General features: G+C 65.5%; 58 protein-coding genes and 1 riboswitch (2 of these 59 running past the window's edge). Of the genes, 20 read left to right on the top strand and 38 right to left on the bottom strand.

The features are described from left to right. Together AC5RWT_RS00860 and AC5RWT_RS00855 are read right to left on the bottom strand one after the other, a co-directional pair. Positions 1 to 811, bottom strand: the 5' portion of a protein-coding gene (locus AC5RWT_RS00860) for a PDR/VanB family oxidoreductase (protein ID WP_494078736.1). It extends 173 nt beyond the left edge of the window; the window shows 811 of its 984 coding nt (coding positions 1-811); its start codon is at positions 809 to 811; the stop codon falls past the left edge of the window. A 14-nt stretch (positions 812 to 825) separates the two neighbouring features. Beyond that, entirely contained in the window at positions 826 to 2004 is a 1179-nt protein-coding gene (locus tag AC5RWT_RS00855; protein ID WP_494078735.1) for a cytochrome P450, read from the bottom strand. A 123-nt stretch (positions 2005 to 2127) separates the two neighbouring features. Here AC5RWT_RS00855 and AC5RWT_RS00850 point away from each other — a divergent pair, with 123 nt between their 5' ends. Further along, positions 2128 to 3045 (top strand): LysR family transcriptional regulator, encoded by a 918-nt coding sequence (locus tag AC5RWT_RS00850; protein ID WP_494078734.1) that lies wholly within the window; start codon positions 2128 to 2130, stop codon positions 3043 to 3045. Positions 3046 to 3059: 14 nt separating this feature from the next. On the opposite strand, the gene AC5RWT_RS00845 is transcribed toward AC5RWT_RS00850, so the two are convergent. From AC5RWT_RS00845 to AC5RWT_RS00830, 4 genes are all read right to left on the bottom strand, one after another. Beyond that, complete coding sequence (locus AC5RWT_RS00845; protein ID WP_494078733.1) at positions 3060 to 3596, bottom strand: HtaA domain-containing protein; 537 nt, start codon at positions 3594 to 3596, stop codon at positions 3060 to 3062. A gap of 7 nt (positions 3597 to 3603) precedes the next feature. Further along, on the bottom strand, positions 3604 to 5847 hold the full coding sequence (locus AC5RWT_RS00840; RefSeq protein WP_494078732.1) for a cytochrome P450: 2244 nt from the start codon (positions 5845 to 5847) through the stop codon (positions 3604 to 3606). Positions 5848 to 5860: 13 nt separating this feature from the next. Next, positions 5861 to 7018 carry a serine hydrolase domain-containing protein gene (locus tag AC5RWT_RS00835; protein ID WP_494078731.1) on the bottom strand — a complete coding sequence of 386 codons (1158 nt, stop codon included), beginning with the start codon at positions 7016 to 7018 and terminating at the stop codon, positions 5861 to 5863. Between the two features lie 103 nt (positions 7019 to 7121). After that, a complete protein-coding gene (locus AC5RWT_RS00830; RefSeq protein ID WP_494044449.1) occupies positions 7122 to 7931 on the bottom strand; it encodes an SDR family NAD(P)-dependent oxidoreductase in 810 nt (269 codons plus the stop codon). 295 nt (positions 7932 to 8226) lie between these two features. Between AC5RWT_RS00830 and AC5RWT_RS00825 the strand changes: the two genes are divergently transcribed. After that, the gene (locus AC5RWT_RS00825) at positions 8227 to 9699 is read left to right on the top strand and encodes an MFS transporter (protein WP_494078730.1); all 1473 of its coding nucleotides are present in this window, start codon (positions 8227 to 8229) and stop codon (positions 9697 to 9699) included. Positions 9700 to 9764: 65 nt separating this feature from the next. Here AC5RWT_RS00825 and AC5RWT_RS00820 read toward each other — a convergent pair whose 3' ends face one another. Continuing rightward, positions 9765 to 10427 carry a TetR/AcrR family transcriptional regulator gene (locus AC5RWT_RS00820; RefSeq protein ID WP_494078729.1) on the bottom strand — a complete coding sequence of 221 codons (663 nt, stop codon included), beginning with the start codon at positions 10425 to 10427 and terminating at the stop codon, positions 9765 to 9767. 538 nt (positions 10428 to 10965) lie between these two features. Here AC5RWT_RS00820 and AC5RWT_RS00815 point away from each other — a divergent pair. Together AC5RWT_RS00815 and AC5RWT_RS00810 are read left to right on the top strand one after the other, a co-directional pair. After that, positions 10966 to 11712 carry an SDR family NAD(P)-dependent oxidoreductase gene (locus AC5RWT_RS00815; protein ID WP_494078728.1) on the top strand — a complete coding sequence of 249 codons (747 nt, stop codon included), beginning with the start codon at positions 10966 to 10968 and terminating at the stop codon, positions 11710 to 11712. A gap of 309 nt (positions 11713 to 12021) precedes the next feature. Continuing rightward, on the top strand, positions 12022 to 12345 hold the full coding sequence (locus tag AC5RWT_RS00810; RefSeq protein ID WP_494078727.1) for a GYD domain-containing protein: 324 nt from the start codon (positions 12022 to 12024) through the stop codon (positions 12343 to 12345). 15 nt (positions 12346 to 12360) lie between these two features. Here AC5RWT_RS00810 and AC5RWT_RS00805 read toward each other — a convergent pair whose 3' ends face one another. The 14 genes from AC5RWT_RS00805 to AC5RWT_RS00740 form a co-directional block, all read right to left on the bottom strand. Further along, positions 12361 to 13149 (bottom strand): glycosyltransferase family 2 protein, encoded by a 789-nt coding sequence (locus tag AC5RWT_RS00805; protein WP_494078726.1) that lies wholly within the window; start codon positions 13147 to 13149, stop codon positions 12361 to 12363. After that, on the bottom strand, positions 13146 to 13799 hold the full coding sequence (locus tag AC5RWT_RS00800; RefSeq protein WP_494078725.1) for a DUF2238 domain-containing protein: 654 nt from the start codon (positions 13797 to 13799) through the stop codon (positions 13146 to 13148). Before AC5RWT_RS00800 ends, AC5RWT_RS00805 begins: the two co-directional genes overlap by 4 nt. Beyond that, positions 13796 to 14653 (bottom strand): prenyltransferase, encoded by an 858-nt coding sequence (locus tag AC5RWT_RS00795; RefSeq protein WP_494078724.1) that lies wholly within the window; start codon positions 14651 to 14653, stop codon positions 13796 to 13798. The genes AC5RWT_RS00800 and AC5RWT_RS00795 overlap by 4 nt, the downstream gene beginning before the upstream one ends. Continuing rightward, on the bottom strand, positions 14650 to 14997 hold the full coding sequence (locus tag AC5RWT_RS00790; RefSeq protein ID WP_494078723.1) for a lycopene cyclase domain-containing protein: 348 nt from the start codon (positions 14995 to 14997) through the stop codon (positions 14650 to 14652). Before AC5RWT_RS00790 ends, AC5RWT_RS00795 begins: the two co-directional genes overlap by 4 nt. Next, complete coding sequence (locus AC5RWT_RS00785; protein ID WP_494078722.1) at positions 14994 to 15371, bottom strand: lycopene cyclase domain-containing protein; 378 nt, start codon at positions 15369 to 15371, stop codon at positions 14994 to 14996. The genes AC5RWT_RS00790 and AC5RWT_RS00785 overlap by 4 nt, the downstream gene beginning before the upstream one ends. Then, positions 15368 to 17056: a phytoene desaturase family protein gene (gene crtI / locus AC5RWT_RS00780; RefSeq protein WP_494078721.1), complete on the bottom strand. Its 1689-nt coding sequence runs from the start codon at positions 17054 to 17056 to the stop codon at positions 15368 to 15370. The genes AC5RWT_RS00785 and crtI overlap by 4 nt, the downstream gene beginning before the upstream one ends. Further along, complete coding sequence (locus AC5RWT_RS00775; protein ID WP_494078720.1) at positions 17056 to 17940, bottom strand: phytoene/squalene synthase family protein; 885 nt, start codon at positions 17938 to 17940, stop codon at positions 17056 to 17058. Before AC5RWT_RS00775 ends, crtI begins: the two co-directional genes overlap by 1 nt. A gap of 4 nt (positions 17941 to 17944) precedes the next feature. After that, positions 17945 to 19036 carry a polyprenyl synthetase family protein gene (locus AC5RWT_RS00770; RefSeq protein ID WP_494078719.1) on the bottom strand — a complete coding sequence of 364 codons (1092 nt, stop codon included), beginning with the start codon at positions 19034 to 19036 and terminating at the stop codon, positions 17945 to 17947. Continuing rightward, positions 19033 to 19509, bottom strand: coding sequence for a MarR family winged helix-turn-helix transcriptional regulator (locus tag AC5RWT_RS00765; protein WP_494078718.1), 477 nt, complete (start codon positions 19507 to 19509; stop codon positions 19033 to 19035). Before AC5RWT_RS00765 ends, AC5RWT_RS00770 begins: the two co-directional genes overlap by 4 nt. A 505-nt stretch (positions 19510 to 20014) precedes the next feature. Then, entirely contained in the window at positions 20015 to 20950 is a 936-nt protein-coding gene (locus AC5RWT_RS00760; protein WP_494078717.1) for an HNH endonuclease, read from the bottom strand. A gap of 201 nt (positions 20951 to 21151) precedes the next feature. Beyond that, the gene (locus AC5RWT_RS00755) at positions 21152 to 22084 is read right to left on the bottom strand and encodes an NAD(P)-dependent alcohol dehydrogenase (RefSeq protein ID WP_494078716.1); all 933 of its coding nucleotides are present in this window, start codon (positions 22082 to 22084) and stop codon (positions 21152 to 21154) included. A gap of 83 nt (positions 22085 to 22167) precedes the next feature. Next, positions 22168 to 22896, bottom strand: coding sequence for a DUF2306 domain-containing protein (locus tag AC5RWT_RS00750; protein WP_494078715.1), 729 nt, complete (start codon positions 22894 to 22896; stop codon positions 22168 to 22170). Between the two features lie 289 nt (positions 22897 to 23185). Further along, positions 23186 to 23806, bottom strand: coding sequence for a phosphoribosylanthranilate isomerase (locus AC5RWT_RS00745; RefSeq protein WP_494078714.1), 621 nt, complete (start codon positions 23804 to 23806; stop codon positions 23186 to 23188). Beyond that, positions 23806 to 24378 (bottom strand): helix-turn-helix domain-containing protein, encoded by a 573-nt coding sequence (locus AC5RWT_RS00740; protein ID WP_494078713.1) that lies wholly within the window; start codon positions 24376 to 24378, stop codon positions 23806 to 23808. Before AC5RWT_RS00740 ends, AC5RWT_RS00745 begins: the two co-directional genes overlap by 1 nt. A 72-nt stretch (positions 24379 to 24450) precedes the next feature. Between AC5RWT_RS00740 and AC5RWT_RS00735 the strand changes: the two genes are divergently transcribed. The 3 genes from AC5RWT_RS00735 (at position 24451) to AC5RWT_RS00725 (ending at position 27611) form a co-directional block, all read left to right on the top strand. Continuing rightward, a complete protein-coding gene (locus AC5RWT_RS00735) occupies positions 24451 to 25458 on the top strand; it encodes an NAD(P)/FAD-dependent oxidoreductase (RefSeq protein WP_494078712.1) in 1008 nt (335 codons plus the stop codon). Beyond that, positions 25455 to 26105, top strand: a complete 651-nt coding sequence (locus AC5RWT_RS00730; RefSeq protein WP_494078711.1) for a class I SAM-dependent methyltransferase — start codon at positions 25455 to 25457, stop codon at positions 26103 to 26105. Before AC5RWT_RS00735 ends, AC5RWT_RS00730 begins: the two co-directional genes overlap by 4 nt. Positions 26106 to 26210: 105 nt before the next feature. Further along, positions 26211 to 27611, top strand: a complete 1401-nt coding sequence (locus AC5RWT_RS00725) for a dihydrolipoyl dehydrogenase family protein (protein WP_494078710.1) — start codon at positions 26211 to 26213, stop codon at positions 27609 to 27611. A 58-nt stretch (positions 27612 to 27669) separates the two neighbouring features. Here the strand turns inward: AC5RWT_RS00725 and AC5RWT_RS00720 are convergent, their stop codons facing one another. Continuing rightward, positions 27670 to 28494: a hypothetical protein gene (locus AC5RWT_RS00720; RefSeq protein ID WP_494044404.1), complete on the bottom strand. Its 825-nt coding sequence runs from the start codon at positions 28492 to 28494 to the stop codon at positions 27670 to 27672. A gap of 383 nt (positions 28495 to 28877) precedes the next feature. On the opposite strand from AC5RWT_RS00720, the gene AC5RWT_RS00715 reads away from it, so the two are divergent. Together AC5RWT_RS00715 and AC5RWT_RS00710 are read left to right on the top strand one after the other, a co-directional pair. Further along, positions 28878 to 29153: a hypothetical protein gene (locus tag AC5RWT_RS00715; RefSeq protein ID WP_494078709.1), complete on the top strand. Its 276-nt coding sequence runs from the start codon at positions 28878 to 28880 to the stop codon at positions 29151 to 29153. Between the two features lie 71 nt (positions 29154 to 29224). Continuing rightward, complete coding sequence (locus AC5RWT_RS00710) at positions 29225 to 30043, top strand: CPBP family intramembrane glutamic endopeptidase (protein WP_494078708.1); 819 nt, start codon at positions 29225 to 29227, stop codon at positions 30041 to 30043. 49 nt (positions 30044 to 30092) lie between these two features. Here the strand turns inward: AC5RWT_RS00710 and AC5RWT_RS00705 are convergent, their stop codons facing one another. Both AC5RWT_RS00705 and AC5RWT_RS00700 read right to left on the bottom strand, forming a co-directional pair. Beyond that, a complete protein-coding gene (locus tag AC5RWT_RS00705; protein ID WP_494078707.1) occupies positions 30093 to 30284 on the bottom strand; it encodes a hypothetical protein in 192 nt (63 codons plus the stop codon). Between the two features lie 192 nt (positions 30285 to 30476). Next, positions 30477 to 31220, bottom strand: coding sequence for a GAF and ANTAR domain-containing protein (locus AC5RWT_RS00700; RefSeq protein ID WP_494078706.1), 744 nt, complete (start codon positions 31218 to 31220; stop codon positions 30477 to 30479). Between the two features lie 179 nt (positions 31221 to 31399). Here AC5RWT_RS00700 and AC5RWT_RS00695 point away from each other — a divergent pair, with 179 nt between their 5' ends. From AC5RWT_RS00695 to AC5RWT_RS00675, 5 genes are all read left to right on the top strand, one after another. Continuing rightward, positions 31400 to 32317 carry a DMT family transporter gene (locus AC5RWT_RS00695; protein ID WP_494078705.1) on the top strand — a complete coding sequence of 306 codons (918 nt, stop codon included), beginning with the start codon at positions 31400 to 31402 and terminating at the stop codon, positions 32315 to 32317. A 180-nt stretch (positions 32318 to 32497) separates the two neighbouring features. Beyond that, positions 32498 to 33829, top strand: coding sequence for a GAF domain-containing serine/threonine-protein kinase (locus tag AC5RWT_RS00690; protein WP_494078704.1), 1332 nt, complete (start codon positions 32498 to 32500; stop codon positions 33827 to 33829). Then, positions 33816 to 34205 (top strand): PIN domain-containing protein, encoded by a 390-nt coding sequence (locus AC5RWT_RS00685; protein WP_494078833.1) that lies wholly within the window; start codon positions 33816 to 33818, stop codon positions 34203 to 34205. Before AC5RWT_RS00690 ends, AC5RWT_RS00685 begins: the two co-directional genes overlap by 14 nt. A gap of 75 nt (positions 34206 to 34280) precedes the next feature. Continuing rightward, the gene (locus tag AC5RWT_RS00680; RefSeq protein WP_494078703.1) at positions 34281 to 34670 is read left to right on the top strand and encodes a VOC family protein; all 390 of its coding nucleotides are present in this window, start codon (positions 34281 to 34283) and stop codon (positions 34668 to 34670) included. Between the two features lie 89 nt (positions 34671 to 34759). Next, positions 34760 to 34892: riboswitch (SAM riboswitch) on the top strand. A 28-nt stretch (positions 34893 to 34920) separates the two neighbouring features. Beyond that, the gene (locus tag AC5RWT_RS00675; protein WP_494078702.1) at positions 34921 to 35277 is read left to right on the top strand and encodes a hypothetical protein; all 357 of its coding nucleotides are present in this window, start codon (positions 34921 to 34923) and stop codon (positions 35275 to 35277) included. 65 nt (positions 35278 to 35342) lie between these two features. Here the strand turns inward: AC5RWT_RS00675 and AC5RWT_RS00670 are convergent, their stop codons facing one another. From AC5RWT_RS00670 to AC5RWT_RS00625, 10 genes are all read right to left on the bottom strand, one after another. Then, the gene (locus tag AC5RWT_RS00670) at positions 35343 to 36137 is read right to left on the bottom strand and encodes a glycosyltransferase family 2 protein (protein ID WP_494078701.1); all 795 of its coding nucleotides are present in this window, start codon (positions 36135 to 36137) and stop codon (positions 35343 to 35345) included. After that, positions 36134 to 37585, bottom strand: coding sequence for a PIG-L family deacetylase (locus AC5RWT_RS00665; RefSeq protein WP_494078700.1), 1452 nt, complete (start codon positions 37583 to 37585; stop codon positions 36134 to 36136). The genes AC5RWT_RS00670 and AC5RWT_RS00665 overlap by 4 nt, the downstream gene beginning before the upstream one ends. Continuing rightward, positions 37579 to 38610, bottom strand: a complete 1032-nt coding sequence (locus AC5RWT_RS00660) for an acyl-CoA dehydrogenase family protein (protein WP_494078699.1) — start codon at positions 38608 to 38610, stop codon at positions 37579 to 37581. Before AC5RWT_RS00660 ends, AC5RWT_RS00665 begins: the two co-directional genes overlap by 7 nt. A gap of 14 nt (positions 38611 to 38624) precedes the next feature. Beyond that, the gene (locus AC5RWT_RS00655) at positions 38625 to 39185 is read right to left on the bottom strand and encodes a Dps family protein (protein ID WP_494078698.1); all 561 of its coding nucleotides are present in this window, start codon (positions 39183 to 39185) and stop codon (positions 38625 to 38627) included. Positions 39186 to 39310: 125 nt separating this feature from the next. Beyond that, a complete protein-coding gene (locus AC5RWT_RS00650) occupies positions 39311 to 40144 on the bottom strand; it encodes a TspO-related membrane protein (RefSeq protein ID WP_494078697.1) in 834 nt (277 codons plus the stop codon). Positions 40145 to 40174: 30 nt separating this feature from the next. Then, positions 40175 to 40891: an anti-sigma factor gene (locus AC5RWT_RS00645; protein ID WP_494078696.1), complete on the bottom strand. Its 717-nt coding sequence runs from the start codon at positions 40889 to 40891 to the stop codon at positions 40175 to 40177. Then, the gene (locus AC5RWT_RS00640) at positions 40878 to 41450 is read right to left on the bottom strand and encodes an RNA polymerase sigma factor (protein ID WP_494078695.1); all 573 of its coding nucleotides are present in this window, start codon (positions 41448 to 41450) and stop codon (positions 40878 to 40880) included. The genes AC5RWT_RS00645 and AC5RWT_RS00640 overlap by 14 nt, the downstream gene beginning before the upstream one ends. A 67-nt stretch (positions 41451 to 41517) precedes the next feature. Beyond that, positions 41518 to 42240 (bottom strand): class F sortase, encoded by a 723-nt coding sequence (locus tag AC5RWT_RS00635; RefSeq protein ID WP_494078694.1) that lies wholly within the window; start codon positions 42238 to 42240, stop codon positions 41518 to 41520. 102 nt (positions 42241 to 42342) lie between these two features. After that, a complete protein-coding gene (locus tag AC5RWT_RS00630) occupies positions 42343 to 43164 on the bottom strand; it encodes a DUF4397 domain-containing protein (RefSeq protein ID WP_494078693.1) in 822 nt (273 codons plus the stop codon). Between the two features lie 87 nt (positions 43165 to 43251). Continuing rightward, on the bottom strand, positions 43252 to 43806 hold the full coding sequence (locus AC5RWT_RS00625) for a dihydrofolate reductase family protein (protein WP_494078692.1): 555 nt from the start codon (positions 43804 to 43806) through the stop codon (positions 43252 to 43254). A 216-nt stretch (positions 43807 to 44022) separates the two neighbouring features. Here AC5RWT_RS00625 and AC5RWT_RS00620 point away from each other — a divergent pair, with 216 nt between their 5' ends. From AC5RWT_RS00620 to AC5RWT_RS00605, 4 genes are all read left to right on the top strand, one after another. Then, positions 44023 to 44538, top strand: coding sequence for a DUF6328 family protein (locus AC5RWT_RS00620; RefSeq protein WP_494044384.1), 516 nt, complete (start codon positions 44023 to 44025; stop codon positions 44536 to 44538). Positions 44539 to 44684: 146 nt separating this feature from the next. Beyond that, on the top strand, positions 44685 to 46178 hold the full coding sequence (locus tag AC5RWT_RS00615; protein WP_494078691.1) for a peptide MFS transporter: 1494 nt from the start codon (positions 44685 to 44687) through the stop codon (positions 46176 to 46178). Between the two features lie 85 nt (positions 46179 to 46263). Next, positions 46264 to 47769, top strand: coding sequence for an SDR family oxidoreductase (locus AC5RWT_RS00610; RefSeq protein WP_494078690.1), 1506 nt, complete (start codon positions 46264 to 46266; stop codon positions 47767 to 47769). Between the two features lie 11 nt (positions 47770 to 47780). After that, entirely contained in the window at positions 47781 to 48239 is a 459-nt protein-coding gene (locus AC5RWT_RS00605) for a hypothetical protein (protein ID WP_494078689.1), read from the top strand. A 324-nt stretch (positions 48240 to 48563) separates the two neighbouring features. Here AC5RWT_RS00605 and AC5RWT_RS00600 read toward each other — a convergent pair whose 3' ends face one another. From AC5RWT_RS00600 to AC5RWT_RS00585, 4 genes are all read right to left on the bottom strand, one after another. Beyond that, positions 48564 to 49277 (bottom strand): type 1 glutamine amidotransferase, encoded by a 714-nt coding sequence (locus tag AC5RWT_RS00600; RefSeq protein WP_494078688.1) that lies wholly within the window; start codon positions 49275 to 49277, stop codon positions 48564 to 48566. 9 nt (positions 49278 to 49286) lie between these two features. Continuing rightward, on the bottom strand, positions 49287 to 50453 hold the full coding sequence (locus tag AC5RWT_RS00595; RefSeq protein ID WP_494078687.1) for a hypothetical protein: 1167 nt from the start codon (positions 50451 to 50453) through the stop codon (positions 49287 to 49289). Positions 50454 to 51082: 629 nt separating this feature from the next. Then, the gene (locus tag AC5RWT_RS00590) at positions 51083 to 51979 is read right to left on the bottom strand and encodes a cache domain-containing protein (RefSeq protein ID WP_494078686.1); all 897 of its coding nucleotides are present in this window, start codon (positions 51977 to 51979) and stop codon (positions 51083 to 51085) included. Then, on the bottom strand, positions 51976 to 52761 hold the full coding sequence (locus tag AC5RWT_RS00585; RefSeq protein ID WP_494078685.1) for a winged helix-turn-helix domain-containing protein: 786 nt from the start codon (positions 52759 to 52761) through the stop codon (positions 51976 to 51978). Before AC5RWT_RS00585 ends, AC5RWT_RS00590 begins: the two co-directional genes overlap by 4 nt. A 182-nt stretch (positions 52762 to 52943) precedes the next feature. Here AC5RWT_RS00585 and AC5RWT_RS00580 point away from each other — a divergent pair, with 182 nt between their 5' ends. Together AC5RWT_RS00580 and AC5RWT_RS00575 are read left to right on the top strand one after the other, a co-directional pair. Continuing rightward, on the top strand, positions 52944 to 54011 hold the full coding sequence (locus tag AC5RWT_RS00580; RefSeq protein ID WP_494078684.1) for an ABC transporter ATP-binding protein: 1068 nt from the start codon (positions 52944 to 52946) through the stop codon (positions 54009 to 54011). A 44-nt stretch (positions 54012 to 54055) separates the two neighbouring features. Continuing rightward, positions 54056 to 55018, top strand: the 5' portion of a protein-coding gene (locus AC5RWT_RS00575) for an extracellular solute-binding protein (protein ID WP_494078683.1). The gene runs 234 nt beyond the window's last position; 963 of the gene's 1197 nt are visible here — the first part of the coding sequence; the start codon lies at positions 54056 to 54058; the stop codon falls past the right edge of the window.

Raw genomic sequence — 55018 nt, 5'->3', positions numbered from 1 at the left:
GAGCCCCGGCTTCCTCCGCAACCTCCACGATGTTGCGGTCTTCCGGGACCTCGATTTCAATCCCGCTCAGGGCAAGCTTGACCTTGAAGGTGGACTTCGTGGCGTTCAGCGCCTCGGCGTCCTTCGGGGCGAAACGCTCCAAGTGGAGCGTTCCCTCGGGCCAATGGCCGGTAGCGCCCTCGAGGGCGCGCAGCAGTCCTTCCGGACCGCAGGCGTAGATCTTCACCTTGTCCCGGGGGTCGCCCAGCAGGTCGGCCAGGTCGGGGAAGCCGAACTCGTCGTCGGGACGGATGTTGACCTTGCCGGGGTACGTGTCCGCGAGTTCTTTCCAGAACGCCATGGACGTCCGGGAGCGGCCCATGAATGTCAGCTTCCACTCGGCGCCGGTGCGTTCCGCTTCTTCCACCATCGGCATCATCGGGGTGACGCCGATGCCGGCTGCGATGAAGTGGTAGGCCGGGGACTTCACCAAGGCGAAATTGTTCCGCGGCCCGGAGACCTCGATGACGTCGCCTTCCTGGAGTTCCTCGTGCACGAACTTGGAGCCGCCCCGGCTGGCCGGCTCATTAAGGATGCCCAGCCGGTATGTTCCGCGGTCGTCCGGGCTACTGCAGAGGGAATACTGACGGCTGAGGCCGGAGGGCAGGTGCACTTCGATGTGCGCCCCCGGCTCCCAGGAAGGCAGGCCGGCGCCGTCGGGATGGACTAGTTCCAGTTCCGCCACGCAGTCCGAGGCAGCACGTTTGGCACGGACCTGCAATGGTGTGCGGGCGAGGGCGGTCTGGATACGCTCAAGGGTTTGGGCGGTCATGTTCTTCTCCTTACTTACTTCTCGAACCGGATCCGGACATGGCTCCAGCCGGTCCTCAAGGGGCGGCCGTTGGATACCGGCTCTGCCGCAAGTTCGAAGTTGCTGGTTTTTTCGATGATCTGGCGGAGCATCGTCTGCAGCTCGGCCCGGGCAATCGGCGCGCCCATGCACTGGTGCGGTCCGTGGCCGAAGGTCAGGTGCGGGTTCGGCGCACGGTCGGCAATGTACTCATTGCCGCGTTCGAACTTCTGCTCGTCGCGGTTGGCGGAGTAAACATTGAGCCCCACCTTGGCGCCCTCCGGAATGGTGATGTTGTAGGCCTCGACCTCTTTGGTGGTCCTGCGGCCGGTGTGGTGCAGCGGCGGGGCGAGCCGCAGGAGTTCCTCGACCGCGGACTCGATCAGCTCCGGGTTGCTGCGCAGTTCGGCCTGAGCCTCCGGGCGGCTGCCCAAGTAGGACATGATGGACCCGATGGCGGCCGTCGTGGTATCGGCCCCTGCGGAGAACACTTGGACTCCGATGGCCACAGCTTCCTCATGGGTTACCGGCCGGCCTTCGGGCTGCAGTTCCAGCACTCCTGACATGATGTCGATGCTGGGGTCCTGCGGATTGACCCGGCGGTCCTCAATCAGAGATTCCACCGTGGGGTTCCACAGGTTCTTGTTGACCTCGCGCATGGCTTCGATGTCATGTCGGACGGCGTCGGCCTTCGCCAGGCTGGCTGCCATCGTCTTCCATGCATCGTCGGGAAGCAGCATGAACTTTGCCAAAACCTGCTGCGGAACGATGGCGCCGAACTCCTCGATCATGTCGGCCTCTCCGGCCCCGATCAGCGGGTCGAGGTTGCTTGCGACGATCTCTTCGATGTCCGGAACCAGCATGGCCACGCGCTGAGGGGTGAAGTACTGGGAGAGGAACTTGCGGAAGAAGGTATGCGTCGGCGGGTTCTCTTGGATGGGGATGGACCGCATGAACTCCGGAAACTCCAGGAACGGCTGGCCGCTGGCATAGGTCCGCCAGTCGCGGGAGCCTTTCTGCACATCCTGATACCGCATGAAGTCGTAGAAACCGTCGTAGTCGCTGGTATAGGCCAGCGGGTGGTCGGCACGCAACCGGTCGTATTCGGCAGGGTAATCAGTGACCTGAATGGGGTTCCAGTCGTCCTGGATCCGGGTGTTTGCTTCGACGCTCACGATGTGGCCTCCTTGCTCATTTCTTGTGATGGGTATCACCGCTTGGCAACCACAGTAAGGTGACGGGCACAACACAGCCATATTTTCCGGACAAAATGAAGCATGGAGGCATACGATGAAAGTATGGACATACGCCACATCCGCTACTTTCTGGAGATCACCCGGCAGGGGTCCATCTCCAAAGCCGCCAAGGTCCTGCAGATGACCCAGCCGCCGCTGAGTGCAGCACTGAAGAACCTTGAAGACGAGCTTGGCGTGAAGCTCTTGGAACGAACGGCCCGCGGCATCGTGCCCACCCGGGCCGGTGAGTTGCTGCTGCAAAAGGGCGCGCGACTGGTCGACGAAACGGACCAGCTCACCCGCGAACTCAGCCGGCAGGGCAAAGGCCTCAGCGGCATCCTGCATCTGGCCGTCATCCTGCCCTTCGCTTGGGCATACCTGCCGCGAGTGCTCACGCGGTTTGGAGACCTGTCTCCGCACGCGGACGTCACGTTGACGGATGTGGAGCCGGGCACGGTCACCGAGGGGATCCGTTCCGGCAGACTCGACATCGCCATCGTCGCCACGGGCGCCCCGGAAAAAGTGCGCACCATGTACCAGGACGACCTGGTGATCGAACCGATCTCTAAGCTCTCGCTGTCGGCGGTACTGCCCAACAGATTCAAGGACGCGCCCAAGCAGGTTCCGTTGGACGACCTGATGGATGAAACCTGGCTGCTGCCCTCCCCAACCATCCGGGTACCGGGCATCACTGAAATGATGGTGGACTACTGGCTTGAAAACGGACTCTCCATGCCGCGGATGAAGTCCGTGAGCAGCCTCCAGACCACGCTGCCGCTGGTAGCCGCGAACATGGGCATCAGCATCATGCCGCCGGAGATCCAGCAAATCGCCAAGACGACGGTGGTCACTCGTGACATCAATCCGCCACTTCCTCCGCTGCATGTGGTGGCACTGTGGAGTTCCCAGCGGGAGCTCTCCGAGGTCGGCACGAAGTTCGTCGAGGTGCTGTTGGGCCCCCGGGCGAAGCGCCCGCGCTAACCGGGGCAGCCGGTTCACCCGCTGGCGCTGCCAGTGGAGAGCACGGAAACAGGATCCATCTCGACGCCGGCTTGGTACTGGTCGTTGAAGATCTCGACTCCCTCCGCCGTTAGCCGGGCGGCCGCCTCCTGCAGGACATAGCCACCGCCATCGGCAACTAGCGCGGCACAGGGCAGGTGCAGCACGGGAATCCGGGCGGTCCGGTCGGGCCATTGCCGCACGTCTACGATGCTGACCGTCGCGCCGCCCTCAACGAATGCCATCCAAGGATCCGCAATGAGGACCGACAGCATGCCGTAGTGCCCCCGCAGCCTGACCTGGCCACGGAACTTGAGGACCGTTTCACCCTTGAGCGGATGGGGATTTCCGGCGTCGGACGTGAAGCGGAAAAAGCTGCCGTTGACTATCGCGGCGCCTTCGTCCGCGGACACGGATCCGTCCGGAAGCCGGGAAATGTAGTTGATGAAACTGCGTTTAATGCCCCAGACCAGACCTGCGGGCGGGAGGTCCCCGCCCGCAGGCTGTTCTCCGGGCTCCAGTGCGGAGTTCACGGTGTCCCTACAGGGCAAGCTTGAGCGGACAGCCGCCCTTGGAGCGCGATACACAAATGAACATGCTCTCGCAGCTGGCCTTTTCATCGTCCGTCAGGATGGAGTCGCGGTGCTCCACGCTGCCCTCAATGACCGGCGTTTCACAGGTGCCGCAGGTGCCTTCGCTGCAGGAGGACAACGCTGGCAGGCCCGCGTCCTGGGCCACCTCGAGGATGGATTTGTCGGCCGGGATAGTCAACGTGACGCCGCTGTCCACGAACTCGACATCGAAGGCAACATCGCCGCTGGCGTCGATTGCCTTGGGCACAAACCGCTCCACGTGCAGGCTGCCGGCGGGCCAGTGCGCCGATGCTGCCTCCACCACGTTCAGCAATGGCTCGGGTCCGCAGCAGTAAATCAGCGTTTCCGGCTGGACGTCCTGCAAGTAGCCGGTGAAGTCCACGCGGCCATCAGTGTCCTCCGGAACAATGCGGACCCGGTCGCCGAAGGGCTCGAGCTCATTCAGGAACGCCATGGTGGCCCTCGACCGTCCGCCGTAGACCAGTGTCCAGTCGGCACCATCGCGTTCGGCCTGCGTGGCCATGGCCAGGATGGGGGTGATCCCGATGCCGCCGGCAATGAAGACGTACTTCCTGCTGGGCTGCAACGTGAAGTTGTTGCGCGGCTGGCTGACGGTCAGCGTCCCGCCTGGCTCGACGGTTTCGTGGATTGCCCGCGACCCTCCGCGTCCGTTCGGATCGTTCAGCACGCCGATGCGCCAGCTGTCCTGCTTGCCGCCCGGGGTGCAGAGGGAATACTGCCGCACGAAGTCCCCGACGTGCACGTCGATGTGCGATCCCGGCCCCCAGCCCGGCAACCGAGAACCTGACGGGTCCTCAAGCGTCAGCGACAGCACGCCGTCGGATTCCTGCCGGACTTCCCGCACACGCAGGTCAAGGGTCGCAGCTGGATCCGACGGAAGTTCAACGAGATGCCCGGGCGCATTCGCCGCAACATCCCATTCCACGGCGAGGCTCCGGCGCACCGGCAGCAGTGCCATCCGGATGAAGTCCAGATCCCAGTCCTTGGCCGGGCGCAGGCTCGGCAGGCGCTCAAAGAGTACCTTCAAACCGGTGGCCCCCTGGACCCGGGCCAGCGGCTGGCCTAGGCAAGTGTGGCGTCCCTTGGTGAAGGAGAGGTGGTTGCGCGGGTCTTCCCGGTGGATGTCGAACTCGAAGGGGTTCTCGTAGTAGCCGGGATCGGTGTTGGCGCTGGCTAGGGCGATCCAGACCATGTCTCCGCTCTTGATCTCCGCACCGCCGATCGTCACGTCCACGTTGGCACGGCGCGAGGCGAACGTTGACGACGGACGGCGTCGGACCGTCTCGTCGAAAACCGCCTGCCACAGCGCTGGATCGGACTGTGCATCGGTGAGCGCGGCAGGCGTCTCATTGAGGAAAATGACCGCGTTGGCCATTGCCTGTGCGGTGGTGTCCGTGCCTGCCGCAGAGAACTCCCCCAGGTGCAGTGCGATCTGGGCCTCGGAGAGGGAGTAATTACCCTCACGATCCTTGTCCCGCGCCATGACTGAAATCAGGTCGTCCGCTTCGCTCTCGCGCCGCTCGCGAACAAACCCGCGCAGCACCAGTTGGGCGGCTACGTAACAGTCCCAGACCTCGGTGCGGCGAGGCTCCGGCAACGGCTCCTGTGCGCTGGCGAGGATTTGGAAGAAGTCATCGCGCAACTGACGCATCATCGGTTCGAGCTCGTGGGGCAGATCCATCAACGCCATCAAGGTCTGCGTCGTCAGCTCCAAGCAGTAGGCGTCCATCAGATTCGCCGCGCCGTCGGACTCGATGCTGTCGATGATGCGGTGCGCACGTTCCTCGATCTGCGGGCGGAGTGCTTCCATCCGTGCCTGCAGGAAGCCCTTCTGGGCCACGCGGCGGGCGATGGTGTGCCCCTGAGGATCGGAACCGACGAGGATCCGGGAGATCAGTTCGGCCGGCATGGTAACGGCGTGCTTCGCCGGGACGGTGATGAGTCCGGCATTGCTGGCGCTGGAAAACTTCTGCCAGTCAGGGAGGATCATCTCGGCATCCTCGCGGCGGGTGACCACCCAGGCGTTGAGGTAGGGGTAGAAGAAGGTAGGGGTGCCCTCGCGAACGTCGGCGAAGTGCCGTGCGGGGTCGCGGTAGTAGTCGTCGCCCATCGCGTCGAAGTCAGGGGCGAGCGGCCCGCGTTCCCGGATACTGGTGGCATCGATGCTCATTAAAGAATTCCAATCAGAGGGCCGCGGACGCGGCGATGGTGGAGAGTTTTTGGAAGCGCAGCACGTTGTCGCCTTCGTCCATCACGCCGGCGGTCAGGCAGACGAAGGTCATGTCGCGTTCGGGGTCGATCCAGAAGAGAGTGGAGCCGGCGCCGTAGTTGCCATGCGTGCGCGGGCTGGTGAACGGCCCGAAGAAGGACGCGTGTGTGCCGGTCCCGCTGAGCGAAAAGCCCAGGCCGAAGTTGCCCTTCGGTTCCTCCCAGCCGCGCGAGCGCGCGATCATGGCGTACAGGTCGTTGGGCATGTCACCGGTCTGCAGCGTGGTGGCCGCATCCAGGACGGCAGGCGCAATGAGTTGCCGTCCGTCGAATTCGCCCTTGCGACGGAGCATTTCGGCAAAGGTGAAGACGTCTGCGGCGGTGCTCACCGAGCCCACCCACGGCATCTCGGCCTCCTGGTCAACTACCTCGTTGAGGATTTCCACATCGCGTGCGGAAAGCCAACCGTCGTCGGGAATGTAGGCCTTGAGCGGAACAATCCGGTCGTTCCACTCATCCAGCGGACCGAATCTGGTGTCGTTCAGGCCGAGCGGACCGAAAAGGTTCTTATCGGCCAGGTCGCGGAAGGAATCTGCTCCGTAGACGCGGCGCAGCATTTCGCCCATCAGCGCATGGTTGACGGCCGGCGAATAGGTCAGATTGGTGCCCGGCTCGTGGATGACATCCAGGTTGCAGATGGCCTCTATCGTGTTGGCCAGGTTCCCCAGCTGCTCCGTGGGCAACGGTTCCGGCGTGGCAGGCATGCCCGAGCGGTGGGTGAGCAGGTGGGCCAGGTTGACCCGATCCTTGCGCAGCATGCGGAAGCGCGAGGGGCCGAAGAACTCCGGAATGATATCCACCACGCGGGTACTCAAAGCCAGCTTGCCCTCACCGAGTGCCTGGTAGACAAGCGCGTTGGTGAACGCCTTGGTCAAGGACAGGACGCGGAACATGCTGTCCCGCTGCATCTCGCGCTTGGCCGCGCGGTCGGCCCAGCCGAGCGTGGCGTCGAGGCCGACTTCGCCGTGCCGGGCGACGATGATGCGGGCGCCGTCGTAGTTACCTGCGCTGATGTCGTTGCTGATGGTGGATTCGAGCAGTTCGAGGGTTTCGGGATTCAGTCCGTGGTTCATGATCGGGCTCCTGAAGGTCTTAGGAAATCTAAAGCAGAACAAAGGCGGGAAGAACGACGGCGGCGGGCAGCCGCCGTCGGACTTTGCGGCAATGCGCGGGGTGCTACATGTGCAGCCCGCCGGAGGGCGAAAGCGTCTGTCCGGTGTAGTAGGCGCCGGAGTCGCTGGCCAGGAAGAGCAGCGTTTCGGCGATTTCTTGCGGAGTGGCCGGCCGCTTGATCGGCTGCATGCCGATCAGCATGTTGGTGATTTCCTCGGGCTGCTGGCGGAACAGCGGGGTGTCCACGGCGCCCGGTGCGATCGCGTTGACCCGGATATTGAAGGGAGCCAGCTCTGCTGCGGCGCCGCGGGTCATGCCCAGCACCCCGGCCTTGGAAGCCGGGTAGTACAGCGGCATCGGCACGCCGAGCAAGGCCGCGGAGCTGGATACGTTCACTATGGCACCGCCGCCGGTGCGCTTGAGCAGGGGCGCGGCGGCGCGCATGACGTAGAACGGGCCGAAGAGGTTGATCTCCAGGACACGGCGGAAATCCTCGTCGGTGATATCGCCCAAGAAGTCCGGGAAATACTCCTCGCCGGACTTTGCCGCATTAAAGGACCGAACGTTGGACTCCACCAACTTGTCGTTGGCGGCCTTGTTGGGCGCATTGACTCCGGCTGCATTGATCACGACGTCCAGCCGGCCGAACTCGGCATCCAGCTTCGCGAAGGCATCGTTGACGGCAGCACTGTTAGTCACGTCCAGGGCTATGGCCATCGACCCGTGGATCTTTGAGAACTCACGAGCCAGTCCTTCTTCGGAAACGTCCGCGCCCACCACGGAAGCGCCTGCCGCGGCAAAGGCCTGCGCAGTGGCCAGGCCGATACCCGACGCCGCTCCGGTGATGAACGCTACTTTGCCGTCAAGGTTCATTGCGTCCTGCCATCCTCCGCCCTCAATAGGCGGTTCAAAATGTGATCGAAGCCACCAGTCTTGCATCTCATTAGACAGCTGTCCAGCGAATTTTCGGATAAGGATCCAAAAATTATTCGCCAGTACTATTGCCAGACACCTGTCTATCGGTATGCTGATCTGGCTCCAGCTTTATGAGGCACATCACACCCGAGTGGTGCCTTCCCGTACCTGCGGCGTTTCCGATTGCCCTGAGCATCGCAAGCCGACACCCCCCTTTTAACGGTCCCGAAGGACCTCTCGTCAGAGGAGAAATATGTCTGCTCCACCAACTCCGGCCGCCACCGCCGGGCTGCAGGAAGCCCGGGGAACTCTTCCCTGGAAACGTGCAGGAATGCTGATGGCCATCACGTTCTCAGGCCTCCAGATGCTCAATGAGATCGGTGCCATGATGGCGATTCCGCTCTACCAGTCGATGAGCTTGGAGTTGGGACTGACACCATCCCAGGTCTCCTGGGCGTTGTTGTCCACCTTGTTGATGGGTGCCGCTTCCATTCCGCTGCTCTCCAAAGCCGGAGACGTCTTTGGCCACCGCAAGGTCATGATCATCTGCATCCTGGGGATCTTGGCCGGCTACATCATCTCCGCGTTGGCCGCCACCTTCGCGGTGCTGGTCATCGGACGGGCTCTGACCGGGATCATGGCCGGTCAAGCCTTAGTCATTGGCATCATGAACGACCGGCTCACCAACTTCGACCGGAAGAAGGCCATCGGCATCATCGCCGGTGGACAGGCGATTGGCGTCACCTTTGGATTCGGCTTAGGCGGCCTGATGGTCGTCATGGGTGCAACCTGGCGGACGACGTTCTGGATTGGTGCAGCGTTGACCGTCCTGAGTCTGGTGGGCATGCTGCTTTGGGGCTCAGACTCCGATGCTGTGCTGCGCAACCGGGGAACAAAACAGCGGATCGATGTCACCGGCGTCGTCCTTCTGGGGCTCTCGCTGACCGCTATCTGTGTCGGTGTCAGCCAGAGTTCGGCCTGGGGCTTCACCTCCCTTCCCACGCTGGTCTGGGTGCTTGGCGGCATCGCAGGCCTGGCCTTGGCGCTGATCGCCGAATCCCGGAGCAAGCAGCCGCTCGTCGACATCAGCCTGCTGCTGAGTACGCGGCTACTGCCCGCTTACCTCGTGTTCGTCTCGCTGGGCGTTGCCGGCATCATGATGTTCAACTTCGTCATGGGCTGGGCACAGACGCCGGCAGCACTGGCCGGCTATGGCTTCGGCCTGAATCCGTTGATGGCCGGCTTCCTGTTCATCCCCATGACCGTCGCAGGCATCGTCGTCTCGATCCTCATCCCGCGCCTGCTGCACCGCATGCCGCCGCGGGCACCGCTGGCCGCCGGCGCGTTCCTGCTGATGTTCTCCTTCATCTGGCTGTACTTCATGCACACCCAGATGTGGGCCGTGATCGCCGGCATCCTCTTCTACGGCATCGCGTACACCACCGTGCTGACCATTGCCATCTCGATCATTGCCGCGGAGGCACCCCAAGGCAAGGGGGCTGGTACTGCCTCCATCTACGTTGGAATCGCGCTGTCGGCCTCGTCCATCGGAACCGCAATCTACGCGGCGATCATCGGGCTGGGCACCACCCCTGCCGCACCGCTGCCGCCGGCGGAAAACTACGGTATCGGCTTCCTCACCGCTGCCATCGTCTGCTTGGTTGCTGTAGCGGCCGCATTCGCCCTGTCCAAGAGCGTGCGCCTGACCGAAATCGCCACCCACTAACCTGACGCCAACATGATCGAGCCCGGGATGGCCAGCTGTTCACGCTGCGCAATCCCGGGCTCGTTCTAGGTTCCTCTGCGGACAAAATCCAGCCACTGGGCTGCAAGGACCTCTCTGAGAATGGACATATCGACGGGACGCTCCCGGATCACTGAGAAAAACAAGGTGCGGTCCAAAGCCATTTGCAGCGTCAACAGGTGCAGTCGTGCCTTCTCGTGCTCATGGGCAGCTGGGAACCGGCTAAAGATTCTCGGCATGACCTTATAGCTGTTGCCGAGCACATTGATCCACGTCTCGGTAACCAGCTCATCATTGGCCAGTGCCTGTTCCATCGTATTGAAGTCGCTGGCCCTCGTCCGCCATAACTCCATGGTGCTATCAAGCCAGTCCATAATCATGCTGAGGTCCGGGTTCTCCAAAGTGTCCAACCGGTGATAAGCGGCCAGCACCTCAGCTTCACCCCGCAGCATAAGTTCTGCTACTACTTCTGCCTTGCTCCGGAAATATACGTAGAACGTTGCCCTGCTTGCGCCGGCCGCCTTGGCAATGTTCTCCGTCGTGGTCTCGTTATAGCCGCGGCTGCGGAATTCTTCCTGGGCTGCCTCGATTAACCGCTCCCGTGTCAGCTGCTTTTGTACTTCACGAAGGGACTGGCGCGGCGCCCTCGTTCGGACGCCGTTGCTGTAGGCAGCTTGACCTTCCGGGTCGTGGTTCTGGGCTTCGGTCACACCCCCCAAGCTACCATTCGAAACCTTTCGGTTCCGGCGCCTGAAGGTGCCGAGAATCCCGGATTTACTGCTTGAGCGTGAAGGGAAACTCCGTTGCCGTGATCTACAAACAGAGATGCCTCGGCCCGTATGGGACCGTCTGGCCCTCGACGAAGAGCAGGATCCAGATGCCCAGATCGAAGGCCTTATCCAGATTGACCTTGTTTGCTCTTCGTGAGCGCCTAATAGTCCAGGTTTATCGCGGCGGTCAAGGTTCCGCAGTCGGCAAACGGTGCGTTTGTCAGACTGAGGGTTGCAGCCCCGGGGGCCTCATGGCCGAATCGGTTGTGCGCGTGGATGGCAAGCGGCAGCAGTTCGACGTAGGTCGCAGTCGGCTTTGGCCGGGTAACGACTCACACTCCGCCATATTTGTTGACGTATCAACCAAACGAGGGTACGGTAAATGCATACGCATGAAGTTGCGGCGTAGAGCAGTTGCATACCGCAACTGCTGATGCAGCGCATAATCGCTGCGCAACCATATGAGGAGGACCAAGCCATGGGAAAACTCGAAGGCAAAGTTGCTATTATCACCGGCGCGGCTCAGGGCATGGGTGAATCCCACGCGAGGCGTTTCATTGCCGAGGGCGCTAAGGTGGCGTTCACCGACCTCAATGAGGAGCGCGGGCGTCAGATCGCGGAGGAACTGGGCGAAAAGGCGCTCTTCCTGCGCCATGATGTCACCTCGCTGGCCGATTGGCAGAAAGTCGTGAAGGAAACCGAACAGGCCTTCGGCGCCGTCAACATCCTGGTCAACAACGCAGGTATCCTCGGCCCCATTTCCGCCACCGTGGACCTCAGCGAAGATGACTACCTCAAGGTGATCGCAGTAAACCAGAATTCGCAGTTCTACGGCATGAAGACCGTCATTCCGCTGATGCAGAAGGCCGGAGGCGGGGCCATCGTCAACATCTCCTCGACTGCCGGAATGGTCTCCGTCGTCGGCGCGCCAAACCTTGCCTATGTAGGAAGCAAGTTCGCCTCACGCGGCATGACCAAACATGTGGCCCAACAGTACGGCCCCGACAACATTAGGGTGAACTCCGTGCACCCCGGCTACATCAAGACTCCGATGATGGAGGCCGCGACCGATGAGACCGGCGGCGGCATTGCGGACCAGGTTCCGCTGCGTCGCATGGCGGACCCGAGCGAGGTATCCAACCTCGTCCTCTTCCTGGCCTCTGAAGACTCGTCTTACATCAGCGGCATGGAGCACGTTATCGACGGCGGCCTTACCGCCTCCTGATTCACCGGAAGCAGCTGCCGCAGGCCGTGCCTTATCGGTGTACCGGACAGGCACGGCCTGCGGCTCTGTGCATGACCGGGAGCTATTCGGAAGGCTCCCGGGACGTTTGGCAGAGCAACCCGGAACTGCGGCGGCAGCCCAACCCATGCATCTGGCCACCGCGTCGACGCGGCCGTTGCCAGGGTCTTTGGTTCAGGCCTATACTCGCGCCCACAGCCCAATCGGGGAAACCTCCGGGACCTTTGCCCATGGGGCGTCCCGCCCGTCCGGACGGGACCGTGTTCTGGACTAGCAGAACAGGAAGATGCCATGACCAAGTACTTGTTCCAGGGAAAGTATGTGGGCGAGGGAATCAAAGGCCTGATGCAGGAGGGCGGTTCCAAGCGACGCGAGGCCGTGATTCAGGGCTTGGAATCGGTGGGAGGCTCGCTGGAATGCATTTACTACGCCTTCGGGGAGACCGACGTGGTTGGTGTCTTCGACATACCGGACGAGGCTAGCGCCGCCGCGCTGTCCTTGATGATCAATTCAAGCGGGGCGGTGGATTTGCGCCTGACACCGCTGATGACGCCCGAGGTGCTGGACGCGGCGGCAGGCAAGACACCGTCCTACCGTGCGCCCGGACAGCAATAGAGCGGTTTACGAAACCTAAGTCCGCCGAAAAGCGGGCCGCCTACCGGTGACCCGTTCCAGCCACCGCTGCCCGGCGGACTGCACCGCCCAGTTCAGCCTCAGCGTGGCGAAGGCCCAGCGGAAGCGCCGGACAAAGGCCCCGGGTCCGGTGAAGATGCGGCCCGCCGCGCCCACGCGCAACCGCCGATCAAACCGAATGTTCGCCCACGGGGCCAGCTGGAAGCTCAGGTCCAGGTCGTCGTGAATCCCGGCCTGGTGGCGGTGGATCCCCGCGGCACAGCGCTGCCAAGCGGTGCGGCGCATGGCGAAGTTGGACCCCCACACCGGAATGCCGGCCAGCGCTGCACCGGCGCCGAAGCGGTAGCCGGAGGAATATGCGGCAGACGCCAGCCAAGCCACCGGTCGGGGCAGGTCGTAGAACCGGCCCGGACCGGTCAGCGCATCCAGACCGGGGTCGGCGAAGGGGGCGCCGATCCGGGCCAGCCAGTCCTCCGGCGGACGGGTATCGGCGTCGCAGCGGACAATCACCTCGCAAGCGGCCGCATCGTAGCCCGCTGCCGCTGCGGCCGGGATCCCGCGACGCGGTTCGGTGACCACGCGCGCGCCGGCGTCTTGGGCCACCTGGGCCGAGCCGTCCGAGCAGCCGTTGTCCACCACAATCACCTCATCGGCGGGACGTGTCTGCCGTGCCAGCAGCGCCAGGCACTCGGCGAGCGCGGCGGCGTCGTCCAGCACCGGAATCACCACGGACAGGGAGGGGCCGCTCTGTGGCCGGGTCGCGTCAGCTCGCGGCACCGCGTTCATCGCCTATCGCCGTGACCACTAACCAGACCGACGGCCACCGCTGCACCACGACGGCGGCCGCTGTGGCTGCGCCCGCCGCGGCTTGGCCGGTTCTCGTGGCTGTGCCGCTTGCGCCGGGAACTCACGGCGACGGCGGCGCCGAGCACCGCCCCGATGAAGTTGGCGGCCAGGTCGCCGATGGTGTCGTCATAGCCCACGCCGATCTCCGGGGTGATGTACGTGTGGCCCAGCCACTCCCCCAGTTCCCACACCACACCCAGCGTCACCGTCACGCAGACCAGCACCAGCGCCGGCAGCAGTAGGGGCACCAACAGTTCCGCCCGCAGCAGTTCCGCCACCAGCAGCGCCACCATCAGGCTGGCCAGGGCGTGCATCACGGCATCCAGCCAGGACACCCGATGGTAGAGGCCCACCGCGCTGAACCACCCGGCCGCCAGCAGCACCAGTTGTCCTACCGCATCGACCGGCCGGCCCAGCAGGTACCAGCGCAGCAGCCACTGCCCGCCGCAGACCAGCAACATGGCGGCGGCCGCCGGCCAGCCCGCCACCAGCCAGGACGCCGGGACCAGCACCGCACCGAGCAGCCGGCCGGCGTCGGCCGGATACCACCGGTCCTGCGCCGGACCGGGCCGTTTGCCCGGCGTGCTCACCGGATCCCCGCGTACCAGATCAGCAGCATGGTGACCAGGAATCCCACCACGTAGTTCAGCCAGAGGAAGCGCTTCCAGCCAGCGTTCGCGGCGGCCGATCCGGCGTCGTCAATCCGGCCGAAGCGCAGCACGTTGAGCAGATAGGGCAGCACCAGCAGGGCCGCCAGCGGACCCGGCCAGTCGGTGGCCAGCATCAGCAGCCCCGCCGCGGCGTAGCCGGCGGCGGACGCCAGCACCGTGCGGCGGGCGCCCAGCACCGTGCCGATCGATCCCAGCCCGGCCTCGCGGTCCGGGACCACGTCCTGCACGGCGCCGAACGCGTGGCTGGCCATGCCCCAGAGGAAGTAGGCGGCCAGCAGCGCCCACAGCTCCGGCGTGAACTGGGCGCCGGCCAGCACCAGCCCGTAGACCGCGGGCGAGACAAAGTGCGTGCTGGAGGTCAGCGAGTCCAGGAACGGCCGCTCCTTGAAGCGCAGCCCCGGCGCGCTGTAGGCGTACACCGCGGCCAGCGAGACCAGCAGCACCAGATTGGAGGCCACGCTGCCGGCCACGGCCAGCACCACCACGAACGGCACGGTGGCGATGGCGCAGGCCTGCAGGATGCCGCGGTGTCGGGCCCGGTCCACCACGGCGCCCTCGGCCCCGCCCTTGCGCGGGTTGAGCAGGTCGGATTCGTAGTCGAACACGTCGTTGATGCCGTACATCGCCAGGTTGTACGGGATCAGGAAGAAGATGGTGCCCACCACCAGCAGCCAATCGATCCGGCCGGCGGCCAGCAGGTAGGCGGCGGCGAACGGGTAGGCGGTGTTGACCCAGGACACCGGCCGGGACGTGATCACCAACTCGCGGATCATCGGCTACCCCCTCCCCTGCCTGGTTTGTCAGAACGACGACGGCGGGGCCCGCCGGTGATCAGCAGCCAGACCGAGGGCAACAGCAGTGCGGCCCCCAGCGGGTACGCGAAGTCCTCGACCGGGGCCAGCCCGATCCGCAGCCCGGCCAACGCGTGGCCGCCGTAGTCGAACAGGCCGGAGGCAATCATCACGTTGTCGAACACCGCGGTCAGCACCCACAGCGCGGCGATGGTCAGGCCGGCGGCCGCGGCGGCTCCGCGGGGCACCCGCCGGGACAGCAGGGCGGCTGCCACGACGGCGACCGCCAGGCCCAGGAAGATCCAGTTCAGCTCCAGGAAGTTCATGCCGCGCCCCCTGCCCGCGGGCCGCCGTCGTACTCCACCAGTTGCTTGTCGGCGCGGCGGGCCGTGCGCCGGTGCCGGCCCCAGGCCAGCAGGCCGGTGAACAGGATCATGGTCTGGTAGCACAGGAAGGCCAGGAAGAAGGCTTCCTCCAGCGGCAGCTGCGGGCCGAGCATGAGGCCGGTCATCAGCGGCGACTCCCGGTGCAGGAAGATTCCCAGCGAGATCGCCCAAACGTCCCAGGCCAGGAAGTAGACCAGTCCGGCGGCCATCGTGACGGCTGCCGCCAGCGGCCGGGCGAAGAAGAACAGCTTGTAGCGGGCGTCCAACAGGGCCATGCAGCCCAGCAGCGCCACCAGCACCGCGAGGTAGATCATGCGCTGCTCCCCGCGGTGTCGGCGGACGGCAGCGTGGCAGGCGCCGAGTCGCCGGGCTCCGGCAGGGCTCCCGGCGTCTTGATCCCCTGCACCGCCTTGAGCACCAGTTCGGCGCTGATCAGGCACATCGGCACGCCGATGCCCGGCCGCACCGAGCTGCCCGCGTAGTGCAGCCCTTCCACCTTGCCGCTCCGGTTGCCCGGCCGCAGGAACGCGCTCTGCCGCAGCGTGTGCGCGGCCCCCAGCGCGCTGCCGCGCCAGGCGTTGAAGCCGTCCACGAAGTCACCGGGCCCGTAGGTACGGCGGACCGCAATCCGGCCGCGCAGGTCGGAGACACCGGCCCAGGCAGCCAGCTGATCGATGGCCGCGTCCGCCACCGACTCCACGATGGCCGAGCCTTCGCCGTCGTCGCCGCCGGACCCCCACTGCGGCGCCGCCGGGGTGGGCACCAGGATGAAGAGGTTTTCGTCCCCCGCCGGTGCCACGCCGTCGTCGGTAGCACTGGGCTTGCACACATAAATAGAGGTTTCAGGCGCCAGTGCGCGGCCGGCCTGAATCCGGCCGAAGTTGTCCTTCCAGTCCCGGGTGAACAGCAGGTTGTGGTGGGCCAGCTCCGGCAGCTTGCCGCGCACGCCCAGGCAGACCAGCACCGCGCTGGGCCCCGGGTCGCGGCGCCGCCACACCGGTTCCGGGTGGCTGCGCAGGTGGGCCGGCAGCAGTTCGGTCTCCACATGGTGCAGGTCGGCGGCGGCGACGACGGTGCGCGCCGGCGTGCGCTGCTGGGCGCCGGCGGCGTCGGTCCACACCACCGCCTCGCAGCGGGCCGCCTCTCCCGACGGCCCGGTGATGATCTGGCGGACGGTGGCCCGGGTTTCGATCTGGACGCCGGCCTCGCGGGCCAGCCGCTCCATCGCATCGACCAGCGCGGCGAACCCGCCCTTCGGGTAGTACACGCCGTCGTCCAGGTCCAGGTGGCTCATCAGGTGGTACATCGCCGGGGCGCGGAACGGGCTGGTGCCCAGGAACACCGCGGGATAGCCCAGCACCTGCTGCTGCCGCGGCTCGGCGAACCGCTCGCGGACGTAGCGGTCCAGGCTCCAGCCCAGCAGCTTGGCCAGCCGCGGCGCCCGGCGCAGCACCTGCGGGTGGGCCAGGCCCCGGAAGCTGGCGAAGTCGTCGTACAGGAAGTGGTCCTTCGCCAGCCGGTAGGTTTCCGCGGCCTCGTCAAGGTAGCGGCGCAGCGGCGGCCCGGAGCCCGGCTGCAGTTGCTCGAAAAGCCCGACGGCGTGCTCGCGGCCGGAGCGGACCTCCGCGGGCTCCGGATGCCCTTCGAACCAGGCCCGGTAGGCCGGGTCCAACCTGACCAGGTCCAGCTGCTCGGCCGCGCTGGTGCCCATCAACCGGAACCAGTGGTCGATCACCTCCGGCATCAAGTACCAGGACGGGCCGGTGTCGAAGCGGAAGCCGTCGCGCTCGTACCGCCCGGCCCGGCCGCCCAGGCCGGAGCGCTGCTCCAGCAAGGTCACCCGGTGCCCGGCCTTGGCCAGCAGCCCGGCCGTCGCCAGCCCGGAGATGCCGCCGCCGATCACCACCACGGGCTTCTCGGCGGTCCAGCGCGGCGGCGCGGCCGGCCCCATCTTCACCCGGCGCGCGGCCAGCCGATGTTTGAACGAGGTCAGGCTCATCAGGCAGCGCTCCGCCCACGCAGCCGCTGCCGGGCCAGAACCCGCAACGCGATCGCCGCCTTCTGCGGTGTGCCCACCCGGACCCGGCGGGACAGCAGCTCGTCCGCCGGCACCCGCTCCAGCCGGTTCACCAGCGCACTGAATATGGCGTGGGCCAGCTCCACGGCGCTGCAGGCGCCGGGCGGGAGCAGCGGAATGCCTTGCCGGGCCGCTGCCAGATCGTCGCGGATCTCGGCCACCAGCTTCAGTTTCAGCGCCTCGTCGAGGCTGCCGGCATCCGCCCGCGGGAAGTAGCAGCGGCCCAGCTCCACGTTGTCCGCCGCCAGGTCGCGCAGGAAGTTCACCTTCTGGAACGCCGCCCCCAGCCGGCGGGCGGCCGCGGCGAGCTCTTCGTCGCGGCCGGGAACCGCCCCGGGCATCGACTGGAACACCCGCAGACACATCAGTCCCACCACCTCGGCGGAGCCGTAGATGTACTCCTCCAGCGAATCGTCGGTATGTTCGGCCACCGTGATGTCGGCGCGCATGGAGGCGAAGAACGGACGGGTCAAATCGGTACCGATGCCGTTCCGGCGGGCGGTTCCCGCGAACGCGTGCACCACCATGTTGGTGCTGTAGCCGGAGAGCATCGCGGTCTCGGTTTCCCGCTCGAGCCGGTCCAGCTGGTCCCGCACGGCCGCGGCATCCAGGCCGGCCGCGGCGGCGGCGCCGTCCACTGCCTCGTCGGCCACGCGCACCAAGGCGTAGATGTTGGCAATATCCCGGCGCACCTCCGGGCCTAGCAGCCTGCATGCTAGGCCGAAGGACGTGGAATAGGCGGAAAGAACGACGCCGGCGCTGCGGCCGGCAGCGTCGGTATAGCGCAGCAGCGGGTTCAGTTCCATGGCCCTAGTTCCCCCTGGTCAGCACGTGCATGCAGACCCCTTCGAGGTCGGCCCGGGCTGCGGAGTGCAGCGGCAGCCTCCGGGATTCCTGCAGCGCTTCGTCCACCAGGCTGCGGGCGAGATCCTGCGCCCGGGTGTCGGCGCCGCAGTCCTTGAGCGCGTTCCGCACCTGGTCGGCTTCCGCTTCTCCCCGGCGGAAAGCCGCCAGCAGGTCATCGAACCCGTCGGCCTCTGCGGCAAAGGCGGTCAGCACGGTGCGCTTGCCTTCGCGGAGATCAGACTCCGCGGACTTGCCCGTGGTGTCCGGTTCGCCGAAGGTTCCGAGAACGTCGTCCACGATTTGATAGGCGACGCCGACGCGGCGGCCGATCGCTGCCAGTGCGGCGGCCTTGTCCAGCCCGGCGCCGGCGAGCAGCGCGCCCGCCTTCAGCGGGGCCTCGAAGGAGTAGCCGGCGGTCTTCAGGCTCTCCATGTCCAGTACGTCCTGCAAGTCAGGCCGGTCCATTGAAGCTGAGAACAGCACATCCTCCAGCTCGCCGGCGGCGGACGCGAACACGGCGTCGTGCACGGTGTCGGTCAATTCTTCGGCCTGCGGCAGGCCGGCTGCCGCGCGGCCGGCCAGCCGCAGCGCCCCGGCGAGCAGCAGGTCGCCGGCGATGATCGACGCCGAGTGGCCGAAGTGCTCGGCGTCCGGCGTGGACAGCCCCTGGTCCGCGGCGTGGTCCCGGTAGTGGGCGCCGATGGTGGGCTGCCCGCGGCGGACGAAGTCGCGGTCGATCGCGTCGTCGTGCACCACTAACGCGGTGTGCAGCAGCTCGAACGCGGCAGCCATCGTCGCGCAGCGCTCGAGTTCCCCACCGTCGAAGGCGGTGTAGGCCAGGTGCACCATCCTGGGGCGCAGCCGCTTTCCGCCGACCAGGGCCGACCCGATGTGGTCCCACATCGGCGGGAAGGACCGCGAGATCCTGCCGGCCTGGGCACGGTTCCTGTCCACGAAGTCCCGCAGCTCCGCTTCGACCAGTGAGCTGAACCGTGTCCAACTGCCATTGTTTATCGACGGCGGGGCGGGCTTCCACCTGGTGGCGTTGACGGTCATGGCGGACCCTTCCCGGTGAGTTGGGGGACGCCGTGCTGCTCCCCCTCCAGCTCTGCGATGCGTTGCTCCATAGCCTGCACCACGCCGGCCAAATACGTCACCACCGCTTCCTGCTGCGCAGGCTCCATGTCCCGGACTAGCTGATCGGTCTGCCGGATCATCGGCATCAGCTTCGACATCACCCGCCCGGCCGCATGGGGCTCCGGCTCAATCAGCATGCTCCGCCGGTCTAACGGATGCGGCGCCCGCCTGGCATGGTCGGCCCTCACCAAGCGGTCCACCACGGTGGTTACTGCGGCCGTGGTGATATGCAGGGCGTCCGCCAACTGCGACGGCGTCATCGGCCCCTTGGTCATCAGGTGCTGCATGGCCTGGAAGTCCGTCTCGTTGGTCCCCATGGCGCGGCGCATCTGGTACTCCACCACGTCGTTGAGCACCAGCACCTTCCGCATCAACACGGACGCGTCATGCATCTCCTGCCGTCTCGGCTCTTCACCCTTGCGCAAATCCCAACCCAACTGATCATCAGAAAGTTTAGCTACATGATGGTCTAATGAAGTTGCTTTGTCGAGGCCTCACTGAGATCCGGGGCCGTAGCCCTAAATCTGTTGAGCCGCCGGTTGGGAGCGTTCCGCACTTTCGGACGCTGCATCCGCACAAGTGGCGCGGTGCGGGCATTAGCGACAACGCTTCGCGGCACCCCAGCCGCGTTGTCATCGCGAAAGATGTGGGCTCCGTGGTCAGTACGGAGTTGCTGCATTTCTCTGGCCTGCTGGTAACTGGTTCATGGCTTAAGGCTCGACGCGCGCCGCCTCTGCAGCCATGCGCTCCGGCAGACGGCGCGACAGACGCCGAAGTACACTCCTCAGACACCTCCGGGACGCTGACGGCAACACTCACCGAAGCGGCCCAACCGAAGGAGTTCGTCGCCTATTGTGGCCTAGCGTCACAAACCTGTGGGCGGCAACGCGCATGCGCTTATGCTGCCAAGAACCTGTCAAAGGATATCTCCAGCAAGTCACGCCGTGGACGTTCCGCAAGCCGGTCTGGCACTTTCATGAGCTTTTGCCCATGCCGCTCCTTCAGCCCATGTTGAAGCATGGGGCCATCAATTTCCGACAGCAGATCCGGGCGAATATGAACAATTAGGTCCGGGCTAATCCCCAAAATATGAGCGTCAAAAGCGGCATGGTGAATCTTACAAAGAGCGACGCCGTTGACTACTGAGGCCACTCCGCGTTCGTCGGAGTCAGGCACAATATGTGCTGCATCCAGTAGAACGCTGTGCCCGAGATTGCACACCGCACAACGAGTTTCATAGGCATGCAAGACGGTCGACCGGAACACTGGTTGGTGCAGGCGCCGCTTCGTCTCTACGCGTACGTATCGACGGATGGCTTCTTCCATGACGCTTTCCTGATTGACGACTGCTTTCTCGACATTGGGAGCAATCGCGAACTGATGCAACTCAGGTTCTTCCCACAGGACATATATGGGATAGACGACCTGGAAAACAGCAGGGCCTAAACCGACTCCTACGAACCATAGAAGCGGCAACCTGTTCTCCATAGCCACTCGAAGCGACCGGTTATCCCAAGAGTCGAAGTCAGTACCCTGCCACTTATACCTCAGAACGCCATCTTCCCCCATGGCGTCCTCGTAAGGGCGCTGCTGACCAGGTCGACGATAGACCGTCTGAATTGAAAGGGCAGCTTGGAAGGCTTTAGGCTTGTGGATTCCGTTTTGCGTTGGCTGAAGCCGGAATTTTTCCCCATCGAGTCTAAAATCCAGAATTTCTTCGCGAGTCAACCATTCAGCGCCGTCATTAGTTCTCGCAGCTAACCATTGCATCGCTTCATGGCGAACGCGCCACTCAATGCCCCGACCATCTGGGTGCCCTATTTCTTCACGCATGGCTGCTCCAGGTTCCTGCCGATACCGAAACAGCTTCCACCATGCCCAAGCTCATGTGACACCTTTTCACCGACAGCACTCATTGGGCCAGGATTTCACAGCTTGAACGAGAAACAGGGCATTTCACGTTCCCAACAACCACTGCCCATCGGACGTCGCGCCTTGCCGGTTCTACCGTTGATGGATTAACACCGAAAAAGGTCAGTTACGCGCGGCGGCCTGACCTTTGAAGTCTGGTTTGTCTGTCAGGTCGGGGGCGATGCGCAGGACGACGTTGCCGACCTTGCGACCGGTCTCGGCGAAGCGGTGACCTTCGACGATGTTGTCGAGGTCGTAGGTTCTGTCGATGACTGCGCGGTATTGGCCGGATTCTGCGAGGTGGACGAGGTGTTTGAGGTCGTCGCCGGAGTACTTACTGCTGACGATGACCTGCATGCCGCTTTTCCGGGTGCGGCTGGGTGCCCGGAGTATTGCCTTGAGGTCGCCGATCACGAGCAACAGGGAGCCGCCGGGATTGAGCGAGGCCTCGACTCGTTCGAAGGGAGCATTACCTACGCAGTCCATGATGACGTCGTAGGTTTTGCCCTCCGTGCTGAAGTCGGTCTGGGCGTAGTCGATCACCCTGTCGGCGCCGAGTGAGGCGACGAGCTTGGCGTTGGCTGCGCTGTTGACACCGGTGACGTGCGCCCCGAGTTGTTTCGCAAGCTGTACCGCAGCCGTTCCGACAGCGCCCGAAGCGCCGTTGATGAGGACGGTGTCCCCCGGCTTGAGGTCGGCGCGGTTCAGGTAGCCGCGGGCGGTGAGCCCGCCAAAAACAAGGGTCACGGCTTCCTCGAAGCCCATATTGCGGGGTTTGACGGTGATGGCGGCGTCCTCGCGCAGGCAGACATATTCGGCGTGGCCCCCGAACTTGGACCCGAGCATTCCGATGACCATATCACCAGGGTGAAATTTGGTAACCTCCGGTCCCACGGCCGCCACCACGCCCGCAAAGTCCATGCCAAGAACCTGATTTCGCGGCCGGAACAGACCCAGGCCTTTCGCGGCCAGCAACCCGAGACCTTTGGGAACGATGCGGCTCCGGGAACGGTAGTCGGCGGCGCTCACCGTGCTCGCGTGGACTTTGACCAGCACGTCACGAGGCCCGGGCGAGGGCCTCGGCACGTCGCTCACACTGACCACCCCCGGCGCCCCAAACTTCCGGTACACCGCGGCCCTCATCGGGAAGCTCCTGCCGCGAGTGCCGTGGACTTGCCGGACACACGCCGCGTAGGTGCGGACCGGTGGGCGCGGCGGCGAATGAAGTACTCGGCGACTGCGAGGTTGAGCAGCCAGGCCGCTCCGAGGAGGACCGCCCTGCTCAGTTCATTGGTCGGTCCGACCAGCAGGATCCAGGGGATGCTCACCAATGCCTGAGTTCCGGCAGCGATGCCGATGGCATAGCCGCGGGCCATCCAGGCGCCGTGGCCCACGAAGTCCCGGCGCCGAAGCGCGAAGACCCCCAGAACAATGCTCGCCGCCATTCCCGTGCCGAAGACCAGCCGAAGGACCAGCAGGATCACGCCGTCGTCGGGTGGCAGATCGTAGAAGACGGCCATCCAAAGGCCGGACAGGGCCGAGAGCAGTCCGGCGGGAATGAGAATCATGCCCGCGATGCGGTGCCAGTTGCGCCTGCCGCGCTGACCTCGCCGCAGCGAGGGAACAAACTGGAAGGCGCCGAGCAGGCTGTACACGATGACGGCGGGGATGTGGATCAGCACCGGGACCGGCGAATCGAAGAAGCGCTCGTTGGCGGGCGTTACCGCGGCACCGCTGGCCAGTTCGGCCAGTCGCAGCGACCCGAAGATCACCGGGATGATGCTGATGAAAATCAGAGCAGCCGGCACGAGCCAGCCGATGCGGGAGCGTTTGACGTGCGTGGCAGCGCTTGGGGTGTCTGTGATCATGGCCAGATCCTCGAGTCATAGGGTGTACGGCGTATACCTCGTAATCGATACGGTAGGTGTACGACGTACACTTGTCAACAAGAATTTTTTTGAACCCGACAGCGCTTGGGATGCGGACCAACGAGACGCCCGTCGTCTTGGACTATATGAACGCGCCGGGGAGCCGCATGTGGGGGCTTCACCCAGGAGGTGTTCGGCGCCTCGCAAAGGGCCCGGTGGGCGTGCCGCCGGCGATTCTGCAGATGATCGGATGGACCTCGGCCCGGCGCTGACGCGGCGGGCCGCAAGTTCACTGCATTTTGGCGGCGTGGATGAAATCGCGGATCAGGCCGATGTCCTTGACGCCGCGGCTGGATTCAACGCCGCTGGAGACATCAACGCCGTTCGGTCGGAGAGCGGTAATTAGCGTGCCGACGTTGGACGGCGTCAGCCCTCCGGCCAGCAGCCAGAATCCGCGCGGCGGCTGAGCCCGGATGGCGCACGCGTCGAAGGTGACCCCGGCACCGGGCTCAACTGCGTCGAGCAGGATCCGCCCGGTCTCCCAGCCCGCTTTCTCATCGGCCGGGAGCGCGCTGTAGGCTTCGGCGGAGAAGGCGCGGAGGGTGCGGAATCCGGCGTCCTCCAGCAGCCGAAGGTCACTGAGCGGTTCGTCGCCGTGCAACTGGACGGTGCTCACCGCGGCGGCGTGGGCGGTCTCGATCACCTCGTCGATGGGCTGATTGCGGAACACGCCGACCGTTTCAACGCCCGCCGGCACGTCATCGCCGAGCGAACGCGCCAGTTGGGCACTGACGGTGCGCGGGCCGCCCGGGGCGAAGACAAATCCGATGGCGTCCGCGCCGGCATCGACAGCGGCCGCGACCGCTTCGGGGGTCCGCAATCCGCAGATCTTGACGTAGGTTTCAGCCATTATTCCTGCCCATCCGTGCCGTGCGTATAGGTGTGCATTTGCTCGCCGTCCGGGCCGAAAATGCTGAGGATTTCGACGCGTTTGCCGTCCGCGGATCCCATGCTGTGCGGCACGCGTGTGTCGAATTCGGCGGCCTCGCCGGGCTCCAGCACCAGATCCTTCTCCCCCAGTTTCAGCCGCAACCGACCGGAGAGCACGTAGAGCCAGTCGTAGCCGTCGTGGACACGCTGCGGCGGCATGGTCTTGCGCGCGGGGTAGGTCATATTGAACGTGCGGGTCGGCGAGCTGGGCGGGGACAGGCGGACAATCTGCACGCCGTTGTGCATGGTCCGCGTGGGTTTGATTCGCGGATCCGGCACTTCGACCGGAATCAGGTCATCAATGGTGATCCGCAGCTCGCGGGTGAGCGGCAGCAGGATTTCCAGGCTGGCCTGCCGCTTCCCGCTTTCCAGCCGTGAGAGCGTGGACACGGACATCCCGGTTCGGGTTGCCAAGTCCTCTAGCGTGCGGTCCTGCTTGATCCGGGCAGCACGCAGCCGGGGACCTATCTGTTCCAGCACCGAGTCCTTCATGGCCCTCCTCCGGACTTGCTGTTTCTGCAAAGATTGTTGCAATACTAGCAGCCACCCAGACACCCTTGGACCATGGAAAAAAACGAATGGGATGTCATTATCGTTGGCGGCGGGGCTGCCGGGCTGAGCGCGGCCCTCATGCTGGGCCGGGCGCTGCGGCGGGTGCTGGTGCTTGACGGCGGCAGCCCGCGCAACCGCTTCGCCAGCCACATGCATGGGGTGTTGGGCAACGAGGGCGCCGACCCGCTGGAATTCCTTACCCGGGCCCGCGCCGAAGTGGCTGGCTACGGCGTCGAGGTGCGCACCGCCGTCGTCAAGCAGGTCATGGAGACCACCACGGGACTCGAGGTGGAAACGGACGACGGCTGCCGGCTCACCGCGCGCCGCCTGATCGCCGCCACCGGCGTGCGGGACGACCTGCCGGAGATTCCGGGGCTGGCACAGCGCTGGGGCCGGGATGTGCTGCACTGCCCGTACTGCCACGGGTGGGAGGTCCGCGGGAAGCGGCTGGCCGTGCTGGCCACGTCGCCGATGAGCATCCACCAGGCCCAGCTGATCCGGCAGTGGAGCGACAACGTGGTCTTCTTCACCGCGCTGGCCGGCCCGGTGGACAGCGCCGTCTCCAGCCAGCTCGCGGCGCGGAACGTCGCCAGCGACCCCAGACCTGTGATCGAGCTGGTGATCAGGGACGACGTGCTGACCGGCGTCCGCGTCGAGGGCGGGGAGGTGGTGGACGTGGACGCGGTCTTCACCGCCGCCGCGCTGACCCCGCAGGACGGCTACCTTTATGGATTGGAACTGGAGCGCGAAGACTCAGTCTTCGGCAGTTTCCTGAAGGCCGATCCGACCGGACGCACCAGCCATCCCAGGATCTGGGCGGTTGGAAACATCACTGCGCCGGCAGCCAATGTGCCGATCAGCATCGCGGCAGGGGCCATGGCCGGCGGGATGATCAACGCCGATCTGGTGGCCGAGGACTTCGCGCTGGCCGCGGCCTCCGCCGGAACCGACGCCGCCGTCCCCGCCGACGCCGACGCCGCGGTCTCCGCCGCCGCAGCCGCAGAAAAGAGGGCATCATGACGGGCCACTTCTCCCCCGGCCAAGCGGCAGACGCCCGCACCTTCTGGGATGCCCGCTACGGCGAGCGCCCCCGGATCTGGAGCGGCGCGGTCAATCAGGTCCTGGTTGACACGGCACCCGGCCTCACGCCCGGGCGCGCCCTGGACCTTGGCTGCGGGGAGGGCGGCGACTCGGTATGGCTGGCCGAACGCGACTGGCGGGTCACCGGCGTGGACATCTCGACCACGGCGCTGGAACGCGCGCACTCGCTCGCCGAGTCCCGCGGCTTGGGCATGAACCAGATCAGCTGGCAGCAGATCGATCTGTCGGAGGACTTCCCTGCCGGCGACTTCGACCTGGTCTCGGCCTGCTTCCTGGCCTCCCCCATCCAGCTTCCCCGCGCGGCCATCCTGCAGCGGGCGGCGGCTGCCGTGGCGCCGGGCGGAACCCTGCTGGTGGGATCCCACGCCGCTGCTCCGCCGTGGGCCGGGAACTCGAGCGGCCACCGGCACTTCTTCCCGACGCCGGAAGAGGAGCTCGCCGCCCTGAACCTGCAGGGCGATCTGTGGGACATCAGCTGCGCCGAGGTCAGGAGCCGCGGGGCGACGGGACCGGACGGTGAACGGGGCCTCCTGGAGGACACCGTGGTGGCCGCCCGCCGCCGCTGAGACCGCGGCGAGGCAGCTGCTGCGGTCGGGATGGGAGCCCGGCAGCACCGGAGTACGGTTGCTTAAGGCGGCGGTGCGCGCCGCAACCCCGAGGGAAGGATAGTCATGGAGCCCGAGGAATTCGATCTGCTGGTAGTCGGCGGCGGCAAGGCCGGCAAGTCGTTGGCGATGGACCTGGCCAAGTCGGGACAGAGCGTGGCGATGGTGGAGCGGGCGATGATCGGCGGCACCTGCATCAACGTGGCGTGCATCCCCACCAAGACCATCATCCACTCCGGCCGGGTACTGGAGACCGTGCGCCGGGCGGCGGAGTTCGGGGTGGCCGGGGCGGAGAACCCGCGGATGGACATCGACCTGCTGCGCCACCGCAAGGAGGATGTGGTGGACACCATGGTGGCCGGACAGGAAAAGCTGTTCACCGGTTCCGGCATGGATTTTATTCTGGGCGAGGCGAAGTTCGTGGCGCCCAAGACCGTCGAGGTTTCGCTGAACGACGGCGGCACCCGCGTGCTGCGAGGCACCGACGTCGTCCTTAATCTCGGCACCGAGCCGGCCCTGCCGAACATCGAGGGGCTGGCCGAATCCAGCGTCCAGACCAGCAACACGCTGCTGCAGCTGGAACAGCTGCCGGCGAGCATGGTGATCCTGGGCGGCGGCTACATTGGCTGCGAATTCGCCGACCTGTTGAACACCATCGGCGTGCAGGTCACCGTAGTCCAGCGCGCCGGCCAACTGCTGCCGCGCGAGGACGCGGACGTGGCCGAGGCGGTAGCGAAGGACTTCACGGAGGCCGGCATCACGCTGAAGTTGGAGGCGTCCGCAGAGAAGATCGAACGCGCCGACGACGGGACGGTCACCGTGAGCCTATCCACCGGGGAGACGGTCAAGGCCGAGGACGTGCTGGTGGCGCTGGGACGGCGGCCGATGACGGAGGGCATTGGGCTGGAGGACGTTGGCGTGGTGCTTTCGGATAAGGGCATCATCCAGGTGGACGACCGGCTGCACACCTCGGCCGAGGGAGTCTGGGCAGTGGGCGATGCGGCGGGATCACCGCAGTTCACGCACGCGTCCTACGACGACTACCGCATCCTCAAGGCAAACTTGGCCGTTGCCCGCGGCGAGGGACAGCCGCGGTCCACCGTGGAGCGGCTTATCCCCTACACCGTCTTTACGACGCCGGAGCTCGCCCGGGTAGGGCTGACCGAACGGCAGGCGCGCGAGGCCGGCCACAGCGTGCGGATCGCGCGGATGCCGGTGAGCGCGATCCCGCGTGCCCGGACCGTGGGGCAGTTGGCCGGCGAGTGGAAGGCCGTGCTGGACCGCACCACCGGCAAGATCTTGGGTGCTGCGCTGCGCGGGGTGGACGCCAGCGAGGCGATCGCCGTGCTGCAGATGGCGATGATCGGCGGGCTGGACTACACCGCCGTGCGTGATGCCGTCATCACCCACCCAACCGTTGCCGAGGGACTGAACCTGCTGTTCACCCCGGCGTGGCTGGAGGAATAAGCAGAACGCCGGTCCCCCGCGAGGCAGGACCGGCGTTCCGACTGATTGGCGAAAGCAGTTACTTCACGGCCCAGTAAACGCGTGCGTCATTGTCGAAGGAGATGGTCGGCTCCACGAACAGCTTGGCATCCTTCACGGCTTCGGCCGGGACATCGAGGCAGAGCTGGTACTCCCCGACGCCACCATTCTCGAGGGTAGGCACAGTCAACGCCTCTTTCTCGAGCGAAGCCATGCAAGTGCTGGAGCCGTACTGGCGGGCATCGCCGCCGACCAGCTTGACCGCCAGATCGATCCAGGGATCGCCTTCCTCTGATCCGACGTACTTGGTCACCAGATCGATGAGGACATACTGTCCTTCGGGGTCCTGGTTGAACTGGTTCATCGCCAGAATGTCTTTGGTCGCGTCAAGGTTCACAGCCTTGACCGTGACGTTGTACTCGTTGCCGATGGCAGCGCCCTGGCCCAGCGCCAAGGTAGTGGCCTCGGCAACTTCGGCTTGCTCGCCGTCGTCGACCGCAACGACGCCGTCGGCGGCGTCCTCGATGGAATTGGCAACGCCGTCGAGAATCGAGGCGTAGAAAATCTGCGAGACGATCACGCCGATGATCGAGATGACTGAAATAATCAGCGCCGCGATCGACATGCCCTTGGACTTGGACTTCCGCTTGACAGTGATGACCGTGGCCGCGATGGCGAAGCCCAGGGCAATGAACCCCAGCCCGAAGACGAGGTTGTTGACGAACGGGACCCAGCAGAGCAGCAGCGAGACAATCGCCAGCACCAGTGCCGTGATCGCCAGACCCTTGCCGGCGTTTTGGTTCTCCTGCGGTGCAGGCGCTCCCGGGAAGGGAGGCATTACGGACGTGTTCTGATTAATCGCCATGGTCTTTCCCCAACGTGATAGTTTTCGTTTCTCTTCAGCCCGTGCGGTGCGGCATTCGGGCATACGACAGAAACTATCGGTCGGTTCGGACAATTCGTTCGGAGAAGAAAAGCAGCTGCGGTGATGAGCACCGAATCATCACCTGCGGTGGCGGGTGTTGAGGTGCGGCCGATTCAGTCGCCGCCCCAGATCTGTAACCCGGAGTGGCTTGAGGAATAAGCAATACAGCGGGCATGAAAGCGTCCTTGAGCGCTGGGAGGGCTTGCCAGCGGGGCGTCGATGGAGGAAGGTAATCAGCACCCTTAGCATCGCTGGGGTGTTACATCCGGATCCCATCACTCAGTGAGGCCGGTCAAGGCTTCCCACTGAAGAGGAGCAAAACCATGGCACCTACACCACAACAACCCATTACCGATGACAGCATCAAGGTCCGCCAGCTCAGCCATTACCAGTTCACCTGGATAGCCGGCGAGGCGGGTGCCCGCGGAACCTGGACCCTGCAGCTGGTCCTCGACCAGGGCGCATGGGAAGAAGTGCTGACGCTGGACGCCGACGACGCCGACAATCTGCAGGACCTCCTTTCCACCTCGGAGACCGTCTACTACGACGTCAGCCGCCGCACACTCATGTTCGGTACTACCAAGACCGGCCACCATTAACATCACCGTGTAGAAACCCGCCGAGTTGCGCGCCGTTTCGCGCCCGACGATTGCGCTGACATGCTTATTGCGTGACAACGATATCGATTGAACCGCCCCGCACTGCATTCAGTTGGAAATTGGTGCCAGCGGTGCTGCTCTCGGCGTCCGGAATATTGCTCTTTGGTACCGGGAATGACCCGGTGGGCTACACCATGCTCGCTTTGAGTATGGTCACGGCCGCCCTCGTCGACTCTCAGTTATTGCGCGACCTGGCGCTGATCGCGGCGGGAATAGTCATCGTTAGCTTGGTTCCCCTGAACGCCGATCTGAGCATCCCACACATGGCCCTGATGGGTGGCGCGCTCACCTTGGCCGTGCTGGTGCCTTGGCTGGTGTCGAAGTACGTCTACCGCGAGAACATCATCAAATTTCCGGTCAACACCGGCCGAAAATGGCCGCTGACAGCCAAGCTGTACCTCATCGGCGTTGTGGCGCTCGGCTACTTCATCCTGCCGGTCTACTTAGTCAGCACGGGGGTCTACCAAAACTGGCCGGATGCCTCCGACCCCGCTATTTTCTGGCGGCTCTTTCTCGGCGTGAACGCTGTGGGCATCTGGGACGAATTGTTCTTCATCTGCACAGCGTTCACGCTGCTTCGTCGGCACTTTCCCGACTGGCTCGCTAACGTCCTGCAGGCCGTTGTCTTCTCGTCGTTCCTTTGGGAAATCGGGTACCAGGCCTGGGGGCCGCTGCTAACCTTCCCCTTCGCCCTGCTGCAGGGATACACCTTCAAGCTGACCAAGTCGTTCACCTATGTGGTGTCGGTGCACTTGATCTTTGACTTCGTCCTTTTCCTCGCGCTGGTACACGCGCACAACCGCGACTGGCTGCCGATCTTCTTGTACTGAAGCAAGCTCTTAGCGGGCGGGCGGAACGGGAACCCCCACCCGCTACGCGTTAGGCGGCGGTTTCACGCGTTTCGAGCTCTTGGGCGATGGCGTAGTACTGGACGATGGCATCGCGCACAGGATGCTTGCGGTCAAGCTGCCGGAAGCACCGGCTGCTGAGCATCAGGAGCTCATCACATGACAAAGCAGACAGGTCGGAGGGGAACGTGGTTAGCTCCGAGGACTCCAGCAGGGCGCTCATGCCGCCACCTCCGATTGACGTTGACCGAGGTGCAGCGCGAAGCAGTGCGGGGAGTGTGGACTGACTGAAACGTGCAGTTGGTAATTCATGAACGTTCTTTCCATACGACTATTCAATGGCCAACTGCTTTAGCCACTTTTCACGCTACAGCAACGTCCCCCAAAGTCAACGCGTACCCCAGTTGCGGGCCGGTTACCGCTCGAAGTGTGCGCCCGGGGAGGACGGATCGGCGGAGGCCACCAGGCCCGCCGCCAGGTCGCGGAGCTTGACGTTTCGGCTGCTCGAGGCGGATTTGAGCAGCTCGAAGGCTTCGTCCCGGCTGCACCGGTTCTGGCCCATGATGATGCCGATGGCTAGCGCCACGGTGGTCCTGGACTCCAGCGCGGCCTCCAGATCCGCTTCGGCATCACGGTGGCGGGCCAGACGGACTGCAAGGGACAGCGCCCGTGACGCCTGCCGCGCATACTGCTGGGCGGACTCGATGGCCGCCTCGTCGAACCTGCCGTTTTCATCCGAATAGAGATTGAGGCCCGCGGCGTTGCCCGAGTCGATGGGGATCGGCACTCCAAGGATGGACCGGACGCCCTCCGCCAGGACGGTTGTCCGGTAGTCGGGCCAGCGGGCATCGTCATTCAGGTCGGCCACATGAACCAGCACCTGTTCCCGGGCCGCCTTGAGGCAGGGACCGTCAGCGTAGTCGTACTGGATCTCGTCCAGCTTCTGCGCACGGTCGCTGCTGCTGGCCACGGTGCCGGCCTTCTTCTGCCGCAGCAGCGTGATGCCGCACAGCAGCTCCTCGTCCGGGTGCGAAAGGTTGTGTACAGCCAAACGCGTCAGAGCATTGAGGAAAACCTCAAGCTCCGTGCTGTCGACTGCCGCGTCATGGAGGAACTCCTCCACGGTCAATTCAGTAGCATTGTGATTCTCGCCCGGCATGGCGCTGCCCTTTCTCCATTCTTCTGAAGTTAATTTAACCCAACTCGGGCGGGCGACGTGCCACCGTCGCGCCGCAGCCCGCACCGAAGCTCGGATCAAACGCTTGCCCCGGATGCCCGCCGCCGCCTTTGCCGCTAGTGTTTGTCCGATACCCGCCACGGCAAAGCAGGAGGAGCAGTATGCGCGCCTATCTCCTGCTGATGTTGGTGGTGGTTTTCTATGCCGGCAATATCCTGACCGGCAAGGCGCTCAGTGACCTGCCGCCGCTGACCATCGCGTTCGGCCGGATTGCCGTCGCATTCCTGGTGCTGCTTCCCCTCGGATACCGCAGCGCCTGGCGTTCCCGGCAGCTGTTTGTCCGGCACTGGAAGCCGCTCCTTCTGATGACGGTCACCGGCATCGCGGGGTTCAACACGCTGATCTACTCGGCGCTGCAGTTCACCTCGGCCACCAACGTGTCGGTGCTGGAAGCGTCCATTCCCGCCGTCACGGTGCTGCTGAGCTTTTGGCTGCTGCGCGAACGGCTCCGCCCCGTGCAGTGGCTCGGCATTCTGCTCTCGCTCTGCGGAGCGCTGTGGGTGGTGACCAACGGCCAGCTGCTGCGCTTGGCGGAGATTTCGTGGAACATCGGTGACGCGATCATGACTGCCGGTGCCATCTCCTGGGCTGTCTACTCGCTAGCAGTGAAGAAGTACCTGCACCTGTTCCCCGCCCACGGCGCGGTGTTGGTCATGACCGGATTGTCCGTGCTGTGCCTGTTGCCGCTGGTGATCGGCGAATGGATGATGGTGGGCGTCCCGGAGATCGCCCTCGGTCAGTGGTCCGGCCTGCTGTACCTGGGCGTCTTCCCGTCGGTGATTGCCCTGCTGCTCTACAACCGAGCCGTCGCGGTCCTCGGTGCTTCGCAGGCGTCGGTGTTCCTGAATTTCGTCCCGGTCTTCACCATGTTGGGCGCGTACCTCTTGTTGGACGAGCCGATCAGCGTGATGCAGATCCTCGGCGCGCTGGTCGTGATTATTGGGGTCTTCTTCACCACCCGGGCCAAGCGGGAATCACGCCGCTACGCAGAGCGGCCCGTTGTCGCCGCAGGCGACTGATATAACGATTCGGCATTCCGACTCCTTTTTGGTCGGTACCGGGATCCCACCCCCATAGAATTAGTAAGGGTACTGTCAAAGTGACAGTCGGGGTGCCGCCAGGTGGCGGCCAGAAAGCAGGAGACGTTGGCGCCTCATCTGGATCGATCCGGCATGCTCCTTGATGGACGATACCGACTGATGAACCTCATCGGCACTGGAGCGAACGCCAAGGTGTATCGGGCGGAAGATCAAGTCCTAGGGCGCGAGGTCGCTGTCAAGGTCATTCAACGCCCCACGATGAACGAGGAAGAGTTCCGCCACGACGACGCCGAGATCAGGCTCCTGGCCCGGCTGAACCACGGCAACCTGGTGACCCTTCTGGACGCGGGCATCGACCGGATCGAAGCCGGACATCCGCAGATTTACCTGGTCATGGAAATGATCGCAGGCGCAGACTTGAAGGCCCGCTTGGCGGAGGGCGCCATGCCGCCGCGGCATGTGGCGCAGATTGGCCATGATCTGGCAGAGGGCCTGGCCTACATCCACAACAACTCCGTGGTCCACCGGGACGTAAAGCCCGGGAACATCATGCTGTTCAACTACGACGACGGCGGGTCGCGCCTGCGAGCCAAGCTCGCCGACTTCGGCGTCGCCCTCGTGATCTCTGATGATGCCCATGTCCCTGGCATTTATGGCACTGCCGGCTACCTGAGTCCGGAGCAGGCTAAGGGCGAACCCATCGGGCCGGCCAGCGACATCTATTCGCTAGGTCTGGTGCTACTGGAATGCCTGACCGGTCAGCCCGCGTTCTCCGGGCCGCCGCTGGAGTCTGCCGTCGCGCGGCTCTTGCGCGATCCAGTGATCCCGGCCACGCTAGGGCCGGAGTGGGAGCGGCTGCTGACCGCCATGACCGCGCGCGAGCCAGAGGCACGGCCTAGCGGCCGTGAGGTGGCGTTGATGCTGTCCGATCTGGCGCAATCGCGGCGCGGCCGGTACAAGGATGTTTCCATCATTCCGGCCGATGAGCCACAGCGGATGGAAGCGGTCCACCGCTACGACATCCTAGACACCCCGCCGGACGGCACCTTCGACCGGATCACGGCGCTGGCCGCCAGGCTGTTCTCCACACCCATCGCGATTGTCAGCGTGGTGGACCACGATCGGATCTGGTTCAAGTCGCATCACGGCCTGGACATTGAGCAGATCGACCGGGAACCAGGGCTCTGCGCTTCGGCCATCCTGCAGAACGGCCCCTGGATCATCAACAACGCGCCCGCTGATCCCCGAGCGCTGTCCAACTCACTGGTGGCCAGCGACTTCGGACTGAAGTTCTACGCGGGCGTTCCGTTGAAGACCCGGGACGGCTACAACCTGGGCACGCTGTGCGTTCTGGACTTCGAGCCGCGCGGCTTCAGCGCCGAGGACACCCTCACGCTGGAAGACCTGGCCGCCGTGGTCATGAATGACTTAGAGCTGAGGTTGGAAAGCCGCCGGCACGTTTCGGAAGAGCCCCTGGCTGGTCATCGATGAGGACGAATCTGCCAAGCTGGCACGCACGCTCACCCGCTTCAGCGCGGATGGCGAGATACTGACGGCGTCGATGCTCCTCTATACCGAACTGCATCATGCCGCCCGACGGCGAGTCGGCGCCGCCGTCCCGGCCCGAACCATCAATGCCGTGCTTGCCGCCATCAACCTGGTTGATCTGTCCCGCGACGATCTGGTGTTCGCCGCCGCGCTGCCCGGACGCCTCAGGTCCGCGGACGCGATCCATCTGGCCACGGCGCTCCGTCTCCACACCGACACCTTCGTGGCCTACGACCGTGAATTGACCGCCGCCGCAGAAGAGGCAGGACTGTCCGTGGCGTCACCGGGAGGGGCAGACAGCAGGGGCGATCTGCGGTAGCGTCCCACCATCACGGCGAACCGCGACCTAGGGCGGCGCTGGCTATCGACCGGGAGGGAACCCATGCTGCGGGGAATGAGCACGGTCAGCTACTGGACCTCGGATCTGCCGGCCGCCGTGGAGTGGTACTCGGACCTGCTGGACACAGAGCCGTATTTCCAGCAGCCTGGCTATGCCGAGTTCCGGATCGGCGACTACCAGCATGAGCTCGGCCTGATCGACACGAGGCATGCTCCGGGGGGACACGGGATAGATCCGGGCGGCGCCATCCTCTACTGGCACGTGGACGACGTGGAGGCCGTCCGGCGTCGGCTGCTGGAGAAGGGCGCCAAGGAACTGGAGCCGGTCACCGAGCGGGGGCCCGGCTTCATCACGGCCTCGGTGGTCGATCCGTTCGGCAACGTGCTGGGGATCATGCAGAACCCGCACTACCTGGAGGTCCTGCAATCCGGCCGGGGGTCCTAAGCGCGCCGCTTCAGCTGCCGGCCGCCGCCGCTGGCCGGGCTGGCCATGCCGCACCATTTTGTCAGAGGCGGCCACTAGGCTGAAGGCAGCTTCACGAGATGCGCCCCCGCCCTCCGTCAAGGAGGGCACATGCTCCGACATGGCCGCACACCAACCCCAACCTCACGGGTGGTTCGGATGAAGAAGCGGCCCGTCTCCGACTGGAACAGGCAAGAGCGTCCGCGGTGGCGGACCGTTGAAAGGAACTGGCATGGCCAACTACCCAAACCGAGCCAACGATGAGCCCCCGATCAGGACGGAACCGTGCTCGTGGTTCGGCCCGGGACACAACGTCCATTGGATCCAGGCCCGGAAGGCACTCCACGACGATGTTGGAGTTCCGGTGGCCGTTCATCTGGAGGCGGAAGGAACAGTCCGTCTGGACGACGAAGTCCAGGAGCGGCGCTACTGGCACCACGACACGCCGGACGTCGCCGAGGCCTTGGCCCTGCCGTGCGGCGACATCACCTGGTACGCGCGGTTTAGTGTGCTGACGATCGAGACGATCGTGGACCGACGCCTTTTCAACCTAGGACCGGTCAGCGAGGCATTGGAGTGCCGGGCTTAGCCCGGACACGTCGGCGCTAAGGGGTGGCCTGGCACGCTTCCGCGTCTGTTTCTCGCGGGAGCGCGTCAGCTGCCGGCCGCTTCGAGGTTGGCAAGATAGCCGGCGAACCCGCCAGGAGTCCGGCCCCGCAGCCGGCCCGAGGTGGTGACCTGCAGGTGCGCCGCTGGCAACACCACGCCGCCGAGCGAACGGATGGCTTCGACCAGCCGGACGTCCTCATGTTCTGCGAGCGCAGGAAAGCCGCCGGCAGCCAGATACATGGACGCCCGGACGCCGAGGTTGGCGCCGTGCACCTTGGTACTCGGTTCCTGCCCGGTGTAGTTTTCCCGCCAGGCGCGCAAAAGCCCGGGTGCCAGGCTGGCGGTCTCGGGTTCCACCGTCCCCGCCACCGCATCGGCTCCGGCGTTGGCCAGCCGTGCAAAGGCCGTCAGCCAGTCTTCCGGCACCAAGGTGTCCGCGTCGGTGCAGGCAAGCCACGTCTCCTCGGCCGCGGTGTTGCGGCCATCGGCTTCCAGCGCGGCGGAGACTCCGGCCGCGCGCGCGGCACCGACGGAGCCGAAGTCGCCCGCCAGCACGGTGATCCGCCCGTCCGCCCGGGCCGCCTGCCCGGCGATCTTGGCCGAATGGTCGGTGCACCGGTCCAGCACCACCACCAGCTCCACGTCGCAGTGCGGCTGCCGGGCCCGGAGCACGTCCATGGCCCGCCGTAGCCGGCGCAGGCATTTTCCCAGCAGTTGCTCCTCGTTGTGCACCGGAACAACGACGGCGATGCGCCGCAACGCGGGTGCCGCATCCCCTCCCCCGGCGGCACAGTCTGCGGATGTCACCCCGGCGGGGCCGGCCACTGGCGCGGCGGTCACTGCGCGCGCTCCGGCGCTTGCAGCACTTCCAGCAAGAAGTCCCGTTCGCGATGGAGGGCAACAACGTCCCAGCCGGTGGATTCCTTCGCGACCGCGTGGACCTGTTCGCCGTCCAGTTCCCAGCCCTCGATCGGATGCAGCCAGTGGCACAGCAGCAGGTGGCCGCCGGGGTTCAGGGTTTCCTGCACCTTTCCGAGCAGCTCCCGCAGTTCCGGGCCTGTCAGGAAATAGCCGATTTCCGAGATGGCCACCAGGTCCAGTCCGTCGGCGGCGGAGCATGGCCAGCCGGCCGGCAGCTGCGCCCGCACCAACTCCACATTGTTGAGGTCCGCCAGCCGGCGGCGTGCCCGGTCCAGTGCCACGCCGCTGGCGTCCACCGCCACCAGCCGATCGCAGCGGGCGGCGAGCTCGGCGGTCAGCACGCCGATGGAACAGCCGACTTCCAAGGCGTTGCCGTACCGTTCGGCCGGGAGGGCGGCCAGGGTGACGGCCCGTTTCCGGCGTTCGTACCAGCTGGACAGGTAGTTCCACGGGTCCGGGTCGCTGCGGTACAGCCGGTCGAAGATGTGCTCGGCGTGCTCGGATCCGGCCGGACCAACCGGGGTCCACTCGAAGATTTCGACGCCACGGTCGAAATGTTCTTGAAACGTTTCACTGAGCAGCACCTCGTCGCCCGCCGCCGTGGACAGCGGCTGGGTCTGCGAGACGTGCGAGGCAAGCGCCAGCTGTTTGGCCGCCGCGTCCTGCGCCGACAGCCGCACGGCCCGCCACTCGGCCCAACGAGGATCGGCCTCAGCGTCTGCCCAGTGCCAGTACCAGATGGGGAACTCCAGCAGATCCGCCCGGTGGGCCGTAGCCGACCGGGCCGCCGCATGGCCCACCGCTTCATGGTCAGGGTGACCGTCCTGCCGGTAGGGCGCCGCAACGACCGTCTGCGCGTGGCCCTTTAGAGCTTGGGCGAAGGCGGCATCCAGGGCGTCGGCGTGCTGGCCGACCATCCCGTCCGGGATGCCCAGGAACTGCCATTCCAGGCGGCCTGCACTTGCCCCGTGGTCCGACTGGGCTTGGGCTTGGGCTTGGGTCTGCATCTGGGCCTGAGTCTGGGCTTGTGCTTGTGCTTGGGCGGAGGCTTCCAGTGCCTGCATCGCGGCGCGGAATTCCGCCAGCCGCAGCCTGCGCAGGTCGGCCGCGGAGTAAGTGGGCGAATCCGGATGGGAGGCCTCGCCCGCGGTGCAGAGCAGCACGGTGACATCCACTCCCCGAACCAGCGAGGAGTGGATCAGTCCTGCGGCGCCGAGTGACTCGTCGTCGGGATGCGCCGCGGCCACCACCAGCCGGCAGCCGCGGCCCGGGACCACGCCCGCGTCCAGCGGAGGCAGCCGGTCGATGCCCGCCGCCAGCCAATCGGCTTCATTGGTTCCGGCGTCAACGTGGGAGAAGGTTACCACACGGGCTCCTGCTGTTCTAGGACCATGGCGCCGAGCGCCGCGTCGTCGCGGGAGGCATGGTGCTGGCGGATGTAGACGCTGAGGTCAGCCACCCGCCGGGCATGCTGCTCGTCCCACACTAGTGGTGCGGGGCCCAGTGTGTGGGCGCAAATCTCCAGCATCCGTGAGCAGATGGCCTCGATCTGGCCGCGGACGTGATGGGCCTGGACCGCACCGGCGGCTCCGGCGTCCACTGCGGCAGCCGCGGCGGCCAGCACGTCGGCGCCGGCCGCCAGCAAGCGGTCCGCTTCGCCCAGCCAGGCCAAGGCCAACTGGTCCGGGGTCCGAGAGGTGGCGGCAGCCCGGAGCGTGCGGAAGAGCCCTACGGCCCCGCCGAACCAGCAGGCGGCGACGCCGATCCCGCCCCAGGCAAATCCCGGGCGGTGCAGGTACCAGTCGGTTCCACCGACCGGGGTGGCAACTGCTTGCTGGAAAAACACCGGTCCGCTGGGAACGGCGGCCAGGCCGCGGCTGATCCACTCGGCGGGCTCAACGGTGACCGCCGGCTGCGTCAGGTCCACTGCGAACGCCCGGCGTCCGCCGTCGACATGCGCCGTGACCACGGCATGGTCCAGGTGCGCTGCCAAGGAGCACCACGGCTTGGTGCCCGACAAAAGCCAGGCACCGCCGTCGTTGGTGGGTTTGGCGTCCAGTTGGGTGCCGGACGATTCCGCCGCAAACACACCCCACGCTGTGCCCGCGGGACGCTCCACCCCGGCCTGCGCCAGGATGGCGGCGGCATCCAGGTGCGGCTCCACGGCGCGGGCGGCGGTCAGGTCCTCGGCGGCCAGCGCGGCGAGGAACTCCCACAGGGCCAGGGTGTTGCCGCCGCCTGGCCGGGGCGCTGGGTCCGGCGCGGCACGGAGGATCGGGAACAGCGGCAGCGGATCACCCGCGCACCGCGAAGCTTCTGCCAACAAGGGCCCGGCAGCGCCCCACTCGAGGTGGAGCTGCTGCCGGACCCTGAAGGCGCTGTTACGTTTCACAGAGTGCGGTCGGGTTACTTCGTCTTCTTGGCCGCGCCCTTTTCGGTCTTCTCTCCGCCGCTGGCCAGTTCGCCGGCGCTGTTCTCCAGATGCGCCCGCATGAACCACTGGAAGAGTTCCAGTTCGGCGGTCTGGCCGATCAGCATGTCCTCGGTAATCGGATCGATGTCACCGACGGTCTCGATGGCCTCGCGGTGCGCGCCGACCACCCCGTTGTAAACCACGTCCAGCGCCGCGAGGTGCTCGGCGGTGCCGGCGCGGTGGATGTCATAGTCGTCCCAGCTTCGTTCCTGGACCAGGGCACCGGGCAGCCCGTTCGGGGAGACGCCCAGGGTGGCGATGCGCTCGGCGACGGCGTCGATCATAGCGCGGACCTTTTCGATCTGCGGATCGAGCATTTCGTGGACTCCGATGAAGTCCCGGCCCACCACGTTCCAGTGGGCGTGCTTGAGGGTCAACTGCAGGTCATTGAGCGCGTGGAGCCGCTGCTGCAGGATCTTTGCGACCTTTCGGCCGTCTTCCAGCTTGAGGCCGGGAACTGTGTAGCCTGCCTTGGATCGGGTCGTTTCCGCCATGAGAAACCTCCTTGCTCGGCGATGCCGCTTGTCGGCATCCTGCTGTTTCCCAACCTAGCGGCGAACCCGCGAAACTTCCCGCCGGACGACGCTGCGTCAGCCAAGGGCGAAATTCAGCAGGCTTACTAATCGCGGGGACCAGTACCGGCTACCACCCGGATGACAACCGCCGTGATCAGCACCACCGCGGCACAGATGGCGGCGACGATGGCGGTGCCTTGATCGACGAGTCCGCCGTCGACGCGCCCGACGGCGATCCAGGCCAGACCCCAGCTGGTGGCCAGCGCCGGGGCCAGCCGGCCGCGGCTGTAGAGTGCCGTGGCGACGCCCACCGCCGCCGCCAGGGCAAGCACGATCGAGGACAGCAAGGTCACCGGAAGTCCGGAACCGTCCACGCCGGACGCGGCGAGGGCGGCGGCGGCGTTGGCCACCGTGGCCACGGTGACCCAGCCCAGGTAGAGGCCGAAGGTTCCGTCGGTGATGAGCGCGTCCAGCGCTCCCCCGTTGGGCGTGCCGACCAGGACCACCAGGATGCGGGCCAGCACTGCCAGCAGCACGATGATCACGGCGAGGCTGATCACCAGCAGTCCGACCTGCACCACCCAGATCCACGCCGCGTTCAAGAGCATGGAGGCCACGGCCCAGCGGCGCAGGGCGGCATGCCGGGCGGACCGCCGCTGGGCCGGCAGCAGTTGCCAGACCGCGTAGGCGAGCAGTCCGAGGTAGATGAGGGACCAGATCCGGAAGGCCGGCGAGGCCGGAGCCAGCGGCGTGGAGTCTTCGTTCAGCCATCCTCCCGCCGCCTCCTGGATGGGCGTCCCGATCAGCACGCCACTGCCCATGAAGGCGGCAACGATCGCCACCAGGGAGCTGACCAGCACAAGGATCGGCACCGCCAGTCCGGTCCGGCTATCCGTTCCTTGCTGCATGGTTCCTCCGGCCGTCGTCGGTGTGTTCATTGCTGAAGAGGGTCCACCGTGGAACATCTGTCAGGTTCCGAGGCTGCCGCGGACGATGCTGACCGTGGAATGGGCGGGATTACCGTCCAAGGGCTCGTCCGAGACATCGACGATGGGGAACTTCGAGAGGTCCAGTCCTTGCGGGATGGGGAATCTGCCGCTGTCCGAGTCCATCACGCCGAGGCTGACGAGTCCGGATAAGTCCGGCGCTATCAGCCACACCTCCTGATAGCCTCGGGCCTCGTTGGCGCTCAGCCGGACCTCGAGTTCCCTGATGCCGTTCGTCTCCACCACACGCGCCGTCCCGGTGGCAGCGTACTGCTCCAACGGCTTCAAATCTGCCTGCGCCAAGGTGGCGGCGTTTCGGTTGACGCTCCAGGACACACCGATGGCTACGAGGAGCACTACGGCTGCCGCCGCGGCCAGCCAAGCGGGCAAGTTCCGGATTCTTGGGCGCTTTGCGGACGGCAGGCTGCGGACAGTAGTGGGACCGTTGGTTTCTCGCAAGGGGTCTTCCGCCAGGTCCGGCGAGAGCCCGAGTTCGCGGTGGATGGCCTGCCAAACGTGCGGTCCCGGGGACTCCAATTGTGGATCGGGGTCGGCCTTGGCGGCGTTCACCGCCCGGCGAAGTGCTTGGTACTCGGCGGCGCACTGGCTGCAGGTGCGGAGGTGATCCCGCTCGGACCGGTCGCCGACGGTGTCGTCCAGCGCGAGCAAGCTGATCAGCTCCGGATCAAGGTGCTGCATGGTCAACCTCCAATCGGCGCCTCAAGTGCTGCAGACTGCGATGAATATGGCTCTTGACGGTACCAAGCGGCAGATCGAGCCGGCGTGAGATCTGCTCGTGGGTCAAGTCTTCGTAGAACGCCAGGCGCATGATGGAGCCCTTGGGTTCTCCCAGCCGCTCCAGCTCGCCATCCAGCAACAACCTGTCCGCGAGCGTTTCCGGGGATTGAGGGCCTTCGGCATATTCCGGGTCGGGCAGGACCGCCGAAACGGCGCGGAGCTTGCGGTTCTCGCGGGCGGTGGACGACTGCGCATCGGCGATGGCGCGGCGGGTTATCCCCACAATCCACGCCGGCAGCCGGCCCAGCGAAGGGTCGAAGCCCTCCCGCAGGCGCCAAGCCCGGATGAAGACTTCCTGGGTAACATCGTCCGCGGCCGTCTGATCCCGCAAGGCCCGGGAAGCCAGCGTCCGGACAAGCGGAGCCAAGTGGCGGTAAGCGTCAGCGATTGCCGACTCCTCACCGGCGGCGAAGGCCACATCGATGCCGGTATCCCAAGCGTCGAAAGGAGGAGGTACCAAGCCTGCGTCCTTCCGGTCGTCGGGAGGGGAAGCTACCCCACTGACTGGTGCAGAAGGGCCGGAAAAGTCAGTCTGGGACCGCTGTGACAACCACATTGTGGCTGTAATCCTGCCGTGCGTCCAGCCACTCGCCGCCGCAGGTGACCAGCTTCAGCTGCGGTCTTCCGTCCCGGCGGAACACGGCCGCCGCATCGAATTCGTCCTTGTCCATCAGTTCAACCTCCGAGACGCGGTACGTGAGGGTTTCAGCGTCCGCCCGTTCCACGGTGATGCGTGTGTCCGGCCGAAGCTGCCTGAGCTCGGAGAACGGGGCAAGTCCCGACAAGGTGTCCACATGGGCCGCTATCACCGCGGTCCCGGACGCATCCCCCGGTGCCGGACCATGGCGGTACCAGCCGGCCCGGTCAACCGAATCCGGAATTTCCATCTCGTTGCCAGACCGCACTCCGACGGCGACCACGCTGACGTCGATCGAGGTTCCGGCCACCACGAGCCGGGTGGGCGGAGCTTGCTCGCCGGCCGCCCCGGGCAGTGCACGGTGGACGGGGATGGCCCCCGGGTCCGGGATTACCGGAGATTCCGGCGCGGCCGACGTTGCCGGGTCCCTGACGTCCAGGGGAGCGCCGTCGTTCCGCGGGCCGTCGACCGGGCGCGTGGCCGATGCTTCCGAAGCGGCCGGGGACAGCGGGACGCCGCCGGCCGACTGCGGTGCGGCACATCCGGCAGCGGCGAGGAGAACCGCGCCGAGCAGAAGCCCGGCGCGGGCCGCCGTCGTCGTCGTGTTGGTCATTGTGCCTTCTTGACGGTTCGTTTGCGGGTAACGGTCTAAACCGGAAGCGAGGAAGCCGGTGGCGCCCCGGGCAGGCGCCACCGGCTTCGGAGCCCGTCGCAGCTAGTCGGAGGCGCGAACCGCCAGCTTGCGACGGGTGGCGGCGCCGGCGCCGAGGAGCAACAGGAGGGCTCCTCCGGCGACTGCGGCGCTGGTGTAATCCGGGCCGGTTTCGTCAGCGGCGCCGGACCGGCCGCCCGGCACTGCTCCCGGAGCGGTGTGCAGTCCTTCAATGTTCTGCACGGCCACGGCCAGATTGCCGTCATCCAGGCTGCCCCACGCGTAGACAATGGTGTGGGTGCCCTCCGCAACCGGCACGTCGGCCGGGCCGATCACCGGGTCGGTGGTCCCGGCCGCGGCCACCGTGGCCGAGATGGTTCCCGGGTCCAGTGTGAGCGTCTGTTCGTCCGGGTTGGACAGGCCTTGGATCACCGCGGAACCGCCGGCCAGCACGTCGACGGCGGGGGCTGCGGCCGTGTGCCGCACGGTCAGCTTGCCCTTGCCGGCGTCAATGGCGGAGACGTCGTTGGTGAAGAGGTTGGCGGCCGGATTGCCTTGGGCGTCCAGGTTGGCCACCGCCGTGTAGTTGCCGCCGGCCTCCAGTTGGACGTCGACGGGGCCGATGGCCGGGTCGTCCGCGTTTTGGGCGTCCGCGGCGGTAATGGCCAGGGTGTACTCGCCCGCGGGGAGCGCCAGCGGTCCGGCCAAGTCGCCGGGGACGAAGTCGTCCAGTGTCCGCTCGCCGTTGACCCAAACATCCACGGTCAGGTCGGGAACGCCGTGCAGGACCGAGAGCTGGGCTTCTTGGTCGGCTGCCTGGGCCGGGGCTGCCGCTCCGAGCGCCAGAAACCCCAAAGCGGAAACGGTATAGATGCTCTTGCGCATGTGGATCTCCTTCAAAGGCCCGGGTGCACCAGGCTGGTGGCTGCTTACACCCCTACTACCGTCCGGGCCGCGTGTTTGGATGCACGCTCATGAAGTTTTTTTGGCCGGGCCCAGAACCTTGTAGGTGGCGCAGATAAACGACCTGTTGCGCGCCACGTCTGTGAGTTCCAGGTCAAACTTGCGCGGGAACAGCGGGCGGCCGGAGCCCACGGTGGCGGGCGCGATCGAGAGGACCAGCTCGTCCAGCAGCCCCGCCTCGGCGAACTGGGCGGCAAGGTCCCCTCCGCCCACCACGTAGATGTCCTTGCCGGCGGCTGCGGCCGTGAGCGCGGCATGGATCGGCTGGATCTCGCCCTGCGCAAAGCGGATGTCCGCGCCCTCGATGCCCTGCAGTTCTGTATGCGAGAGAACCCAGGCGGGCACCTGGAACGACCACGGCTCCTGCGAGGCGCGCAAGTGTTCGCGCACCCACTCGTAGGTTGTCCGGCCCATCACCACTGCCCCCACGCCGCTGATGAAATCGTCGTAGCTATTCGGGCCCGCCGCATCGATGTCCTGCTTGAACAGCCAGTCGAGCGAGTCATTGTCATCCGCGAGGTACCCGTCCAGCGTGGTGGCGGTAAAGAAAACGGTGCGGGTCATGGGGTTCCTCCTGAACGGTCGTGGGTCGGGCAGCCGCGGGTGGGGCGGTCGCGGGTCGGGCGGTACTGGCAGCCGGTTCCGGTTCTGATCGGTGTGGAAACAGTGTGCCGGAAGGACGGCCGGGTGTGCAGGGTGGCGACCGTCCGACCCAAGCCGGGCACCGCCGTCGTGCTTTGCCCGCACACGAGGGGCCGCCGGAGACGCTAAGTTTTAGTTATGGCTACGGATGAACGCGTGAACGAAGACTCGAGGGGTCGCAACGAGACTTTCGAAGAGAAGTTGGACCGAAACTGGAACGAACTGCTGCAGGAACTGCGGGTCATGCAGACCGGAGCGCAGATCATCACGGCGTTCCTGATGACGCTTCCGTTCCAGAGCAGCTTCCAGGACCTGGCCCCGTATCAAGTGGGCCTGTACATCGGGCTGCTGGTGCTGGCGGCACTGATGACCGGGCTGATCCTCACGCCCGTGGCGATCCACCGCCGGCTGTTCGGCCTGCACCTCAAGGACGCCACCGTGGCGCAGGGGCACCGGATCGTGAAGATTGCCGTGCTGGGCATCGGGCTGCTGGCCACCGGCTGCGTGGCGTTCATTGTAGATGTGATTGCCGGGGATGTCCTGGCGCTGGCGGTCGGCGGCGGGGTGCTGCTGGTGATGATCTTCCTCCTGTGGATCCTGCCGCGCATGCTGCAGCACGGGCTGCGCGGCGGCGGAGCGGGCACCTCCGACTGATTTCCGGCAACTCCCCTCGGGTCCTCCTGGGCGCCGGGATGCCCGCCGGGCGCGCGGACGCGTACCCGGAACGGAGCGGGGAGCGCCGCCGCCCCCACCGCAGGTGAACCCGTGACAGGCTCCCGCCCGAGTGGAAGCATGGCGGCATGAGCATTCCGTCAGAACCGCTCCCGCCGGCGGGAGCCCGGACTGATGAACGTGGTCCGGGCGGGAAGACGTTCTTCGGCCAGCCGCGGATGCTGGCCAACCTGTTCAGTGTGGAGCTGTGGGAGCGATTCTCCTTCTACGGCATGCAGGTGGTGGTCCTGCTCTACATGTACTTCTCGGTGGCCGACGGCGGTCTGGGCATCGACCAGGCCGTGGCCACCGGAATCATCGGCGCCTACGGCGGCACGGTGTACCTGTCAACGATCGCCGGCGCGTGGGTCGCGGACCGGCTGCTGGGCTCAGAGCGGACGCTGTTCTACAGCGCCGTCATGATCATGCTGGGGCATATCTCGCTGGCGCTGATCCCCGGGATCCCGGGGCTGGCGATCGGCCTGATCCTGGTGGCCTTCGGGTCCGGCGGGTTGAAGGCCAACGCCACCTCGCTGGTGGGTTCGCTGTATGCGCTCGACGACGACCGCCGGGACGCTGGCTTCTCCATCTTCTACATGGGGGTGAACATCGGCGCGCTGTTCGGGCCGCTGTTGACCGGCCTCACCCGCGACCTGCTGGGCTTCCACTTCGCGTTCGGGCTGGCCGCGGTGGGCATGGCGATCGGACTCATTCAGTACGCGCTGACCCGCAAAAACCTGCCGGAGGAATCGCACCAGATCGCCGACCCGCTGCCCAGGAGCAAGATGCCGGTGGTGGGCGGAATCGTGGCCGTGGCGCTGGTCCTGATTGTGGTGGCGGTGCTGACCGGCGTGGTGAACGCCGGGAACCTGGCCACGGTGGTGGCGCTGGTGGCGGTGGTAGCGGCGATTTCCTACTTTGTGGTGATCCTCTCCAGCAAGCACATCAATGAAACAGAACGACGGCGGGTGCTCTCCTTCATCCCGATGTTCATCGCCAGCGCGGCGTTCTTCTCCATGTTCCAGCAGCAGTTCACCGTGGTGACGCTGTACTCCGACCAGCGGCTCAATCGGAACTTCCTCGGCTGGGAGATGCCGATCGAGTGGGTGCAGTCGATCAACCCGGTGTTCATCATCCTGCTGGCCCCGGTCTTCGCCGCGGTGTGGACGCGGCTGGGCCCGCGGCAGCCCATCACGCCGGTGAAGTTCGCCGTCGGGCTGGCGATCATGGGGCTGGCCATCCTAGCGTTCATCCCGCTGGCCGGCGGCGGCCCGAACACCACTCCGCTGCTGGCCATGGTGGGGATCCTGCTGATGTTCACGCTGGCCGAGCTTTTCATCTCCCCGGTGGGGCTGTCGCTGTCCACCAAACTGGCGCCGCACATTTTCCGCACCCAGATGGTGGCACTGAACTACCTTTCGGTGTCGCTCGGCACGGCGCTGTCCGGTGTGCTGGCCGGCTTCTACAACCCGCAGGACGAGGTCCCGTACTTCGGCGCCATCGGACTGGTGGCGCTGGTGCTGGCCGTGGCGCTGTTCCTCGCCGCGAAGCCGATCAAGAACCTGATGAGCGGGGTGCACTAGGCATGGCAGCGGTGAATTTCGTGCGTGCACGTCGGGGCGCCGGGTCTGGCTGGTGTGCCGGCTGTGGTGAGAGCGGGGCGGCGCCGTGGTGACGCCGCAGCGGGTGCTGGTCACCGGCGCCACCGGCTATATTGGCGGCCGGCTGGTTCCGCGGCTGCTGGCGCGCGGGTACCAGGTCCGCGTGCTGGTCCGCTCCCCCGGCAAGCTGGCGGCGGTGCCGTGGCACGACGACGTGGACATTGTGGCCGGGGACCTGGCCGACGAGGACGACGCTCGCCGGGCCTGCGCGGATGTGCAGACCTTCTTCTATCTGGTGCATTCGATGGCCTCCGGGACCGACTTCGAGGAACGCGAACTTGCGATGGCGCTCACCGTCGCTGCCGCCGCCGCGGCCGCCGGGGTGAGCCGGATCGTCTACCTGGGCGGGCTGCATCCGGAAAACGTCGAGCTCTCCCGCCACATGCGCTCGCGGGCCGCGGTGGGCCGTGCGCTGCTGGAAGGCGAGGTGCCCGCGGCGGTCTTCCAGGCCGGCGTCGTGATTGGCTCCGGTTCCGCGTCCTTCGAGATGATCCGGCATCTGTCCGAAAACCTGCCCGTTATGCCGGCGCCCAGCTGGGTGCGGCAGATAGTGGAGCCGATAGCCATCCGCGATGTGCTGCACTATCTGGAACGCGCGCCGGAGCTCCCGGCCGGGCTGAACCGAACGTTCGACATCGGCTCGCGGGAGCGGTTGACCTACGCGGGGTTGATGTACGGATATGCGCGCGAAGCCGGACTGGCGCGGCGGCTGATTTATGCCCTGCCGATCCCGGCTCCGACGCTCGCCGGCTGGTGGGTGGCGCTGACCACGCCGATCCCGCACGCCATGGCGGTGCCCCTGGTGCAGTCACTGCAGCACGATGCGGTGTCCGCCGAGCACGACATCGACCGGTACATCCCGCAGCCCGAGGGCGGGCTGACGGGTTACCGCCGGGCGGTGAAGCTGGCGCTGGGGAAGATGGCCAGCGGCGAGGTGGAAACCAGTTGGAGCAACGCGTCCAACGCCCCGCCATCGGACCCGCTGCCCAGCGACCCCGACTGGGCCGGACGGACCGTGTTCGTGGACAACCGGGAACGTGGATCCGACGTGCCCGCCGAGGACGTCTGGCGCGTGATCCAAGGGATCGGCGGAACGAACGGCTGGTATTCGTGGCCCGCGGCGTGGGCCATCCGCGGCGTGCTGGACAAGCTGGTGGGCGGCGCCGGACTCACCCGCGGCCGACGGCATGCCGGCCGGCTCGGCGTCGGTGATGCCGTGGACTGGTGGCGGGTGGAAGCCATCGAGGAGGACCCCGAGCGCCGGCTGCTGCGGCTGCACGCGGAAATGAAGGTGCCCGGGCAGGCCTGGCTGGAACTCTCGGTGGCTCCCGAGGACGGCGGCAGCGTGTACCGCCAGCGCGCCATCTACTTCCCCAGCGGACTCTCCGGCAAGCTCTACTGGTGGCTGGTCCTGCCGTTCCACGGCCTGATCTTCCCGTCCATGGCCCGCAACATCATCAACCGGGCCGCCGGGCTCGGGGCGGCTGATGACGCGGCGGCCAAGATCGGCTAGATTGACGGACCATGAACGACGACGACGGACCGTTCGAACGCTATGAGCGCCCCGAGGGGCTCGACGACGCCACATTGGAGGCCTTGGGCAAGCTCTCCGAGGCGCTGGAAGTGATCGAACACGCCCGCGGATCCCTCTACGCGTTCCATCGGCTCACCGGCACGGCCGACTTTGCCTTGAGCGAGGCCGTGGAGTTGCTGCGCAAAGCCGGGCACCACGAGTTGGCCGAGCGGATCGACGAGGAGATGGTGGGCCGGAACGTCATCGAGGGGCACTGGACCTTCCAGATCATCGACGACTACGACGAGACCTACTACGGACCCATCAAGGAGCTGGAGCGACAGGCCCGCGAGAAGCTGGCCGACGGCCGCAAGCACCTGTTCGAAGCCGAGATGAAAGAGGAGCGGCGCACCCACGGGCTGAAGAACCACGAGGCAAAAGCTCCCAGCCGGCGCGACCCTGACTCCTAACCGGAGGGCTACATTACTGGCCCTTGCTAGTGATACAGTGCGCCGTCCAAACAAGTATCGTTGGGTACCAACAGCAGGTCGAACCCTGTGAGGTCGGGTGACCGCCCAGATTCTGGAACCGGAGCTGCTCGATCTGAGTCACCCGTGCACGTGAGAGGCAGCAGCAGTTACTCTCAGGACTGTTGGACCGCGGTGCGTCCTGTTCAGGACGCGCCGGTGGGCGCAGAATTTGACTCACGCTTCCCGGGACGAAGCCATAGTCCTACCTTGCTGCGCCTGCGGTCTTGGCCGAGCGCCGGCGACTGCTCGAATTCTCCCCCTAGATTAGAGGGTACGCGCTACGATTCGGTCGACGATTCGGTCAAAAACCGCTTCTTTCCATGCGCTCTCGAGACGGTCCACAGTTCCCAGTGCCTTCAGGCTGTTGCCCCCGTATGCCATGACGGTCGTCTGATGATGCTGGATGAGAGAACGAACCTGGTTTGGAGAAAGCTCGGGATGGAATTGTGTTCCATAAATAGCATCACCAAATTTGAAAGCCTGCACGGCACTGTGGCCGTTTCTTGCCAGGACGACCCCTCCGCCTGCCCTCAATGAATCTGCGTCGACCTCTTCGTAGTGAAAGGCCGGCACCACCGTGGGTAGGGTTTCCTCATCTGCCCACCGAACAGTCGTGAGACCGACTTCGATCTCGTTTCCGCCTCGGACGCTCCCCGGCAACAATGCTTCGGAGATCATCTGTGCACCCAGACAAATCCCATAAACCAGACACCGCCCCTGCTGGGCGCGCTTCAGTAATTCGCCGGTCCGGACCAGGGCCTCCGGCATCCACCCCGACGTGTCATTGACCGATGTAGCACCACCGGTTAGGACGTGGAGTTTGGCAGAAATATCCATCCATTCAGCGTCATCATGATAACGCCGGCTGACCCGCAACCCCCGCCGGGCTAGAAGCTTTTCAACTTGCACACCGTAGTCAAGACCACCGTACGCTTCACCGTCTGCAACCCAGACGACCGCGTCAACATCTCTCGGCATATCTCCTCATCAGAAGAAGTTCTTAAGTATCTCGATGGCTGCGCTACACGTCTCAATGACAGACAACGCAGTCAGGACGCCAACGACCAAATTGATGCGTTTCAGCCTGCGACCTTGGTCCTCGGCCAACCTTAGCTCAACAGCCTGCCGCACGGTCGACAAGAGATCCTCGGCCCTCGTTTGCAGCTTGGCGGTGTCCCATGCTTGAAGGATCGCGTTGCGAAGCCGAAGAGTGTGATAGTCGTAGCTGAATGTCGGAGTCACGAGAGCGTGATACTCGGCCCTCAGTTGATTAGTGAGATTCCGCAGCCATTCCACATCCGCATGACCTTGAGTGTCACGGAGCCATTCATCAGCTGCTGCTGCCGTCCGCGCCACCCGCCCGTACATAACATCGAGAAGTAGCAGAAGTGACACGACCTTCTGCAGGTCTTTCATCGGGTCTGGTGTAATCAGCAGGTTATAGGCGTAGCCGGCGTAGAAAAATTGGTCTCGCCAAGGAGAAGCGGATACCAGCGGTGCCGGCGAATTCGGATACACCAACTGCCTCAGGTCAGTGTTGAGGACGGAAGTGCCAGGCTCCGGATGGCATGTTGTGCCACAGTAGGTAGCGTTGAAATAAGGCACCACGACTTCGATGGCTTCATTCTTATGGGTTCGTCGCAGCAATGCGGCCAGAGGCTGCAGCAGCTTTGACCTAATCAACGCTGCAAGAGCCTCGCGTCCCTTCGGTCCGATTGAGGCCATCGTTTGCTGTCTGAGTTGGGCATCCCAACCCCCGATGAAATGTAATGAAACTGCGATAGCGCCTGACCCGTCAGCATGCACGATTCCTTCAACACGGACATTGTGTGCTTCTGAATCCGACTCATTCTGTTGCATGATTTGATTGACGGCTGCTGCCAACATGCCGGAAAACTCACTGCTCGCGTTGAAGCATTCAAACGCAACGTCGATTCGGCCATCATATGTGAGAGTTCCGTTTACGAGTGCAGACAATGGGAAATTGCCACGGACGAAAGCGCCAGTTCCGTCGAGATCACTGTCGGCAGGAAAGGTTCCATCCAAGCTAGGCGTGAGGGGATCCCGTTTCACGTGAAATGGCGCAGTAAATGCTATGTACGCATCACCGGCGATGTCGACATGGCCTGCTTCTACCGCGAGTGCTTCAGTCACAAACACCGAGATTACCGGACACAAACTAGTTTACTGCTTCATGACGATATTCTTCGAAAAAGCGTCATGTTGGAATAGAGATTAAAGCACCAAAGGCCACGTCACAGGGTGGGCCGAGGACACAGATGGTCCGCCAATCGTAGGCGTCGGACGGAGAATCTCGGCTGGTTCCGTGCAGATGAGGCTCCACTTTAGGTTTTGTAGACTCGAACAGGTCGCGCCAGGAGTTCGTGCTCGCCAAGGCAGGCCCGCGAAAAGCTGGCTGACGGCCGCAAGCACCTGTTCGAGGCCGAGATGAAAGAGGACCGGCGCACCCACGAATTGAAGAACTACGAGGCAAAAGCTCCCAGCCTACGCGACCTCGACCCCCGACAGGGCCGCGTCCCTTGACACCGCGGGAACGCCAGCGCAGCGGCGCCAGACTCACTACCGGTGCCATAGTGAGTGGCTTGTACAGTGGGTGCCACATTCCGTGCGCGAGGGTGAGCATTCCTTAGGTTTGCTTGGAACCACCCCTACTGTTCCAGCCCATCGGACGGGTCAGCGCCAGTTTGGCTTACCGCCCGGAGGCAGTGTGGCGTCGGCTGTACGCCATCTTCCGAAGCCTGCCTTCGGAACTGCTCCCTTCGCTAGTTCTGGGGGTAGACAACCGCCAGCGGCAACCGGCCGCAGGCCAGTACGGCGAGCTGGAGGCCGGGGTATCGGTCGCCTCGGGGCAGCACGGTCCGCGCGCCCGGGAAAGACCGGCCCGCATCGCCGCCTCCGGACGCTTCCGGCGCGCCGCCCACGGGCTGCTCATCCAGCACGGTCTGCTCGTCCGCCACGGGCTGCTCGTTCGTCAGGGCCTGCTCTTCCAACACGGGCTGCTCGTCCGGCACCGCCGGCACGGCTCCCGGCGCCAGCAGCGTTCCGGCCGCCAGCTGCGGGTCGGCGGAGACCACCACCCGGCCAACATGGTTGACCAGGGCCGCGGCCGGGTGCAGTTTCTTTAGCGCCGGCAGCAGCACCGGTTCCAGTGATTCAACAAAGACGTCCGCGCCGGCCACGCCGACCCGTCGTCCGCCTGCTGTGACCGGGACCGTCATGGTCATGGTGTATTCGTCCGTGCAGAGGAAGTCGACGTACGGTCCGGTCACATGCGGCCGGCCGGTCTCCATCGGCTTGGTGAACCACTCACGCCGCATATAGGCGTCCGACGCCGACGCGAGGGCCGGCAGCACCAGCCGCTCCATGGATTCGCCCTGCCACCACGCCATATGCCAGGCCGCATCGGCCACCGCCTGGTCGGCTGCCACAAAGCCGGCGCCCACTACGGGCCACTCTCCGCGCCGCACCAGCGCTGCGGCCAGCGGCTGCATGGTGGTGGTGACCCGTTTGCAACCCGGTTGCTTCTGGGGATCGGCGAAGAGCTCTGCCAAAACCGGCACCCAGCCGGCCACATCGGTTAGGATTTCTTCGAAGAATCCGGTGACGTCGGCGAGCGGCTCCGCGTGACGTCCTGCAGCCAGTTCGGCCAGTGAGCTCATCCCGTTCTCCTTTGAGCGGTAGCGGACGTGGGGTCGGCGGGCCGGTCGGTCAGCCGGGCATGTTCATCGATCAGTGCCGCGAGGCCGGTTTGGATCTGGGCGGTCACGGTTTCGCGGGCGGCCGCCGGATCAGCTGCGGCGACTGCGTCGGCGATGCGCTCGCACATCGTCACCATGGTGGCGTCGAACTCGTCGTCCTCATGCAGCAGCGACATCAGCGGACCGAAGTCTTTGTAGAGCCGGACGAACTCACGCGTCAGCCGTGCCGACTGGCTCAATGCCGCCAGCTCCAGGAGGAATTCGCCGACCACGGCACCGCCCAGGCCCGTCGGGTGGGAACCGTGCAGGATCCGCCGCAGCGCCTCGGCGTCGTCCGGGTCGGCAAAATCGGCTGCCAGTTCGGCCGCGGTGGCCGCTATGGCGCGGTAGTGGATGGCCAAATCCCGGAGCTCCACCCGGCTCATGCGGCCCAGCCGGCCGCGGACCAGTTCCGCACGCCGTCCGGTTGGAACGGTGATGAAGGTGCCGCCCTCGCGGCCCCGTCGGGTGGCCACCAGCCCGCGGGAGCGCAGCCCCACGAGAGCTTCCCGTGCCGTCACCGTCGCCACGCCCATCGACGAAGCCAGCTCGGCCTCGCTGGGAAGCCGGTCGCCGTCGGCCAGCACGCCGGCGGCAATGCCTTCCACGATCCGGTCCTCGACCCGCTGCGCCTTGCCGCCCTCGCCCAGCGGGGCGAAGACCGCAGCGAGCAGGCGCTGGCGTGGCGGGGAGTCCTTGGGCATGCGGTAGATCCTTCCAGACGGACCGGCCGCTGAACGGCATGACGCGGCGAGGCCAGCCGCTGGAACGGTCCGTAACAAAGAATTTACACGATGTGACCGGCTTTACATTTAACATCTGCTTTCATAGGTTAACGCAGGACCATGTAACCCGCACCACATCAGACCCCCGAAAGGATCCAGCCGTGCAAGCCACAGCCACCTCCGCCACCACTGCCTCGGACGGCACGGCGGCCGCCGCTACACCGGCCATCTCCCTGCGGCAGGTGGTGAAGACTTTTGGCGAATTCACCGCCGTTCAGGGCCTTGACCTGGACATCGAGCAGGGCGAGTTCTTCTCGCTGCTGGGTCCCTCCGGCTCCGGCAAGACCACCGTGCTGCGGATGATCGCCGGCTTCGAGCTGCCCAGCTCCGGACGGATCGACCTGGCCGGCCGCGACGTTACCCGCAAGGCTCCTTTCGAACGCGACGTCAATACCGTTTTCCAGGACTACGCGCTCTTCCCGCACCTCACCGTGGCGCAGAACGTGGAGTACGGGCTCAAGCTGCGCAAGACACCGCGGACTGAGCGCCGCAAGCTGGTGGCCGAGGCGCTGGAGATGATCCGGCTGCCGCAGGTGGCCGACCGGCTTCCCTCGCAGCTCTCCGGCGGCCAGCGCCAGCGCGTCGCCCTGGCCCGCGCCCTGGTCCTGCGCCCGCAGGTGCTGCTGTTGGACGAGCCGCTCGGCGCCCTGGACAAGCAGCTCCGCGAACAGATGCAGGTGGAGCTGAAACAGATCCAGCGCACCGTAGGCATCACCTTCGTCTTCGTCACGCACGACCAGGAAGAGGCGCTCACGCTCTCGGACCGGGTGGCCGTGTTCAACGACGGCGTGGTGGAGCAGGTCGGCACGCCGGAGGATCTCTACGAACGCCCGGGCAGCCGGTTTGTTGCCTCCTTCCTGGGCAACACCAACTTGGTGGAGGGTGCACTCGCCATGCAGCTCACCGGCTCCGAGTCGCTGCTGAGCATCCGGCCGGAACGGATCCATGTCCGCCAGTTGGACGATCCGCTGGACTCCGACGGCCTCTCCACCGTCGAAGCGGTGATCGAGGAGATCATCTACACCGGCCCCGCCACCCGCTACGTGGCACGCACCGCCGGCGGGCAGAGCCTGATTGTCCAGGAGCAGAACGATTCCCGTGCCTCAGGGGCCCAGCGCGGCGACCGGGTCCGGCTCCAGTGGTCCTCCCGCTTCAACTACACCGTCTAAACCGCATCACCCGCATCAACTACGCACCGAAGGAAAGGCATTCCATGAAGATCACCAAGGCACTGCCGCTGGCGGCACTCGCCTCGCTCTCGCTGGTTCTGGCCGGCTGCGGCGGCTCCGCTCCCGCGTCGTCGGCCGGAGGCATCGAGGTCCCGGACATCCCCGCGGCCACCGAGGTGGGCGAGTCCGAGGGCGAAGTCAACATCATCGCCTGGGCCGGCTTCGTCGAGGACGGCTCCACCAACCCCGACGCCGACTGGGTCACCGAGTTCGAAAAAGAGACCCAGTGCAAGGTCAACCGCAAGGTCGGCGCCACCAGCGACGAGATGGTCCAGCTGATGCGCACGGGTGAATACGACCTGGTTTCCGCCTCCGGCGACGCCTCCCTGCGCCTGATTGCCGGCGGCGACGTCGCCCCGATCAACACCGACCTGATCCCGAACTTCGGCCACATTGTGGACGGCCTGAAGGGCCAGATCTACGACACGCTCAACGGCAAGAGCTACGGCGTGCCGATCGGCCGCGGCGCCAACGTGCTGATGTACAACACCGAGGACGTGCCCGAAGCACCGGACTCCTGGGAAGCCACCTGGGACCCGAACAGCGAATACGCCGGCAAGATCATGGCCTACGATTCGCCGATCTTCATTGCCGACGCCGCGGTGTACCTGATGGCCACGCAACCGGACCTCGGCATCACCAACCCGTACGCGCTGGACCAGGACCAGTTGGCCGCCGCGGTCGAGCTGCTCAAGACCCAGAACACCATCGCCGGCGAGTACTGGAACGATGCCCTGAAGGCGGTCTCCTCGATCTCCTCCGGCACCGCGTCGCTGGGCACCGGCTGGCAGGTCATCGTGAACATTGCCCAGGCCGACGGCGGCAAGGTCGAGTCCGTGCTGCCGAAGGAAGGCGCCACCGGCTGGTCCGACACCTGGATGCTCTCCGCGAAGTCCAAGAACCCCAACTGCGCCTACCAGTGGATGGACTGGGCGTCCTCCGCCGAG

Source organism: Arthrobacter sp. Dra40 (assembly GCF_059091905.1).
The sequence above is the reverse complement of the archived record's forward strand: the minus strand, read 5'-3'. Positions and strand labels throughout refer to the sequence as shown.

What these genes read in the sequence shown, in the direction of transcription:
- AC5RWT_RS00720 (WP_494044404.1), bottom strand. Translation starts at nt 28,494, where the DNA reads ATGGCGATTAATCAGAACACGTCCGTAATGCCTCCCTTCCCGGGAGCG.
- AC5RWT_RS00630 (WP_494078693.1), bottom strand. Translation starts at nt 43,164, where the DNA reads ATGCGCAAGAGCATCTATACCGTTTCCGCTTTGGGGTTTCTGGCGCTC.
- AC5RWT_RS00785 (WP_494078722.1), bottom strand. Translation starts at nt 15,371, where the DNA reads ATGATCTACCTCGCGGTGCTGGTGGCGCTGCTGGGCTGCATGGCCCTG.
- AC5RWT_RS00680 (WP_494078703.1), top strand. Translation starts at nt 34,281, where the DNA reads ATGAGCACGGTCAGCTACTGGACCTCGGATCTGCCGGCCGCCGTGGAG.
- AC5RWT_RS00760 (WP_494078717.1), bottom strand. Translation starts at nt 20,950, where the DNA reads ATGCGTGAAGAAATAGGGCACCCAGATGGTCGGGGCATTGAGTGGCGC.
- AC5RWT_RS00825 (WP_494078730.1), top strand. Translation starts at nt 8,227, where the DNA reads ATGTCTGCTCCACCAACTCCGGCCGCCACCGCCGGGCTGCAGGAAGCC.
- AC5RWT_RS00650 (WP_494078697.1), bottom strand. Translation starts at nt 40,144, where the DNA reads ATGAACACACCGACGACGGCCGGAGGAACCATGCAGCAAGGAACGGAT.
- AC5RWT_RS00655 (WP_494078698.1), bottom strand. Translation starts at nt 39,185, where the DNA reads ATGGCGGAAACGACCCGATCCAAGGCAGGCTACACAGTTCCCGGCCTC.
- AC5RWT_RS00600 (WP_494078688.1), bottom strand. Translation starts at nt 49,277, where the DNA reads ATGCCGAGAGATGTTGACGCGGTCGTCTGGGTTGCAGACGGTGAAGCG.
- AC5RWT_RS00615 (WP_494078691.1), top strand. Translation starts at nt 44,685, where the DNA reads ATGAGCATTCCGTCAGAACCGCTCCCGCCGGCGGGAGCCCGGACTGAT.
- AC5RWT_RS00675 (WP_494078702.1), top strand. Translation starts at nt 34,921, where the DNA reads ATGGCCAACTACCCAAACCGAGCCAACGATGAGCCCCCGATCAGGACG.
- AC5RWT_RS00725 (WP_494078710.1), top strand. Translation starts at nt 26,211, where the DNA reads ATGGAGCCCGAGGAATTCGATCTGCTGGTAGTCGGCGGCGGCAAGGCC.
- AC5RWT_RS00750 (WP_494078715.1), bottom strand. Translation starts at nt 22,896, where the DNA reads ATGATCACAGACACCCCAAGCGCTGCCACGCACGTCAAACGCTCCCGC.
- AC5RWT_RS00585 (WP_494078685.1), bottom strand. Translation starts at nt 52,761, where the DNA reads ATGCCCAAGGACTCCCCGCCACGCCAGCGCCTGCTCGCTGCGGTCTTC.
- AC5RWT_RS00815 (WP_494078728.1), top strand. Translation starts at nt 10,966, where the DNA reads ATGGGAAAACTCGAAGGCAAAGTTGCTATTATCACCGGCGCGGCTCAG.
- crtI (WP_494078721.1), bottom strand. Translation starts at nt 17,056, where the DNA reads ATGAGCCTGACCTCGTTCAAACATCGGCTGGCCGCGCGCCGGGTGAAG.
- AC5RWT_RS00715 (WP_494078709.1), top strand. Translation starts at nt 28,878, where the DNA reads ATGGCACCTACACCACAACAACCCATTACCGATGACAGCATCAAGGTC.
- AC5RWT_RS00835 (WP_494078731.1), bottom strand. Translation starts at nt 7,018, where the DNA reads ATGAACCACGGACTGAATCCCGAAACCCTCGAACTGCTCGAATCCACC.
- AC5RWT_RS00770 (WP_494078719.1), bottom strand. Translation starts at nt 19,036, where the DNA reads ATGACCGTCAACGCCACCAGGTGGAAGCCCGCCCCGCCGTCGATAAAC.
- AC5RWT_RS00840 (WP_494078732.1), bottom strand. Translation starts at nt 5,847, where the DNA reads ATGAGCATCGATGCCACCAGTATCCGGGAACGCGGGCCGCTCGCCCCT.
- AC5RWT_RS00690 (WP_494078704.1), top strand. Translation starts at nt 32,498, where the DNA reads ATGAACCTCATCGGCACTGGAGCGAACGCCAAGGTGTATCGGGCGGAA.
- AC5RWT_RS00765 (WP_494078718.1), bottom strand. Translation starts at nt 19,509, where the DNA reads ATGCATGACGCGTCCGTGTTGATGCGGAAGGTGCTGGTGCTCAACGAC.
- AC5RWT_RS00830 (WP_494044449.1), bottom strand. Translation starts at nt 7,931, where the DNA reads ATGAACCTTGACGGCAAAGTAGCGTTCATCACCGGAGCGGCGTCGGGT.
- AC5RWT_RS00695 (WP_494078705.1), top strand. Translation starts at nt 31,400, where the DNA reads ATGCGCGCCTATCTCCTGCTGATGTTGGTGGTGGTTTTCTATGCCGGC.
- AC5RWT_RS00590 (WP_494078686.1), bottom strand. Translation starts at nt 51,979, where the DNA reads ATGAGCTCACTGGCCGAACTGGCTGCAGGACGTCACGCGGAGCCGCTC.
- AC5RWT_RS00730 (WP_494078711.1), top strand. Translation starts at nt 25,455, where the DNA reads ATGACGGGCCACTTCTCCCCCGGCCAAGCGGCAGACGCCCGCACCTTC.
- AC5RWT_RS00795 (WP_494078724.1), bottom strand. Translation starts at nt 14,653, where the DNA reads ATGATCCGCGAGTTGGTGATCACGTCCCGGCCGGTGTCCTGGGTCAAC.
- AC5RWT_RS00635 (WP_494078694.1), bottom strand. Translation starts at nt 42,240, where the DNA reads ATGACCAACACGACGACGACGGCGGCCCGCGCCGGGCTTCTGCTCGGC.
- AC5RWT_RS00705 (WP_494078707.1), bottom strand. Translation starts at nt 30,284, where the DNA reads ATGAGCGCCCTGCTGGAGTCCTCGGAGCTAACCACGTTCCCCTCCGAC.
- AC5RWT_RS00745 (WP_494078714.1), bottom strand. Translation starts at nt 23,806, where the DNA reads ATGGCTGAAACCTACGTCAAGATCTGCGGATTGCGGACCCCCGAAGCG.
- AC5RWT_RS00735 (WP_494078712.1), top strand. Translation starts at nt 24,451, where the DNA reads ATGGAAAAAAACGAATGGGATGTCATTATCGTTGGCGGCGGGGCTGCC.
- AC5RWT_RS00620 (WP_494044384.1), top strand. Translation starts at nt 44,023, where the DNA reads ATGGCTACGGATGAACGCGTGAACGAAGACTCGAGGGGTCGCAACGAG.
- AC5RWT_RS00850 (WP_494078734.1), top strand. Translation starts at nt 2,128, where the DNA reads ATGGACATACGCCACATCCGCTACTTTCTGGAGATCACCCGGCAGGGG.
- AC5RWT_RS00605 (WP_494078689.1), top strand. Translation starts at nt 47,781, where the DNA reads ATGAACGACGACGACGGACCGTTCGAACGCTATGAGCGCCCCGAGGGG.
- AC5RWT_RS00805 (WP_494078726.1), bottom strand. Translation starts at nt 13,149, where the DNA reads ATGAACGCGGTGCCGCGAGCTGACGCGACCCGGCCACAGAGCGGCCCC.
- AC5RWT_RS00625 (WP_494078692.1), bottom strand. Translation starts at nt 43,806, where the DNA reads ATGACCCGCACCGTTTTCTTTACCGCCACCACGCTGGACGGGTACCTC.
- AC5RWT_RS00810 (WP_494078727.1), top strand. Translation starts at nt 12,022, where the DNA reads ATGACCAAGTACTTGTTCCAGGGAAAGTATGTGGGCGAGGGAATCAAA.
- AC5RWT_RS00700 (WP_494078706.1), bottom strand. Translation starts at nt 31,220, where the DNA reads ATGCCGGGCGAGAATCACAATGCTACTGAATTGACCGTGGAGGAGTTC.
- AC5RWT_RS00645 (WP_494078696.1), bottom strand. Translation starts at nt 40,891, where the DNA reads ATGCAGCACCTTGATCCGGAGCTGATCAGCTTGCTCGCGCTGGACGAC.
- AC5RWT_RS00790 (WP_494078723.1), bottom strand. Translation starts at nt 14,997, where the DNA reads ATGAACTTCCTGGAGCTGAACTGGATCTTCCTGGGCCTGGCGGTCGCC.
- AC5RWT_RS00740 (WP_494078713.1), bottom strand. Translation starts at nt 24,378, where the DNA reads ATGAAGGACTCGGTGCTGGAACAGATAGGTCCCCGGCTGCGTGCTGCC.
- AC5RWT_RS00775 (WP_494078720.1), bottom strand. Translation starts at nt 17,940, where the DNA reads ATGGAACTGAACCCGCTGCTGCGCTATACCGACGCTGCCGGCCGCAGC.